Annotated in this window: 65 protein-coding genes and 9 tRNA genes (1 of these 74 cut by a window edge); 8 read left to right on the top strand and 66 right to left on the bottom strand. The window is 54.4% G+C overall.

The annotated features are described in order from the left end of the window. The coding region (locus ACFSOY_RS15545) for a hypothetical protein (RefSeq protein ID WP_386048136.1) at window positions 1-353 on the bottom strand (353 nt) is incomplete at its 3' end. A gap of 188 nt (window positions 354-541) precedes the next feature. Further along, entirely contained in the window at window positions 542-742 is a 201-nt protein-coding gene (locus tag ACFSOY_RS15550; protein ID WP_386048138.1) for a hypothetical protein, read from the bottom strand. Window positions 743-879: 137 nt separating this feature from the next. Between ACFSOY_RS15550 and ACFSOY_RS15555 the strand changes: the two genes are divergently transcribed. Continuing rightward, on the top strand, window positions 880-1,221 hold the full coding sequence (locus ACFSOY_RS15555) for a hypothetical protein (RefSeq protein WP_386048139.1): 342 nt from the start codon (window positions 880-882) through the stop codon (window positions 1,219-1,221). A 46-nt stretch (window positions 1,222-1,267) separates the two neighbouring features. Here ACFSOY_RS15555 and ACFSOY_RS15560 read toward each other — a convergent pair whose 3' ends face one another. The 10 genes from ACFSOY_RS15560 to ACFSOY_RS15605 form a co-directional block, all read right to left on the bottom strand. After that, the gene (locus ACFSOY_RS15560) at window positions 1,268-1,495 is read right to left on the bottom strand and encodes a YneF family protein (protein ID WP_386048140.1); all 228 of its coding nucleotides are present in this window, start codon (window positions 1,493-1,495) and stop codon (window positions 1,268-1,270) included. Window positions 1,496-1,553: 58 nt separating this feature from the next. After that, complete coding sequence (locus ACFSOY_RS15565) at window positions 1,554-1,928, bottom strand: YraN family protein (RefSeq protein WP_386048142.1); 375 nt, start codon at window positions 1,926-1,928, stop codon at window positions 1,554-1,556. Between the two features lie 3 nt (window positions 1,929-1,931). Beyond that, window positions 1,932-2,201, bottom strand: a complete 270-nt coding sequence (locus tag ACFSOY_RS15570) for an EscU/YscU/HrcU family type III secretion system export apparatus switch protein (protein ID WP_386048144.1) — start codon at window positions 2,199-2,201, stop codon at window positions 1,932-1,934. A gap of 29 nt (window positions 2,202-2,230) precedes the next feature. Then, on the bottom strand, window positions 2,231-4,165 hold the full coding sequence (gene fliK / locus ACFSOY_RS15575; RefSeq protein WP_386048146.1) for a flagellar hook-length control protein FliK: 1,935 nt from the start codon (window positions 4,163-4,165) through the stop codon (window positions 2,231-2,233). A 20-nt stretch (window positions 4,166-4,185) separates the two neighbouring features. After that, the gene (locus ACFSOY_RS15580) at window positions 4,186-5,013 is read right to left on the bottom strand and encodes a ribonuclease HII (RefSeq protein WP_386048148.1); all 828 of its coding nucleotides are present in this window, start codon (window positions 5,011-5,013) and stop codon (window positions 4,186-4,188) included. Between the two features lie 101 nt (window positions 5,014-5,114). Beyond that, window positions 5,115-6,017: a ribosome biogenesis GTPase YlqF gene (ylqF, locus tag ACFSOY_RS15585; protein ID WP_386048150.1), complete on the bottom strand. Its 903-nt coding sequence runs from the start codon at window positions 6,015-6,017 to the stop codon at window positions 5,115-5,117. 35 nt (window positions 6,018-6,052) lie between these two features. Next, window positions 6,053-6,631: a signal peptidase I gene (gene lepB / locus ACFSOY_RS15590; RefSeq protein ID WP_386048152.1), complete on the bottom strand. Its 579-nt coding sequence runs from the start codon at window positions 6,629-6,631 to the stop codon at window positions 6,053-6,055. A gap of 82 nt (window positions 6,632-6,713) precedes the next feature. Continuing rightward, complete coding sequence (gene rplS, locus ACFSOY_RS15595) at window positions 6,714-7,061, bottom strand: 50S ribosomal protein L19 (protein ID WP_386048154.1); 348 nt, start codon at window positions 7,059-7,061, stop codon at window positions 6,714-6,716. A gap of 138 nt (window positions 7,062-7,199) precedes the next feature. Beyond that, the gene (locus ACFSOY_RS15600) at window positions 7,200-8,324 is read right to left on the bottom strand and encodes a C40 family peptidase (protein WP_386048156.1); all 1,125 of its coding nucleotides are present in this window, start codon (window positions 8,322-8,324) and stop codon (window positions 7,200-7,202) included. A gap of 134 nt (window positions 8,325-8,458) precedes the next feature. Next, window positions 8,459-9,274, bottom strand: coding sequence for a deoxyribonuclease IV (locus ACFSOY_RS15605; RefSeq protein WP_386048158.1), 816 nt, complete (start codon window positions 9,272-9,274; stop codon window positions 8,459-8,461). 126 nt (window positions 9,275-9,400) lie between these two features. Between ACFSOY_RS15605 and ACFSOY_RS15610 the strand changes: the two genes are divergently transcribed. Next, window positions 9,401-9,757: a L,D-transpeptidase gene (locus ACFSOY_RS15610; RefSeq protein WP_386048160.1), complete on the top strand. Its 357-nt coding sequence runs from the start codon at window positions 9,401-9,403 to the stop codon at window positions 9,755-9,757. 49 nt (window positions 9,758-9,806) lie between these two features. Here the strand turns inward: ACFSOY_RS15610 and ACFSOY_RS15615 are convergent. The 18 genes from ACFSOY_RS15615 to smc form a co-directional block, all read right to left on the bottom strand. Then, window positions 9,807-9,892 (bottom strand) — tRNA-Leu (locus ACFSOY_RS15615). Between the two features lie 22 nt (window positions 9,893-9,914). Next, window positions 9,915-9,989: transfer RNA gene (locus ACFSOY_RS15620), tRNA-Cys, on the bottom strand. A gap of 7 nt (window positions 9,990-9,996) precedes the next feature. After that, window positions 9,997-10,071, bottom strand: a tRNA-Gly gene (locus tag ACFSOY_RS15625). Between the two features lie 192 nt (window positions 10,072-10,263). Beyond that, window positions 10,264-10,340 (bottom strand) — tRNA-Glu (locus tag ACFSOY_RS15630). 5 nt (window positions 10,341-10,345) lie between these two features. Then, window positions 10,346-10,421, bottom strand: a tRNA-Thr gene (locus ACFSOY_RS15635). 4 nt (window positions 10,422-10,425) lie between these two features. Next, window positions 10,426-10,501 (bottom strand) — tRNA-Asn (locus tag ACFSOY_RS15640). A 4-nt stretch (window positions 10,502-10,505) separates the two neighbouring features. Then, window positions 10,506-10,581: transfer RNA gene (locus ACFSOY_RS15645), tRNA-Ala, on the bottom strand. An 18-nt stretch (window positions 10,582-10,599) separates the two neighbouring features. Then, window positions 10,600-10,676, bottom strand: a tRNA-Leu gene (locus ACFSOY_RS15650). A gap of 4 nt (window positions 10,677-10,680) precedes the next feature. Next, window positions 10,681-10,755 (bottom strand) — tRNA-Gln (locus ACFSOY_RS15655). Window positions 10,756-10,852: 97 nt separating this feature from the next. Beyond that, on the bottom strand, window positions 10,853-11,593 hold the full coding sequence (trmD, locus tag ACFSOY_RS15660) for a tRNA (guanosine(37)-N1)-methyltransferase TrmD (RefSeq protein WP_386048162.1): 741 nt from the start codon (window positions 11,591-11,593) through the stop codon (window positions 10,853-10,855). A gap of 18 nt (window positions 11,594-11,611) precedes the next feature. After that, window positions 11,612-12,121: a ribosome maturation factor RimM gene (rimM, locus tag ACFSOY_RS15665; RefSeq protein ID WP_386048370.1), complete on the bottom strand. Its 510-nt coding sequence runs from the start codon at window positions 12,119-12,121 to the stop codon at window positions 11,612-11,614. A gap of 14 nt (window positions 12,122-12,135) precedes the next feature. Next, the gene (locus ACFSOY_RS15670) at window positions 12,136-12,555 is read right to left on the bottom strand and encodes a YlqD family protein (RefSeq protein ID WP_386048164.1); all 420 of its coding nucleotides are present in this window, start codon (window positions 12,553-12,555) and stop codon (window positions 12,136-12,138) included. A gap of 77 nt (window positions 12,556-12,632) precedes the next feature. Continuing rightward, window positions 12,633-12,860, bottom strand: coding sequence for a KH domain-containing protein (locus ACFSOY_RS15675; protein WP_386048166.1), 228 nt, complete (start codon window positions 12,858-12,860; stop codon window positions 12,633-12,635). A 25-nt stretch (window positions 12,861-12,885) separates the two neighbouring features. Then, window positions 12,886-13,158, bottom strand: a complete 273-nt coding sequence (gene rpsP / locus ACFSOY_RS15680; RefSeq protein ID WP_386048168.1) for a 30S ribosomal protein S16 — start codon at window positions 13,156-13,158, stop codon at window positions 12,886-12,888. A gap of 89 nt (window positions 13,159-13,247) precedes the next feature. Continuing rightward, on the bottom strand, window positions 13,248-14,600 hold the full coding sequence (ffh, locus tag ACFSOY_RS15685) for a signal recognition particle protein (RefSeq protein ID WP_386048170.1): 1,353 nt from the start codon (window positions 14,598-14,600) through the stop codon (window positions 13,248-13,250). A gap of 35 nt (window positions 14,601-14,635) precedes the next feature. After that, complete coding sequence (locus tag ACFSOY_RS15690) at window positions 14,636-14,968, bottom strand: putative DNA-binding protein (protein WP_386048172.1); 333 nt, start codon at window positions 14,966-14,968, stop codon at window positions 14,636-14,638. 91 nt (window positions 14,969-15,059) lie between these two features. Next, the gene (gene ftsY / locus ACFSOY_RS15695; RefSeq protein WP_386048174.1) at window positions 15,060-15,995 is read right to left on the bottom strand and encodes a signal recognition particle-docking protein FtsY; all 936 of its coding nucleotides are present in this window, start codon (window positions 15,993-15,995) and stop codon (window positions 15,060-15,062) included. Window positions 15,996-16,022: 27 nt separating this feature from the next. Beyond that, complete coding sequence (gene smc, locus ACFSOY_RS15700) at window positions 16,023-19,601, bottom strand: chromosome segregation protein SMC (protein ID WP_386048176.1); 3,579 nt, start codon at window positions 19,599-19,601, stop codon at window positions 16,023-16,025. A 443-nt stretch (window positions 19,602-20,044) separates the two neighbouring features. On the opposite strand from smc, the gene ACFSOY_RS15705 reads away from it, so the two are divergent. Next, window positions 20,045-20,767, top strand: a complete 723-nt coding sequence (locus tag ACFSOY_RS15705) for a type II toxin-antitoxin system PemK/MazF family toxin (RefSeq protein WP_386048178.1) — start codon at window positions 20,045-20,047, stop codon at window positions 20,765-20,767. Between the two features lie 69 nt (window positions 20,768-20,836). On the opposite strand, the gene rnc is transcribed toward ACFSOY_RS15705, so the two are convergent. The 10 genes from rnc to ACFSOY_RS15755 form a co-directional block, all read right to left on the bottom strand. Continuing rightward, a complete protein-coding gene (rnc, locus tag ACFSOY_RS15710; RefSeq protein ID WP_386048180.1) occupies window positions 20,837-21,529 on the bottom strand; it encodes a ribonuclease III in 693 nt (230 codons plus the stop codon). 75 nt (window positions 21,530-21,604) lie between these two features. Beyond that, window positions 21,605-22,846, bottom strand: coding sequence for a beta-ketoacyl-ACP synthase II (gene fabF, locus ACFSOY_RS15715; protein WP_386048182.1), 1,242 nt, complete (start codon window positions 22,844-22,846; stop codon window positions 21,605-21,607). Between the two features lie 98 nt (window positions 22,847-22,944). After that, the gene (gene acpP, locus ACFSOY_RS15720; protein WP_386048183.1) at window positions 22,945-23,181 is read right to left on the bottom strand and encodes an acyl carrier protein; all 237 of its coding nucleotides are present in this window, start codon (window positions 23,179-23,181) and stop codon (window positions 22,945-22,947) included. A gap of 33 nt (window positions 23,182-23,214) precedes the next feature. Continuing rightward, the gene (fabG, locus tag ACFSOY_RS15725; RefSeq protein ID WP_386048185.1) at window positions 23,215-23,955 is read right to left on the bottom strand and encodes a 3-oxoacyl-[acyl-carrier-protein] reductase; all 741 of its coding nucleotides are present in this window, start codon (window positions 23,953-23,955) and stop codon (window positions 23,215-23,217) included. Further along, window positions 23,949-24,902: an ACP S-malonyltransferase gene (fabD, locus tag ACFSOY_RS15730; RefSeq protein WP_386048187.1), complete on the bottom strand. Its 954-nt coding sequence runs from the start codon at window positions 24,900-24,902 to the stop codon at window positions 23,949-23,951. Before fabD ends, fabG begins: the two co-directional genes overlap by 7 nt. A gap of 29 nt (window positions 24,903-24,931) precedes the next feature. Beyond that, complete coding sequence (locus ACFSOY_RS15735) at window positions 24,932-25,918, bottom strand: beta-ketoacyl-ACP synthase III (protein ID WP_386048190.1); 987 nt, start codon at window positions 25,916-25,918, stop codon at window positions 24,932-24,934. Further along, the gene (plsX, locus tag ACFSOY_RS15740) at window positions 25,915-26,919 is read right to left on the bottom strand and encodes a phosphate acyltransferase PlsX (protein ID WP_386048192.1); all 1,005 of its coding nucleotides are present in this window, start codon (window positions 26,917-26,919) and stop codon (window positions 25,915-25,917) included. Before plsX ends, ACFSOY_RS15735 begins: the two co-directional genes overlap by 4 nt. Window positions 26,920-26,949: 30 nt before the next feature. Then, window positions 26,950-27,501 (bottom strand): transcription factor FapR, encoded by a 552-nt coding sequence (gene fapR, locus ACFSOY_RS15745; protein WP_386048194.1) that lies wholly within the window; start codon window positions 27,499-27,501, stop codon window positions 26,950-26,952. 166 nt (window positions 27,502-27,667) lie between these two features. Further along, on the bottom strand, window positions 27,668-27,844 hold the full coding sequence (gene rpmF, locus ACFSOY_RS15750; protein ID WP_087457762.1) for a 50S ribosomal protein L32: 177 nt from the start codon (window positions 27,842-27,844) through the stop codon (window positions 27,668-27,670). A gap of 35 nt (window positions 27,845-27,879) precedes the next feature. Next, entirely contained in the window at window positions 27,880-28,311 is a 432-nt protein-coding gene (locus ACFSOY_RS15755; RefSeq protein WP_386048197.1) for a YceD family protein, read from the bottom strand. Between the two features lie 208 nt (window positions 28,312-28,519). Here ACFSOY_RS15755 and ACFSOY_RS15760 point away from each other — a divergent pair, with 208 nt between their 5' ends. Then, window positions 28,520-29,773: a nucleotidyltransferase gene (locus ACFSOY_RS15760; RefSeq protein WP_386048199.1), complete on the top strand. Its 1,254-nt coding sequence runs from the start codon at window positions 28,520-28,522 to the stop codon at window positions 29,771-29,773. Window positions 29,774-29,797: 24 nt separating this feature from the next. Here the strand turns inward: ACFSOY_RS15760 and ACFSOY_RS15765 are convergent, their stop codons facing one another. From ACFSOY_RS15765 to rsmD, 4 genes are read right to left on the bottom strand one after another with little or no spacing between them, the layout of a single operon-like run. Continuing rightward, window positions 29,798-30,868 carry a SepM family pheromone-processing serine protease gene (locus ACFSOY_RS15765; RefSeq protein WP_386048200.1) on the bottom strand — a complete coding sequence of 357 codons (1,071 nt, stop codon included), beginning with the start codon at window positions 30,866-30,868 and terminating at the stop codon, window positions 29,798-29,800. Continuing rightward, window positions 30,852-31,664: a patatin-like phospholipase family protein gene (locus tag ACFSOY_RS15770; RefSeq protein ID WP_386048202.1), complete on the bottom strand. Its 813-nt coding sequence runs from the start codon at window positions 31,662-31,664 to the stop codon at window positions 30,852-30,854. The genes ACFSOY_RS15765 and ACFSOY_RS15770 overlap by 17 nt, the downstream gene beginning before the upstream one ends. 53 nt (window positions 31,665-31,717) lie before the next feature. Continuing rightward, window positions 31,718-32,206 (bottom strand): pantetheine-phosphate adenylyltransferase, encoded by a 489-nt coding sequence (gene coaD / locus ACFSOY_RS15775; RefSeq protein WP_386048204.1) that lies wholly within the window; start codon window positions 32,204-32,206, stop codon window positions 31,718-31,720. Then, window positions 32,203-32,793 (bottom strand): 16S rRNA (guanine(966)-N(2))-methyltransferase RsmD, encoded by a 591-nt coding sequence (rsmD, locus tag ACFSOY_RS15780; protein ID WP_386048206.1) that lies wholly within the window; start codon window positions 32,791-32,793, stop codon window positions 32,203-32,205. Before rsmD ends, coaD begins: the two co-directional genes overlap by 4 nt. 322 nt (window positions 32,794-33,115) lie before the next feature. Between rsmD and ACFSOY_RS15785 the strand changes: the two genes are divergently transcribed. Then, window positions 33,116-33,400: a hypothetical protein gene (locus tag ACFSOY_RS15785; RefSeq protein ID WP_386048208.1), complete on the top strand. Its 285-nt coding sequence runs from the start codon at window positions 33,116-33,118 to the stop codon at window positions 33,398-33,400. Window positions 33,401-33,426: 26 nt separating this feature from the next. Beyond that, window positions 33,427-33,549 (top strand): hypothetical protein, encoded by a 123-nt coding sequence (locus tag ACFSOY_RS15790; protein ID WP_386048210.1) that lies wholly within the window; start codon window positions 33,427-33,429, stop codon window positions 33,547-33,549. 20 nt (window positions 33,550-33,569) lie between these two features. On the opposite strand, the gene ACFSOY_RS15795 is transcribed toward ACFSOY_RS15790, so the two are convergent. From ACFSOY_RS15795 to ACFSOY_RS15830, 8 genes are all read right to left on the bottom strand, one after another. Continuing rightward, window positions 33,570-34,265, bottom strand: coding sequence for an S-layer homology domain-containing protein (locus tag ACFSOY_RS15795; RefSeq protein ID WP_386048212.1), 696 nt, complete (start codon window positions 34,263-34,265; stop codon window positions 33,570-33,572). Between the two features lie 36 nt (window positions 34,266-34,301). Continuing rightward, a complete protein-coding gene (locus tag ACFSOY_RS15800; protein ID WP_386048214.1) occupies window positions 34,302-34,490 on the bottom strand; it encodes a Spo0E family sporulation regulatory protein-aspartic acid phosphatase in 189 nt (62 codons plus the stop codon). Between the two features lie 171 nt (window positions 34,491-34,661). After that, the gene (locus tag ACFSOY_RS15805) at window positions 34,662-34,850 is read right to left on the bottom strand and encodes a small, acid-soluble spore protein, alpha/beta type (RefSeq protein ID WP_386048216.1); all 189 of its coding nucleotides are present in this window, start codon (window positions 34,848-34,850) and stop codon (window positions 34,662-34,664) included. Between the two features lie 66 nt (window positions 34,851-34,916). Continuing rightward, window positions 34,917-36,974, bottom strand: a complete 2,058-nt coding sequence (gene recG, locus ACFSOY_RS15810; RefSeq protein WP_386048218.1) for an ATP-dependent DNA helicase RecG — start codon at window positions 36,972-36,974, stop codon at window positions 34,917-34,919. Then, complete coding sequence (sdaAA, locus tag ACFSOY_RS15815; RefSeq protein ID WP_386048220.1) at window positions 36,971-37,861, bottom strand: L-serine ammonia-lyase, iron-sulfur-dependent, subunit alpha; 891 nt, start codon at window positions 37,859-37,861, stop codon at window positions 36,971-36,973. The genes recG and sdaAA overlap by 4 nt, the downstream gene beginning before the upstream one ends. A 12-nt stretch (window positions 37,862-37,873) precedes the next feature. Then, window positions 37,874-38,545 (bottom strand): L-serine ammonia-lyase, iron-sulfur-dependent subunit beta, encoded by a 672-nt coding sequence (sdaAB, locus tag ACFSOY_RS15820; RefSeq protein ID WP_386048222.1) that lies wholly within the window; start codon window positions 38,543-38,545, stop codon window positions 37,874-37,876. Between the two features lie 82 nt (window positions 38,546-38,627). Further along, the gene (locus ACFSOY_RS15825) at window positions 38,628-40,310 is read right to left on the bottom strand and encodes a DAK2 domain-containing protein (protein WP_386048224.1); all 1,683 of its coding nucleotides are present in this window, start codon (window positions 40,308-40,310) and stop codon (window positions 38,628-38,630) included. 18 nt (window positions 40,311-40,328) lie between these two features. Next, window positions 40,329-40,694, bottom strand: a complete 366-nt coding sequence (locus ACFSOY_RS15830) for an Asp23/Gls24 family envelope stress response protein (protein WP_386048226.1) — start codon at window positions 40,692-40,694, stop codon at window positions 40,329-40,331. A gap of 268 nt (window positions 40,695-40,962) precedes the next feature. Between ACFSOY_RS15830 and rpmB the strand changes: the two genes are divergently transcribed. Beyond that, complete coding sequence (rpmB, locus tag ACFSOY_RS15835) at window positions 40,963-41,154, top strand: 50S ribosomal protein L28 (protein WP_386048227.1); 192 nt, start codon at window positions 40,963-40,965, stop codon at window positions 41,152-41,154. A gap of 367 nt (window positions 41,155-41,521) precedes the next feature. Here the strand turns inward: rpmB and ACFSOY_RS15840 are convergent, their stop codons facing one another. The 5 genes from ACFSOY_RS15840 to ACFSOY_RS15860 all read right to left on the bottom strand — a co-directional run bounded on the left by ACFSOY_RS15840 (window position 41,522) and on the right by ACFSOY_RS15860 (window position 46,021). Continuing rightward, entirely contained in the window at window positions 41,522-41,908 is a 387-nt protein-coding gene (locus ACFSOY_RS15840; protein WP_386048229.1) for a hypothetical protein, read from the bottom strand. 16 nt (window positions 41,909-41,924) lie between these two features. Then, window positions 41,925-42,671 carry a hypothetical protein gene (locus ACFSOY_RS15845; RefSeq protein WP_386048231.1) on the bottom strand — a complete coding sequence of 249 codons (747 nt, stop codon included), beginning with the start codon at window positions 42,669-42,671 and terminating at the stop codon, window positions 41,925-41,927. Window positions 42,672-43,300: 629 nt separating this feature from the next. Beyond that, window positions 43,301-43,984 (bottom strand): DUF4376 domain-containing protein, encoded by a 684-nt coding sequence (locus ACFSOY_RS15850; protein WP_386048232.1) that lies wholly within the window; start codon window positions 43,982-43,984, stop codon window positions 43,301-43,303. A gap of 16 nt (window positions 43,985-44,000) precedes the next feature. After that, complete coding sequence (locus ACFSOY_RS15855; RefSeq protein ID WP_386048234.1) at window positions 44,001-45,512, bottom strand: hypothetical protein; 1,512 nt, start codon at window positions 45,510-45,512, stop codon at window positions 44,001-44,003. Between the two features lie 2 nt (window positions 45,513-45,514). Continuing rightward, the gene (locus ACFSOY_RS15860; RefSeq protein WP_386048236.1) at window positions 45,515-46,021 is read right to left on the bottom strand and encodes a hypothetical protein; all 507 of its coding nucleotides are present in this window, start codon (window positions 46,019-46,021) and stop codon (window positions 45,515-45,517) included. A gap of 1,216 nt (window positions 46,022-47,237) precedes the next feature. Here ACFSOY_RS15860 and ACFSOY_RS15865 point away from each other — a divergent pair. Next, entirely contained in the window at window positions 47,238-47,426 is a 189-nt protein-coding gene (locus tag ACFSOY_RS15865; protein ID WP_386048371.1) for a tyrosine-type recombinase/integrase, read from the top strand. An 81-nt stretch (window positions 47,427-47,507) separates the two neighbouring features. Here ACFSOY_RS15865 and spoVM read toward each other — a convergent pair whose 3' ends face one another. The 9 genes from spoVM to fmt form a co-directional block, all read right to left on the bottom strand. Further along, entirely contained in the window at window positions 47,508-47,591 is an 84-nt protein-coding gene (spoVM, locus tag ACFSOY_RS15870; protein WP_157729682.1) for a stage V sporulation protein SpoVM, read from the bottom strand. A 38-nt stretch (window positions 47,592-47,629) separates the two neighbouring features. Further along, on the bottom strand, window positions 47,630-47,800 hold the full coding sequence (locus tag ACFSOY_RS15875) for a hypothetical protein (RefSeq protein WP_386048237.1): 171 nt from the start codon (window positions 47,798-47,800) through the stop codon (window positions 47,630-47,632). 224 nt (window positions 47,801-48,024) lie between these two features. Beyond that, entirely contained in the window at window positions 48,025-48,675 is a 651-nt protein-coding gene (gene rpe, locus ACFSOY_RS15880; RefSeq protein WP_386048239.1) for a ribulose-phosphate 3-epimerase, read from the bottom strand. 4 nt (window positions 48,676-48,679) lie between these two features. Continuing rightward, on the bottom strand, window positions 48,680-49,561 hold the full coding sequence (gene rsgA / locus ACFSOY_RS15885) for a ribosome small subunit-dependent GTPase A (RefSeq protein WP_386048241.1): 882 nt from the start codon (window positions 49,559-49,561) through the stop codon (window positions 48,680-48,682). Between the two features lie 31 nt (window positions 49,562-49,592). Next, window positions 49,593-51,569 carry a Stk1 family PASTA domain-containing Ser/Thr kinase gene (gene pknB, locus ACFSOY_RS15890; protein ID WP_386048243.1) on the bottom strand — a complete coding sequence of 659 codons (1,977 nt, stop codon included), beginning with the start codon at window positions 51,567-51,569 and terminating at the stop codon, window positions 49,593-49,595. Next, entirely contained in the window at window positions 51,566-52,324 is a 759-nt protein-coding gene (locus tag ACFSOY_RS15895; protein WP_386048373.1) for a Stp1/IreP family PP2C-type Ser/Thr phosphatase, read from the bottom strand. The genes pknB and ACFSOY_RS15895 overlap by 4 nt, the downstream gene beginning before the upstream one ends. Before the next feature lie 4 nt (window positions 52,325-52,328). Next, window positions 52,329-53,423, bottom strand: a complete 1,095-nt coding sequence (gene rlmN, locus ACFSOY_RS15900; RefSeq protein WP_386048245.1) for a dual-specificity RNA methyltransferase RlmN — start codon at window positions 53,421-53,423, stop codon at window positions 52,329-52,331. A gap of 9 nt (window positions 53,424-53,432) precedes the next feature. After that, the gene (rsmB, locus tag ACFSOY_RS15905) at window positions 53,433-54,773 is read right to left on the bottom strand and encodes a 16S rRNA (cytosine(967)-C(5))-methyltransferase RsmB (protein WP_386048247.1); all 1,341 of its coding nucleotides are present in this window, start codon (window positions 54,771-54,773) and stop codon (window positions 53,433-53,435) included. Window positions 54,774-54,778: 5 nt separating this feature from the next. Continuing rightward, window positions 54,779-55,200, bottom strand: the final stretch of a protein-coding gene (gene fmt / locus ACFSOY_RS15910) for a methionyl-tRNA formyltransferase (protein ID WP_386048249.1). The gene runs 526 nt beyond the window's last position; only the last 422 of its 948 coding nucleotides appear in the window; its start codon lies beyond the right edge, outside the window — the gene reads right to left on this strand; the stop codon is at window positions 54,779-54,781.

A 55,200-nucleotide genomic window follows, 5' to 3' on the forward strand; every position in this document is an offset into this window, starting at 1 on the left:
GCATCTTTCAGCTTCGGCAGCTCTCCCTTTTTTAAGGGAATCATCAAATGCTGTGGTTTGCCTTTGCGATCATAAGCGGTGATCAACTGATCTTCGATCACGATCTTTTGAAATTCTTCCGGGCTAAATGCACGTCGTTTAAACATGCTTTGCAATTTGATCTGGTTGTGATCGATCTCAATGTACTGTTTGCGCAACAAAAATACGAGCAACATCACCGCCAGCACGCTCAACCCTGCTGCGATCGATACGGTGGTCGGATCTGTTTTTTGAATGGCATTGTTGATCCAGATGTACGGCGATACGGCTGCGATCGCAATAAACATCCAGTTGCGTTCCCCATCAAATCTCATCATTCTTCTCTCCTGATCTGTTGATTGTTCCTCCCCAGTATACCAAAAAGCTTGGCCACCAGCGATCAATCGTCCCGCAAACTCAGCACACTTTTTCGAACAGTTGAAAAAGGCGTTCCAACGTGTCGCTTCTCTCCGGCTCGCTCGTCGCTAGCAAACGTAAAAGCAACCTGATCCCCCTCGGAAGATCAGGTTGCCCACAACGATCGTTGTTCCAACAAAGGTGGAGTAGCGTTGTTGCCGACCGGCTGCTGGCTGTCGCGCCCCCCTCCGAACAAGGCGCAACTGCCGAAGAAGAGCACGATCAGAAGCAAAACGGGAAGCAAGATCAGCCAGGGATGACGGCGGGTTGAATAGCGAACTTTCCACAGGGGAGACCCCATCTTCATATGCTCGCCTCCTTCTCCCTACAATTGTATGCGAGAAGACGACCGTCTATCTTTCCTTCCATCTCCACTCCTGCCGTGTGCCTGTACGCGCTCATCACATAGACTGCTAAAGAGCAAACTTGAAAGGAGGTACACCTATGTGCCGTTATCACGCAGGCAATTGCAAGCAGTACGTCGGCCAGATGGTACAGGTTCAAACTCGTGATACCTACCATCGAGGCGTTGTGGATCGCATCACACGCAACGGTTTGTATCTGCGTCCGGTCGGCATGGCCTCCGGTGTGAAGGAAAATCAATTTGGTACGCTTGACTTGACCGCTCCAGAACTGCAAGCTGAGCATATTTTCTACGGAGGCTATCGAGGTTTTGGCGGCTACGGCTATGGGGGCTATGGCTATGGCTATGGCTTCCGCAACCCGGCAGCATTTTTCGTCCCGTTTTTGACAATCCTCGCGCTTTCCAGCCTGCTATTCTGGTAGATCAAAAAAGAGAGGGTCTGCTTTCGCTGCCCTCTCTTTTTGCACTTTATTTTTTCTTTTTCGGCTTCGCGTTGTTCGCAGACTGCATCCGCTTGGTTACTTGTGCGAGTTGCTTTTGATTGAGGTTCATGCCCATCGAGCGAGCCATCGCTTGAACCTCTTTGTCAGACATTTGCATGTTCTGCATCTTTTTCTTCAGGTAGTACACGCCGCCAAGAGCGCCGAGAATCAATCCTACCAATAATGTACCAATTGCGATTAGTGTGGTCACCATGCGTATGTATCCTCCTACATCTTTCCTTCTCAATCATGATACCATAGATCATCAAGTTTTAAAAAGCGTTTCGTATATGCCGAAGCTGCTGCACCTCATCGGTGCTTCGATCGAGATAGATGACGATCACGTCGAAACGGAAACGGTAGAAAGCTTGGGGTGTGGTGGAAAGAAAGCGAGTAGCGAGCTGACGGACCTGGCGCTGTTTACGCCAGTCGATCGATTCTTCAGCTGTACCAAAGCGGTTGGAAGTGGTGCGTGTGCGGACTTCGAGGAAAAGGAGCGTATCACCTTCTTGGGCGATAATATCAAGTTCGCCCTCTCGACAGCGCCAATTGCGTGCGAGAAGGCGATATCCTTGTTGAACGAGCCAATCGCAGGCGATCTGTTCACCGCGGGCTCCGATCTGTTTTCGTGAGCGATGCTTGTACACAGTTCAACGCTCCCTTTTGTCGAGGCGTTGAACAAATGCGAGCACTTCTGCGACCACCAGATAGAGATCGGGAGGTATCTCCTTTCCGATCTCAAAGGCGAGGAGCGTTTCGACGAGCGCGCGGTCTTCGTGCATCGGCACGTCGTGTTCAGAAGCCACCGCCAAGATCTGCTCGGCGATCGCGCCCCTCCCGCTGGCAACGATGCGCGGCGCCACATCTTTATTCTGATCATAGTGAATGGCGACCGCTTTCTTCGTTGGTGTTTCGTTCATCTAGGCTCGCTCCTCTCTATGATATGCCGTTAGATCTTCAGATCGAATTGACGCTGGGTCAAAATCGGGGGAAGCAACGGCTGATGTTCCCCCGGCTGTGGTGGCTTCTTGTCCTCCACCTTTAACACCCCGAGATGAAAGCCAACCTTTTGCAAAGCATCGCGAAGGTCGCGCTGATCGGACGCGGTAAGCGCGACCTTCGCCTCATTTTCAGCAAGAAAACGAACGCCAACGATCTTATCCACGATGTGCAGATGAATGTCTAAGTCACCAAGATTGGGCATCTCCAAATGAAACAATACATAGCAGTTGGCCGGATCGATCGCCTTCTGACCCGGGCCTTTTCTGGACATGACGTGCAGTTCGACCGTCTGTTCTTGTCTCCCAAAGCGAATCGGGACGGCAGCATATTGAAAGAACAGGTCGGCGCGGTCACCCGCTGCCGTCTGCATCAACTGCTGACCGGTCACATTTTTCAACAAACTGCTCACATCCTGTTGGAGCGAGCCCAGTCCGATCGTCTCAAGCTCTTTCGCCATCGCTTGTGTGAGCAGCAACGCATGTTTCAACGACCCCTGTTCGCCTGCAGATTTGAGCGCTTGTTGCAAGGCGTTGCCGATCTGTACCGGATCGCTATCGGCCGGAAGTTTCCGCATCGCGTGGGCCAATTGCTCTTCAAAATTCAACCCGAGGCTCTTCGCTTTCTCCGCCAGATGATGAGCTGCTGGTGCCGCATCGTCCGCACTGTGCAACAGTTGATTGACCACTTGCAACAGCTGCTCCAAATGAGTGCGCGTCGATGCGGTCAGCTGTTGATTGCCAAGCGGCGTTGAGGATGGCGTAGGCGGAATATTTTCCGGGAAATGAACTGCATCCTGTTGAGTAAGAGCTACTGCCACTCGCGCAGTCAAAAGATTGCTTGCCGGTGGAGTCGGGCCGCTCGCACTCTGTACAGACTCGCTGCTTGCAGCAGTAGTGCGACTCGCAATCGGCGTTCCGCTCGACTCCCCAGCTCGCGTGGTCGGAGCGTCTTGCTGCTTCTGTGCCACACCGACGGTAGCCGCTCGATCTGGCAGTGGCGTGGAGGTCGCTTCCGCTTGAGTGTTGAGCGCTCCTTGCGCTGGAGTCGTCGCACCCTTCTGAGTGTTCGCCGCTCCTTGTGTCGGTGTCGTCACTCCCGCTTGAGCAGCAGCAGTGCCCTGCGTCGATGCGTTCGCCCCAGCCGCTTGGCTTGTCGTTGCTTGTGTTGGCGTGCTAACACTTTTCGGAGCGCTTGCTTCCGCCTCTGAAGCGATTCCCTGTTGAACCGTTGCCGTGGAAGTCGGAACCTTCCCCTCGCTGCCCAAGTCGGAGCTGCCAGGAGGAAATAGGTTCTGCAGCGCTGTTTGAATCTTGGTGAGCAACTCGTGCAGTTTGGGTCCTGTCTCCAGCGCGTGCATCGCTTCGAAGGTGCTCGGCAAGATCTGAATCCCGAGCTCGGCCATCTTGCCCAGCGTGGCGATATGAGATGGCGTCACTTGCGCCACCCCACGCAAGACGGCAAGCGCGGCGCGGATCGTCTCCTGCTTGAGCGGAATACCTCTTGCTGCAAACTCCTGTACCAACGCCCTCGTCTCTTCCGTTTCCGGCAAGCCGAGCGCGCGGACAAGACCTGCGATATCCAGCTGTTTTCCGCCTTCACCGCCGCGGATCGGCTGACCGACCACCTTGAGCTCCATTGCCCCTTGCTTCTGTTCACCCGTCACCAGCAGATCGACCTGATCGCCAGGCTTGAGGTTGGCATCGAGACGAGCCTTCAGGTTCTTCCCGCCGATCTGGAGCCAAACTTCGTCTTTCCCCGCTTGCTCCAACAGGGTGGCCCGCACCACACTGCCTACCTTGAGCTCCAGCTTGCCCTCCAAATCTTTCGCACCTTGCAGTGTCGAAAGGACGAGTTGGCTCACTTGCCCTGCATTGATTCGCATGTCTCTCCCTCCCACTTCCTTTACTGGTCTACAAAATCGAACAGCGACCCTTGCAGCAGTTTTTGCACCGGCGCAAAGGAAGCGCGATGGATCGGGCAAGGCCCATGTGCCTGCAACGCTTCCATATGCTCTGGTGATGCATAACCTTTATGTCGATCAAAGCCGTATTGCGGATATTCGTTCGCATATTCTTCCATCAGACGATCGCGCGTCACCTTCGCCAAGATCGAGGCTGCTGCAATCGAAAACGAATTAGCATCCCCTTTGACGATCGCCTGATAGGGCTGTTTGCATTCGGGTATTTTTAAATAGTCGGTCAACAGGAAATCGGGTTGGATGGCAAACGCTTCGTTCATCCGTTCGATCGCTTGTCTCGCCGCTTCAAAAGTTCCTTGCAAGATGTTATAGCGGTCGATATATGGCACATCGACCACTCCGATGCCATACGCGACCGCCGCTTCTTTGATCAGATCGAACAGCCGTCCACGGTGCTCCTCCGCCACCTGCTTGGAGTCATTGAGGCCTGGTAGCTCAATCCCTTCTGGCAGGATGACAGCAGCTGCGACAACCGGACCTGCGAGCGGCCCACGGCCCGCCTCATCAACGCCTGCGATCAGACGAAAGCCCTCTGCTCGCGCCACCCGTTCATGTTGCCACATCTGCTCTTGCCAGGCAGCAGTCGCTTCCGACTTCATCCGCTCGCGCAGCTTGGCTTCGATCAGCTTGCGAACGCCAATTCGCGCATCTGACAGTAGCAGTTTTGTCTGCTTTTGATCCGGTTCAGCCTGCTTTAGCCAACTTCTGATCTCTCCGACGGTCAGCGTGGCAAAATCGATTGTGCGCACCATGTCTCTTGAGGAACCCCTTTCTTCGTACTAACCCTTTCGCCACTCGCCCTGTAAATCCTGTCCCGAAACGAAAAACCACCGTGTCGCCACGGTGGTAGAAGTTAAGATTCTTGTTGGTCTTGCTCAACTGACGCTTCCTCAGACCCTTCGACTTCAAAATCGCTCGGGCTTTCCAAGGAGATGCGGCCAAACTGACCGCCACGAAACTCACGGATCATCAATTTCCACGTCGCTTCCAGATCGACCACGTTGCCTGCCCGCAAAAATCCACGCTTTCGACCGATCGCCTCCAGCGCTTCTCGCGGGTCGGTCGGCAGATCGGAGATGCTAAATCGCTCTTCCAAAACGTTTCGGTAGCGCGAGGTCATCACCTGAACGATAAAGATCGCCACCGGCTCGGTGTCGATGATCTCCTCCTTGATCGCCCCTGTCGCCGCCAAGCGAAGCCCGACTTCCGGGTCTTCAAACTTCGGCCAGAGAATGCCCGGCGTATCGAGCAGTTCAAAATCCTTGCCGACTTTGATCCACTGCTGCGCCTGCGTAACGCCCGGTCGATCCCCCGTCTTGGCGATCGACTTTTTCGCCATCCGGTTGATCAGGGAGGACTTCCCGACGTTCGGGATGCCAAGGATCATCGCGCGTGCCGCTCGCGGGCGAATGCCCTTTTTCTTCATCGCCTCTACCTTCGGCGCAAACAACCGCTTCGCTTCGGTTGCCGCCTTGGGCAGACCTTCCCCTTTTAACGCATTGATCGACACGCATGCCAATCCCTGTTTTTGAAAATAGCTCATCCATTGGTCGGTGACGCGAGGATCAGCCAAGTCCGCTTTGTTTAACAACACCAGACGCGGCTTGTTCTGGACGATCTCGTTCATCATCGGGTTGCGGCTCGAAAGCGGGAGCCTCGCATCGACGAGCTCCATCACAATATCGACCAATTTTAATTTCTCGGTTACTTCCCGACGCGCTTTTGCCATATGGCCGGGGAACCATTGAATCGTCATCTTTCCGTTAGCCCCTTTACGCTCAGCTCTGATTCCTAGATGCCGCGGAACTGCCCGAACGGCCACCAGACAAATTCGGCTCGGCCGATCACCAAGTCATACGGGACATAGCCAACCAACGAGTCTCGGCTGTCCTTCGAAGCGTTGCGATTGTCACCGAGGACGAAGATCGTATCCTCCGGCACGACAAACTCTCCACCGCCGGTCGCGGTCGGCTCGGCGATATACTCTTCGTTCAGCTCTTCCCCGTTGCGAAATACTTTGTAGTCGCGAATTTCGATCTTGTCGCCCGGCAGGCCGATCACGCGCTTGATAAAATCTTTCGTCGTGTCTTCCGGATATTGAAACACCACGATGTCGTTATACTCGGGTGCATGGAAACGATAGACCATCTTGTTGACGACCAGACGCTCTTTGTCATCCAGTGTGGGCACCATCGAGTGCCCGTCCACCATGAAGATCGCAAAGGCAAATTGACGAATGAGCAGCGCGAGCAGAAACGCGATCAGCAGCGATCTTCCCCATTCCCACGCTTCCCGTCCAAAACTCTTTTTCTTTTTCTCTTCACCCGCAGTGTCTTGGATTGCTTCGTTTTGAGAGTTTCCTTCACTCATTACTGTGCCTCCCAGCCTGACGTCATATACGATATGAAAGACAAAGAAGGGACTTGTCAATTCAACAAGTCCCCGTACTTTGTTAGCGGATTTCTTTGATACGAGCTGCTTTACCGGTGAGGTTGCGCAGGTAGTACAGCTTCGCACGACGCACGCGACCACGACGGGTCACCTCGATCTTGTCGACCTTCGGAGTGTGAAGCGGGAACGTACGCTCAACGCCTACGCCGTAAGAAATCTTACGAACGGTGTACGTTGCGCTGATACCGCCGCCGCGACGTTTGATCACAACGCCTTCGAAGACCTGGATACGCTCGCGGTTACCCTCTTTTACCTTAACGTGAACACGCACGGTGTCCCCCGCTTTGAACTGAGGAATGTCCTGGCGGATCTGTTCAGCAGTAATTGCTGCAAGCAAATTTTGGTTCATGTGTAGACCTCCTCCCTACAGGCGTTCATAACATGGGCTATCTGTGAGCACCAGAAAGAGGACCGCCTTGATAACAAATGAAAGTATAGCACAAAATCGAGGAGGATGACAAGCGATTTACCTTGATCGACCGATCATTCAGCGCAAGACGCGACGAGCAAACAGGTAGTTGCGGGTCCAATACCCCGATTTCGACATGTTGGTGATCGTCACGCCCGACTTCGGCACGGTGTGAAGCATCTGCCCATTCCCCATGTAGATCCCGACATGTCCCACGCGACCGTCCGAGTATCGCTCCGGATACTTGAAGAACACGAGATCGCCCGCGACCAGCTGCGATTTTGCCACGCGAGTGCCGACGCTCGACTGCTGGCGAGAGTCGCGCGGGAGCGTGACGCCGTGCTGTTTGAACACATACTGCGTGAACGAGGAGCAGTCCATCCGGCGAGGGGCTTCTGAAGATTTCGCGCCAAACTTGTACGGCACGCCCATATACTTTTTGCCGGTGGCGATGATCGCCTGCGCCTTTGCTGCGGTGGATGATGATTGCACCGGAGTTGCCGCCGCATTATTTTCTTTGGCGGGCGACGATTGGCGAGCAGGCTCCATCTCGCGAGTCTGATACTCTGGCGGCACGCGCAACATCTGACCGGGAGTGACCGCATCGCTCTTCATGTTGTTTGCCACGCGCATCGCGCCGATCGTCGTGTGATGCGCCTGCGCGATCTCCCACAGCGTATCGCCCTTTTGCACCTTGTATTGACGAGCGGGAAGCTGCACTTGGATCGAACCGTTCTCCGCCTTAAACCACGTATACGTGTTGAAGACGGCGCTCGCCGAACCCAGCGAGATGTAGGTCTTCCCTTTCAGGTGGATCGGCGGATCGATGTTCACGCGCTCATCGCCCTTTTGAGCAGATGTGTTGCCGACGGAGACTTTGACTGTCACCGATCCATCTGTCGCCACATGCGTTTTGCTGCGATAGCTGTAAGCAACATCCTTGTAGCCCAAAATATGGGCCATATCTGGAAACGGAACATAGTACGCATGGTTGACGATGATCGGATCGATCGCCGCTTTCATCACGCCGTTGATCGCAACACCTGCGCGTTCGACCCCGGTAAACGTGCTGGTGGGCACCGTTTGAACCTCCGCGCCCCCACGGGCGGAAGTAGCTTGCGCGTCCATCAACGCCGGCAATGGCATCAGAGCAAAAGCGGCTGCGAGCATCAGACTGAGTCTCTTCTTCGAACGAATCGTCATCTTCTCCTCACCTCAATCTAAGATTCGACCCCATGCAGATATTGTTTGGCGGGCACGAACACTCAAATCGAAGCAATAGGTGGAAGAAAAGGCAAAGACCTGCACAAGGCAGGTCTTTGTCTGCAGCCGTCCGATCAGCTGCGCAAAAAAGCGATCTCTTCTTTGTACTTTCCTTCCGGCGTTTCCAAGATACATGGCTTACCTTTTGCCAGCTCATGATGCACGATGCGCTTGAGCGCCTCCCCACCGATCGAGCCTAAGCCGATGTTTTCATGGCGGTCTTTGCGCGAGTTAAAAGGTGTTTTGCTATCGTTGATATGCCAGACTTTGAGTCGATCAAAACCGACAGTGTCGCCAAACTTTTGCATGACGCCATCAAAGTCACCCACGATGTCATAGCCGGACGAGTAGAGGTGGCACGTGTCCAAGCAGACGCCGAGCTTGTCCTTGTGTTTGACAAGCGAGATGATCTCCGCCAACTCTTCAAAATTGACCCCGAGCTTCGAACCATCGCCCGCCATGCCTTCGAGGCAGACGGTGAGCTGCTCATCGCCCGTCAAGATCTCATTCAAGCCCTCGGCGATCCGCTTGATGCCATATTCGACGCCTGCGCCCGTATGCGCGCCCGGATGGAAGACGATGTAGCGAATGCCGAGATATTCGGTGCGCTTGATGTCCTCTCGCAGCAGTTCGATCCCATAGTTCCACGTATCCTCCTTGTTGGAGGCGAGGTTGATCAGATAGGGAGCGTGGACGACCGGATCGGCCAAGTTGTGTTCTTTCATCAGCTCATATGCCCGTTCACGGTTGAAGTCTTCGATCGGTCTTGCCTTGCCCCCGCGGTTGGAGCGAGTGTAGATCATATAGGTGTCCGCTTCATAGCTGATCGACTCGTCGACCGCCTTGAGCAGGCCTGTTTTCGCAATCGATACGTTTGCGCCAAGTCTCATTCGAAATCCGTCCTCTCTTCCCCACCAAATCATGGGTATTTACAGTAGGAAGTGTAGCACAGGTTCCTCGCGTAGGCAAACTTGCATACCCTTGAAGTAGCAAACGGTGAAATGGGGGAGATGGCGATGGCAGTCTCGATCAGGATCTCGCTGCAGAAGCGCAGGCTCTACCTACAGTCAGACGGGAAAGTGATCAAAAGCTATCCGATCGGCGTGGGAAAAAAAGCGACCCAGACTCCGAGCGGCAACTTTACGATCGTGAGCAAAGTGCCCAACCCTGGGCGTCGGCCAGGAGGCCCGCTCACCGTCTACGGAACCTACTGGATGGGGTTGTCCAAAAAAGGATATGGGATTCACGGCACCAACCGGCCCTCCTCAATCGGTCACTACGTGTCCAAAGGCTGTATTCGGATGTACAACAAGGATGTGGAGGACTTAGCAAAGCGAGTATCGGTCGGGACTGCGGTAAAGATCACGCCCTAGAAAATAAAAAAACCTCTCAGCAAGAGAGGTTTCCATCGACAAAAATGTATGGTGCGAGTAGCCGGACTCGAACCGGCACGGGGTTGCCCCCGACAGATTTTAAGTCTGTTGTGTCTGCCATTCCACCACACTCGCATGTGGAAAGAGAAAAAAAAGTTGGAGGTGGCACCCGGATTTGAACCGGGGAATCAAGGTTTTGCAGACCTATGCCTTACCACTTGGCTATGCCACCAGAACAATGGAGCGGAAGACGGGATTCGAACCCGCGACCCTCGCCTTGGCAAGGCGATGCTCTACCCCTGAGCCACTTCCGCGTACAGGACGTACCGCGTCCAACGTTGCGACAGGAAGTTGCGCCCTTAGTTGGACTACCTTTTGCACTGCACCGCGTCCAACGTTGCGACAGGACGTCGCGCCCTTAGTTGGACCACCTCTTGCACTGCACCGCGTCCAACGTTGCGACAGGACGTCGCGTTCTTAGTTGGACTACCTTACTCGATCAAAAATGGTGACCCGTACGGGATTCGAACCCGTGAATGCCGCCTTGAAAGGGCGGTGAGTTAAGCCGCTTCTCCAACGGGCCAAACGTGGTGCCTTCAACCGGAATCGAACCGATGACCTCATCCTTACCATGGATGCGCTCTACCTACTGAGCTATGAAGGCAAACTGGCTCCCCGAACAGGACTCGAACCTGTGACCATCCGATTAACAGTCGGGCGCTCTACCAACTGAGCTATCGAGGAATCTTGGTGGAGATAAGCGGATTCGAACCGCTGACCCCCTGCTTGCAAGGCAGGTGCTCTACCAACTGAGCTATACCCCCAAAGTGATTAGAAGAAGATGGTGCCGGAGGTGGGACTCGAACCCACAAAATCACGATTTTGAGTCGCGCACGTATGCCAATTCCATCACTCCGGCAAGTTGGCTGGGGAGGAAGGGATCGAACCTTCGCATGACGGAGTCAAAGTCCGTTGCCTTACCGCTTGGCGACTCCCCAACACACTGAAATCTTTCAGCAACGAAACTCAATATATCACACAGCATCAACGCTGTCAATAGAAAAAACACCCTGCCCGCACAGAGCAGGGTTGTTGTCATTCTGCGCCTTCCTCGCGCTTCACCTCTGCGAGCAGCTTTTGATCCTGTGGGCTCAGCTCATGCTGTGCCAAAAGATCAGGCCGACGAAGCAATGTGCGCCTAAGCGACTCTTTGCGGCGCCACGATTCAATGTTCGCATGATGGCCTGACATGAGGATGTCGGGGACTTTCCAGCCGCGAAAATCGGCTGGGCGCGTATAATGAGGGTATTCGAGCAGCGGCTCGCGAAACGAGTCGAGCTCAGCAGAAGTCTCGTTGCCCAGCACGCCTGGCAACAGGCGGACGATCGAATCGACGATCACCATCGCAGGCAACTCCCCTCCGGTCAGCACATAGTCGCCGATCGAGATTTCATCGGTGATCAGGTGCTCGCGAATCCGCTCATCATACCCTTCATAATGGCCGCTGATCACGATCAGGTGGTCTTCCTGCGCGAGTTCTAGCGCTTTGTTCTGGCTGTAAACTTCCCCCTGCGGACAGGTCAGAATGATGCGCGGTCGCTTGCCCTCTTGCAGCAGAGACTCCACCGCCAAAAAGATCGGCTCCGGCTTCAACACCATGCCGCCACCCCCGCCATAAGGAGTGTCGTCCACCGTGTTGTGCTTGTTGTTCGAATGGTCTCTGAAGTCGATCAGGTTGATTTCAACCGCATTCTGATTTCTGGCCCGCCCGACGATGCTCCCCCCGATCACAGGTTCGAACATCTCGGGAAAGATGGTCACGATGTCAATTCGCACTCGAAATTCGCCTCCACGTTAGTCGAGCAGACCTGGCATGATGTGCACGATGATCTTTTTGTTGCGCACATCGACATCGAGCACGCAATCGGGGATCACAGGCAGGAGAATGTCTTTCCCCTTCGGAGGCTTGACCACATAAACATCGTTCGCCCCCGGCTGCATAACCTCTTTGAGCACCCCGAGCACTTGCCCTTGATCTGTCACTACCTCACAGCCGACCAGTTGATAGATGTAATATGTATTGTCAGGTAGTTCCATCAGCTCTTCTTCGTAGACCATCAGGTCTCCGCCCTTGTATCTTTCTACATCGTTGATCGAATGATGCCCTTCGAACGTCAACAGGATAAACTGTTTGTGCTTGCGAGCGGAAGCGATGGTCAACAGACGCGGTGTGGGCTGATTCGGTTGTACCAAGTAGAGCTCCGATCCCTTTTTAAAGCGAACGTCTTCAAAATCGGTACGCGAGAGTACCCGAACTTCTCCTCGCACCCCTTGCGTATTCACCAGATGTCCGACGAGGATCATGTTCTGTCCTTGACTCAAACTTCATCACCTTCACGACGAATTTCGACGACGATCCCATCTTTCAGGATGATCTCGGTACCTTGAATCACATTTTCCCAAACATCGCCGACGCGCACTTCAACGTTCGTGTCGACCTGTCCACCCGGAATCTCAGAGCCGATCGGGCTTTGTTGGATCTGCACCAGCTGTTGCATCATCTGCTCGCGGCGCTCCATGCGCATTCCGACCTCTTGATTGATGCGAGCTTGCACCGAATTGACCGCCTGCGGGCCGTTCTTTTCCGCATCTTGCAACGCCTTGCGGGATTGGAAATCAATTTGCTCCAACTCGTGCTGAACGCCTTGGATCGCCTGGTTGATCTCGCCGGTGATCTGCGCTTTCGTTTCTTCTGTAAGAACTATTTTTATCTGTACCGGAACTCGTAAGTTTAACACATTAATTCACACTCCTTCGTATTTATAGCTATTATACCACAAAAAGGCTAGGAGTCATGAGGCTCCTAGCCTTTCGGTTAGACAATTTCAATCGTGACACGTTTTTGCTCTTGCAAAGCGGCTGCCGACACGACGGTGCGGAGCGCCTTTGCAACCCGTCCTTGCTTGCCGATAATTTTCCCCATATCTGATGGGGCTACCGATAATTCAAACACGATTGCCTTCTCGGTCACAATCTCTGCTACCCGAACTTCCTCCGGGCGATCCACGAGTGCTTTGGCGATCGTTTCAACCAATTGCTTCATAGCAAATCCTCCCTAGGAAGAGAGATTACTTGCCAGATTTCGCTTCGTGGACTTTCTTGAGGATACCCGTTTTCGAGAAAAGGTTCTTCACGGTGTCGGACGGTTGTGCACCGTCGTTCAGCCACTTGATCGCCTTCTCTTCGTCGATGTTGATCTGAGCCGGTTGAGTTACCGGATTATAGGTACCGATCTCCTCGATGAAACGACCATCGCGCGGAGAACGGGAATCAGCTACGACTACGCGGTAGAACGGAGCTTTCTTTTGACCCATACGCTTCAGACGAATCTTTACTGCCATTGAATTTCACCTCCATCACAAAATCATATCTTATCATAAATCTCGTTCCGATGGAACGAAAAGATTTACCGTCAGTAAGTATCTTGGGATTATTGCATGAACGGGAGTTTGAATCCCTTGCCCTTTTTCCCTTTTTTCATCTTCTTGGCCATTCCGGAGAACTGTTTCATCATCTTCTGCATTTCCTCAAACTGCTTGAGCAGCCGGTTGATCTCCTGAACGGTCGTTCCACTGCCCTTCGCGATGCGCTTGCGCCGTGAGGAGTCGATCATCTTCGGCTCGATGCGCTCAAGCGGTGTCATCGAGCGAATGATCGCTTCCACGCGACCGATCTGCTTGTCGTCCACATTCACGTTCTGCATGCCTTTGAGCTTGTTCATGCCAGGCATCATTCCAAGCAGTTGATCGAGAGGACCGATCTGTTTGACCTGTTGCAGTTGATCGAGGAAATCGTCGAGCGTGAAGTCTGCGTTGCGCAGTTTGCGCTCCATCTCCATCGCCTTGTCCTTGTCGATGTTCTGCTGCGCTTTTTCGATCAGGGTGAGCACATCGCCCATCCCCAAGATGCGAGATGCCATCCGATCCGGATGGAACGGCTCGATCGCGTCGATCTTTTCGCCGATGCCGGCAAACTTGATCGGGATCCCCGTCACCGCTCGAATGGAGAGCGCAGCACCGCCGCGAGTATCCCCGTCGAGCTTGGTCAGGATCGCGCCTGTCACTTCCAACTGGTTGTGGAAGCTCTCTGCGACGTTGACCGCATCTTGTCCTGTCATCGAATCCACCACGAGCAAAATCTCGTCAGGGTTGACCTCCGCCTTCACCTGCTGAAGCTCTTCCATCAGCCCTTCGTCGATGTGCAGACGGCCTGCCGTATCGACCAGCACGTAGTCATGACCGTGTATCTTCGCATGGTGCAGCGCCTGTTTGGCGATCTCCACCGGCGATACCTGATCGCCGAGCGAGAAGACCTCCACTTCGAGCTGTTGACCGAGCACTTGCAACTGCTTGATCGCAGCCGGACGGTAGATGTCACAAGCGACGAGCAGGGGCTTTTTCCGATCTTTTTGCAGAAGTCGCGCCAACTTGCCCGCATGAGTGGTTTTACCCGCACCTTGCAGACCGACCATCATCACGACGGTGGGCGGCTTGGTGACGGCGAGCTTCGCTTGCTCGCCCCCCATCAGGGCTGTCAATTCTTCGTTGACGATCTTGATGACATGTTGTCCCGGAGTCAGGCTTTGCAGGACTTCCTGTCCGACTGCACGCTCGCGCACCTTCTCAACAAAGTCCTTGACGACCTTAAAGTTGACGTCCGCTTCGAGCAGGGCCAGTCGCACTTCCCGCATGGCTTCTTTTACGTCCGATTCGCTCAGCTTCCCTTTTCCGCGCAGGCGGTTGAAGGTATCTTGCAATCGGTTCGCTAATCCTTCGAAGACCATTGCCATCCTCCTTATTTCCCGAAGTCGAGCTTCGGTTATTCTTCGATCAGCTCATCGAGGAGCGAAGCGAGCTGGGCAAGCTTCTCCTCAGGCACATCGGAGAGCAGTTCCATAACCTGCTGTCCGATCTCCTTGCGGCGCAGAAAACGCTCGACAAGGCGCAGCTTGACCTCATATTCGAGGAGCTGCGCGCCGGCGCGCTTTAAGTTATCGTGAACCGCTTGACGGCTGATCGCAAATTGCTCGGCTATCTCCGCAAGCGAAAGATCATCCAAGTAGTACAGCTCGACAAATTGCCGTTGCTTCTCGGTGAGCATAACACCGTAAAAGTCGTACAGCAGGTTCATCTGGGTAGTCTTTTCTAACAATCGAGCCACCCCCAGCCTGTCAAGTCGAGAACCTTTACAGACGATATATTACTCAAAAGACAACCGCTTGTCAACTCTCTTAGAAAAAATCTTACTCTTGTGCCTTTTCCCCGCCGCTTGCGAACAGCGCATCGATAAAATCTTTCGATTCAAACGGCTGCAGATCGTCGATCTTCTCGCCGAGACCGACCAGTTTGACCGGGATGGAAAGCGCCTTGCGGATCGCGATGACGATGCCGCCTTTTGCCGTGCCATCGAGCTTGGTCAGCACAAGCCCGGTCACCCCGGTCGATTCGCCGAACAGCTTGGCCTGCTGCAGCGCGTTCTGCCCGGTGGTCGCGTCGAGCACCAGCAGCGTCTCGTGCGGACCGTCCGGCACTTCGCGCTTGATCACGCGATAGACTTTGTTCAGCTCTTCCATCAGGTTGGCCTTGTTCTGCAGACGACCTGCCGTATCGCAGAGCAGCACGTCCGCTTTGCGGGAGCGCGCCGCCTGGATGCCGTCGAAGATGACGGCAGCCGGATCGGAACCGGCCTGTTGCTTGATCACGTCCACGCCTGCTCGCTGCCCCCAGACCTCCAACTGCTCGATCGCTCCTGCTCGGAAGGTGTCGCCTGCAGCCAACACCACCTTCTTGCCCTCGCTTTTATAATGATGCGCCAATTTGCCGATCGTCGTCGTCTTGCCGACGCCGTTGACCCCGACGAAGAGGATGACGGTCAAACCTTCTCGCGCGATGTTCAACTCGTTGTTTTGCTCGCCCATCAGCTCGACCAAAATATTCTTGAGGACGGGGCGCAGCTCTTCTGCGTCTGTCAGCTTGCGCGCTTTTACCTCCACGCGCAATTCATCCATGATGTCCATCACCGTGTTGACACCGACGTCCGCCATGATCAGCGCTTCTTCAAGCTCCTCGTAAAACTCCTCGTCGATCTTTCGCCCGAACGAGATCAGCGATTCGACTTTGCCCATCAGCGCGTCGCGCGTTTTGGCAAGACCTTCTTTGAATTTGCTAAAAAAACCCATATCCGAACATCTCCTTCTCTCAACTCGCTAAGTTCCAAACCTCGCGATCTCATTTTCGACCAGACGAACGGAGACGACCTTGGAGATGCCCGACTCTTCCATCGTGATCCCGTACAGGACGTCCGCGCCTTCCATCGTTCCCTTGCGATGCGTGATGACGATAAACTGCGTCTGCTTGGAAAACTCGCGCAGATACTGCGCATAGCGCACCACGTTTGCATCATCGAGCGCCGCCTCCACCTCATCGAGCACGCAAAACGGCACCGGCTTGACGCGCAGAATCGCAAACAGCAGCGCTAAAGCGGTCAGCGCACGCTCTCCGCCGGAGAGCAGATTGAGGTTTTGCAACTTTTTGCCCGGCGGTTGTGCCAACACCTCGATGCCGGTCGTCAGCGGACGCTCCGGATCGGTCAAGGTGAGATCTGCTCGTCCACCGCCGAAGAGTGCGGCAAACACATCGACAAAATGCGTGCGGATCGCCTCAAACGTCTCGTGGAAACGCTTCGACATCTCCGCGTTGATCTCCCCGATGATCTCATAGAGCTGTTCGGTCGCTTTGACCAGATCGTCGCGCTGTTCGCTGAGAAAGCTCAGGCGATCCTGCATCCGCACATGCTCTTCGATCGCACCGTAGTTAACATCGCCGAGCGCTTCGATTTCCCGCCGGAACGTGCGCACCTGCAGTCTGGTCTGCTCGATCTCCGCTGGTAGCGGATAGCGTTCCTTCGCCAGTTCGAACGACAGGCGGTACTCCTCCGCAAGCTTAGTCAGCGCGTTGTTCAGCTCGACGTCCAGCCGATTGACCTTTACCTCGTTTGTGTGCACCTTCTGCTCGATCGCTTTGAGCAGGATGCGCGCCTCGCGCAACTGCTGCTCCAGTTGGCCTGCCTTGCCCGCCATCTGCGCCCTCGTCTGGCGAAGCAGTTCAAGCTTCTGCTCCGCTTCTTTGTGCGCGCTCTCAAAGCCGGTGAGCAACAACTGCGCTTCTCCCAGCTCTTTTCTGATCTCTTCCAAACGAAGCGCCGCATCCTGAAGCTCCTGTTCCTTGCCGCCGATCTCCCGCTCCAGTTCAGCGAGGCGTCCAAGCAAGCGCTCGACGTTGGCGAGCCCCCCTTGGTGTTCCTGCTCGATGGCGGCGAGGCGAACTTTAAACTCGGTCACCTCTTCGTTCGCATCGTTCATCGCGAGCTGCTGCGCTTTCCGCGCATCCTGCTTCTCTTCGATCGTCTGCTGCAGGGCGGCAACCTGCGCGTCGAGGCTGGACAGGCTTGCCCCCACCTGCTCCTGCTTCAGCCGACTCTCCTTTTCCTCCGCCCGATACTGCCTAAGTTCGAGCGCGACCAGTTCGAGTCGCTCTTCGATTCCCGCCTGCTGGATCTGGAGTTCGCGAATTTGCGAGTCCTGCTTGTACAGCTTTTCTCGATAGGCTTCCAGCTTCCCGTTCAGATCGGACAGCTCCGTTTTTGCCTCTTCCAATTCTTGCTCTTTTTGTCGAAATACAATCTCCGCATCGCCGATCTTTTTTTCCAGCTGACGCAGCATCGCTTCCATCTCTTCGATCTCACGGGTGCGCCCGAGCAGAGAGGTTCCCTTTTTCTGCATCGAGCCACCGCTCATCGAGCCGCCGGGGTTGACCACATCGCCCTCCAGCGTGACGACGCGCACGCGGTACTGCAGCAGGCGAGCTAAAGCGTTCGCATCGGCGATCGTCTTGGCGATGATGACCGAACCGAGCAGATTGTCGACGATGTTCTGATAGCGGTTCTCAGTCGCAACCAGTTCAGACGCGATGCCCACATAGCCGCTGTGGCCTTCGATCGCCATCCGCTCGGAGCGACCCAAGCTGCGCCCCTTGATCACATCGAGCGGCATGAAGGTCGCCCGCCCGCCGCTCGACTGCTTCAGAAAGCGGATCGCCTCCTGCCCCGCTCGCTCATCCGCGACGACGATGTGCTGCATCGCACCGCCGAGCGCCGTCTCGATCGCAGGCTCCAGCTGTTGCGGCACTTGCACCAGCTCGGCCACCGCTCCGATCGTTCCGTTCAACCGCCCCTTTTGCGCCGCTTGCAGCACGTTGCGCACACCGACCTGATAGCCGCCATACTGGGATTCCATATCCCGCATCAGCTCATAGCGCGAGCGGGCGGAGGCGTGCTCAGTCTGCCACGAGCGCAGCAGTGCGGAGCGCTTCTCCTGATCTTGCGCCTCCCGCTCGATCTTCGCTCTCAGCGCCTGCTGTCGCTCCGCGGCGAGCGCTTCTTGTGACGCATCGTCGCCCTTTTCCTTCTGCACATCGGCAAGCGTCGCCCGATAGGATTGAAGCCGCGCTTTCAGCTCCCCCTCCTCCTCCGCTTGGCGGGCGATGCGCCGGTCGAGCGCTTCGAGCGTCGTCTGTAAGTTTTTCAACTCATTTCGCTTCGAAGCGCTGTCATTGAGCTTTTCGATCAATTCGCTCTTCAGGCGCTCCACTTCGTCCTCACTGCCCACCTTGTCCAAAATCCCTTTGGCCAGGTTGAGCTTCTCCTCCAGCTCGCGGCGCAACACCTGAATCTTGGCAGCGAGACCTGACGCTTTATCTGCTTCCACCCGATGCAGCTCCAACGTGGTGTCCTGCTCCCGCCGCAGCTTGCTCAGCGCGCTCTCGATGTCCTGGCTGGTCACCAACAGGTTGCGCTCGCGCTCGCGGAGGACTTCGCGGCGACCTTCCGCCTTCTCAAACTCCTGCACGACTTCGACCAGCGCGGCCTGCGCCAGATCAAACTCCTGCTCGATCCGACCGATCTCAAAGCGCACCTTTTCAAAGTCTGCCTCTTGCTTGTTGACCAGCACAGAGCGGTCGAGATGCTCCTCGGCGAGCGCCTTGCCCTCCGCGGTGCCTGCCGACCACTTGCCGTGCAGGTCCTCGATCTCGTGAACGTACAGGGCGACCTCATATCGCTCAAGTTGCTTTTTATATTCTTTCGCTTTGACGGCCACCGCCGCCTGTTCTGCGATCGGACCGATCTGTACCTCCAGCTCGCCGATCACATCGCCGATGCGAATCAGGTTGGCTGTCGTCTCATCCAGCTTCTTCTCCGCTTCTTTTTTCCGAGTTTTGTATTTGACAATCCCTGCCGCCTCTTCAAAGATCATCCGCCGATCTTCCGACTTGTTGGACAAAATCTCATCGATGCGGCCTTGACCGATCACCGAATAAGCCTCCTTGCCAAGCCCGGTATCCATAAACAGTTCGGTGATATCTTTGAGCCGGCAGGACTGCTTGTTGATCATATATTCAGATTCACCCGAGCGATAGACCCGCCGGGTGATCACCACCTCTTGAAAAGCCAGATCCAGCTCGTGCTGACTGTTGTCGAGCGTAAGCGACACTTCACAATAGTTGACCGGCTTGCGAGTGTCCGAACCGGCAAAGATGACATCCTCCATCTTCGCTCCGCGCAAGCTCTTGGCGCTCTGTTCGCCGAGCACCCAGCGGATCGCATCGGACACGTTCGATTTGCCGCTCCCGTTGGGGCCGACGACTGCGGTCACGCCGGGAACAAATTCAAGTTCGGTGCGATCGGCAAACGATTTGAATCCGATCGCTTCTATCCGCTTCAGATACAACCCATTTCCCCCTCCAAGCTGGTCGACATTCAACCTGTCTATTTTATCATATACTTTTTGTTTGCGGGCGAGTGGTGAAACTTCACCCGCCGTTCACACCAGCTTCAAAATGATCGGTTATGATTGCCTTGTAAAGATTAACAACCGATAAGGAGGCGCAAGCGCCGTGAAACAGCTGATCGAAAAAATGATCAAACTGATCTCCTTACACCCAGACGATGTCCAGTACGAAAAATACCGCGCAAGCTCTTTGCAATCTGTCGTGTAACTCCCGACCGATTGCAAAATCTATATTCCCTCCCACCTTTTCTTTCGCCGCTTCGCTGTCAGAAGCGGCATCTTTTTTTCAAATGGCTCTTGACTTCTTAAACGCCATTGTGGAAAATTGTCTTCATCTTCCCCTCGCATTTCCCCCACTACAATCCACGTAAGGAGTCCCCGCGATGATCAACAAAAAAATGCTGTTGGAGTTTTACCGTTCCCATCCAGAGAATTCTGCTCGTCAGCAAGGTCTGTTTCCCGAAATGATGAAAGCGATCGGCAAACTGCTCCTCTATCTGATCGACTCCCCGCTGCGGCGCAGCATCCCCTTGGTGCTGTGGAGCGAATTTTGGTTGGAGCGATCGCACTATGCCGAAAATCATACGCGCTACAAGCGGGGTCGCATCGTCTACGCCGACCTCGGCGCATTCAACATCGGCTCGGAAACGTCCTATCGCCACCCCTGCCTGATCCTCTGCGAAGGACGCAACTGGGCGTTCGTCGCCCCGATGACCTCCAAGAAATATGGCGACCCGATCGCCCTCCACTACGACCTCCCGCTCCATTACCCGTTCGACAGCCCTTCCACCCTCCAACTCGACGCGGTCAAAGTGATCGACAAGCGCCGCATCCTCGGATACTTTTTCTCCAAAAGCCAGCATGATCGCCACCTCAGCCCTGAAGAGCTGGAACGGCTGGAGCCGATCGTTCTCGACAAGAAAGACCTGACCGCAGTCGACGAGCTGATCGCCCGCCATTTCGCGCCAGGTCTTTACCGTGATCTGCACCGCTCTCGCTGCCAGATCGCACAGCTCTCCTCTGAGAACGAATCGCTACAACTAGAACTTCACAACCTTCGCGAGCGGGTGCGCACAGCTCCCCACTCGTTCGATACCCATCCCTAAAAGCTTCCTCCAGCGACCAAGTCTCTTTCAGCCTCTCGTCACCAACCTGATCACTACAGGAAGCCTTGCTCAGATTTTCCCGAGCATCAGCATCGTCATCTGTGCTGCTCGCTGCTCCGCCTCTTTCTTCGATCGCCCGACCCCTTCGCCCATCGACTTTTGATCGAGCATCGCCATCGCCACAAATTCCCGGTTGTGCGCAGGACCGCGCTCTTCGAGAATCTGATAGGACAGCTGTCCGAGCCCTTCGCGTTGCACATACTCCTGCAAAGCCGTCTTGTAGTCTTGCAACAGCGGAGTGCCGACGCTTTGAAGTTCGGGAAACACATACCTGTGCAGAAAATCTTTCACCGCCTGAAGACCTTGATCGAGATAGTACGCCCCGACAAAAGCTTCAAACACGTCTGCGAGCAACGCAGGTCGCTTTCTGCCGCCAGAGATTTCCTCTCCGCGCCCGAGTCGAATGTAGCGATCAAATTCGAGCCGCGTGGCAAACCGCACCAAGGACGGTTCACAGACGATCGCTGCGCGCAGGCGCGTCAGCTCGCCTTCTGGGAGCTTTGGGTATTTGAGAAACAGATATTCGCTGACCAAGAGTTCGAGGACAGCATCGCCAAGAAATTCAAGCCGCTCGTTATCCTGCCCACCTTCTGTGCGATGTTCGTTGCGATAGGACGCGTGGGTGAAAGACTGTTTGAGCAGCCTTTTGTTCTGGAACTGTAGGTCTAAGTTTTGGAGCAATTGGTCGAAGGAACCACCCATCACATGTTCACCTGCCCGTAGAAAAGGAGATACCCTGGCAGCCAGTTGAGCATGCTGCCAGGGGACATTGCCTTCTTAGTCTCTATATCTTTTTAAGATGATCGACGCATTATGCCCGCCGAAGCCAAGCGAGTTGGACATGACGTATTCCACATCCGCTTTGCGCGCTTCGTTCGGCACATAATCGAGATCACAGTCATCTCCCGGCTGATCGAGGTTGATCGTCGGAGGCAAGATGCCATCGGTCAGCGCTCGCACGCATGCTACCGCTTCGATCGCGCCCGCTGCGCCCAGCAGGTGACCGGTCATCGACTTGGTGGAGGACATCGCCAGCTTGTAGGCGTGCTCACCAAATGCGTTTTTGACCGCCATCGTCTCAAACGAATCGTTGAGCGATGTCGATGTGCCGTGCGCGTTGATGTAGCCGATCGCGCTCGGTTCGATCTCCGCGTCGCGGATCGCCTCTCTCATCGCACGCGCCGCCCCTTCGCCTTCTGGAGCAGGCGCCGTGATGTGATACGCATCACCGCTCATGCCATAGCCAACGATCTCAGCCAAGATCGTCGCACCGCGCTTCTTGGCGTGCTCCAACTCCTCAAGCACCACCACGCCAGCACCTTCGCCGAGCACAAAACCATCGCGATCCTTATCGAACGGACGGCTCGCCTTCTCCGGCGTGTCGTTGAAGCTGGTCGCAAGCGCTTTTGCCGAGTTGAAGCCCGCCACGGTCAGCGGCAACACAGCCGCCTCCGTACCGCCGGACACCATCACATCGGCAGCACCGCGCTCGATGATCTTAAACGCATCGCCGATCGCATTCGTGCCGGTGGCACATGCGGAGATCGGCGAGGAGTTCGGCCCTTTGGCTCCCAGGAAGATCGAGACCTGACCGGATGCCATATCGCCGATCATCATCGGTACGAAGAACGGAGAGACGCGGCGCGGACCTTTCTCCACCAGTGCGGAGTGTTGGTCGCAAAGCGTTTCCAAACCTCCGATTCCAGAGCCTATGTAAACGCCGATGCGCTCCGCATTTTCTGGCGTGATCTGCAATCCTGCCTGCTGCATCGCCTGACGAGCAGCAACGACCGCATATTGCACGAAGCGGTCCATGCGGCGCGCTTCCTTTTTATCGATAAAGTCTTCCGGATTGAAGTCGACCTGACCGGCAATCGTGGTGGCGAAACCGGTGGTGTCAAAACGGTCGATAGTCCGGATTCCCGATTTTCCTGCGATCAAGTTGTTCCAGAAAGTATCCACGTCATTCCCAACTGGGGTGATAACTCCCATGCCGGTGATCACGACACGTCTGTTCACGCAGATTCACCTTCTCTTTTTTAGAGTTAGCAGTCAAAGAGAAAAGAAGTCCCGGTGCACGAGGCGTCGCGGGACTTCCCCACTCCAGTAAAGATTCCTTACTTATTCGAAGTGATGTAGGTCACAACGTCACCTACGGTGTTGATCTTCTCTGCGTCTTCATCAGAGATTTCCATATCGAACTCATCCTCGAGTTCCATCACCAACTCAACAACATCGAGAGAGTCGGCACCAAGGTCTTCTTTGAAAGAGGATTCAAGTTTAACTTGACCTTCTTCAACGCCCAGACGTTCGACGATGATGTTAGTTACGCGTGCAAAGATATCTGTGGACATGCTGCTCACCTCCTCTCAAAGTATACTACCATGCTACATGACCATGCCGCCATCCACATTCATAATTTGCCCGGTGATATAGGCGGCCTTGTCTGATCCCAAAAATGCGACCAAGTTTGCAATATCTTCAGGCTGTCCCATTCTGCCGAGCGGAATCGCCTCAAACAGCTTCGTCTTGATCTCATCACCTAGTTTGTCTGTCATCTCCGTCTCGATGTAGCCTGGGGCGATCGCGTTGACGGTGATGTTGCGGGAGGCGAGCTCCTTCGCATTCGATTTGGTCAGACCGATCACGCCCGCTTTTGCCGACACGTAGTTCGCCTGGCCGGGATTGCCGATCTGTCCGACGACAGAGGTGATGTTGATGATGCGGCCCGAACGCTGCTTCATCATCGGGCGGGATACTGCCTTCGTGCAGTTGAACACGCCTTTTAAGTTCGTGTTGATCACCGCATCCCAGTCTTCCTCTTTCATCCGCATCAACAGGTTGTCGCGGGTGATGCCTGCGTTGTTGACCAGAATGTCGATGCGACCGAACGCTTCCACGGTCGCCGCCACCATCTTCTCCGCATCTTCATACGACGCCACGTCGCCTTGAACGGCGATCGCGTCCCCGCCGAGCGCTTTGATTCCGTTTACCGTTTCTTCAGCCGCCCCTTGACTTCCTGCATAGTTGACGACGATTTTTGCGCCTTGTTTCGCAAGCTCCAGACAGATCGCACGGCCGATTCCACGCGATCCACCGGTCACCAGCGCCACTTTTCCGCTTAACATGTGGTAGTTTCCCCCTTTAGCGCAGCCACAGTCGCTGCATACGTCTCCGGGCTGTTGATCAGATAGCCCTGTACCGTCTTGTCGATGCGCTTGAGCAAGTTAAACAGCACTTTGCCTGGGCCGATCTCAACAAACGTCTCGATGCCCAGATCGTTCTTCATCGTCAAGATGCTATCTTCCCACAGCACAGAGGAAGACACTTGTCGGGTCAGGCTGTCGCGTATTTCGGCACCCGTCTGCACCGGCTTGGCGGTGACATTGGCGATGACAGGAACCTGCGCATCTTGGATCGCGATCCCTTGAAGCACCGCTGCCAACTGATCTGCAGCAGGCTGCATCAGCGAGGAGTGGAACGGACCGCTGACGACGAGCGGGGTGACCTTCCCTTTGTTCTCTTTCAACACGCGTCCAGCTTCTGCCACCGCTTCCGCCTTGCCAGAGATCACTACCTGTCCTGGGGAGTTGACGTTGGCCAGCTCGACCGGACCGTGCGACTGAGACACTTCTTGGCAGATCTTCAGGATCAGTTCACGATCGGCACCCATGACGGCGCTCATCGCACCCAGTCCGGCAGGCACCGCTTCGTCCATAAACTTGCCTCGGGCGTGCACCACGCGCACAGCATCTTCAAATGTCATCGCACCAGCGCTTACCAGCGCCGAATATTCACCGAGCGAGTGACCTGCCACAGCGGACGGCTTGATTCCTTCCACCTTCAGCACTTCCAACAAGGCGATGCTCGTCGTCAAGATCGCCGGCTGTGTGTAATAGGTTAACCGCAGCTCATCCTCCGGACCGTTCCAGATGATGTCCGACAGCGAGAAGCCAAGCGCAGCGTCTGCCCGCTTGAACACTTCTGCTGCCTGCGGGTATTGTTCTGCCATCTCTTTTCCCATGCCGACAGATTGAGCTCCTTGACCCGGGAACAAAAATGCGAGTTTTTTCATGATGTCGTGCTCCTTTCGTGCATGCAGTTCTACCAGCGCAAGACGGTGGCGCCCCATGTGAGCCCTGCGCCAAAGCCAACGAGTACAAGCGTGTCATTCTCCTTGATCTTGCCAGCGCGAACCGCTTCATCGAGGGCGACCGGAATCGAAGCGGATGACATGTTGCCATACTTATCGAGGTTGATGTACACCTTTTCCTCCGCCAGGTCGAGCCGTTTGATCGCAGATTCGATGATGCGGATGTTCGCTTGATGCGGAATCAGATAGTCGATATCCTCTTTGCCCAAGCCTGCCTTCTTCAGCGCAGATTCGGAAGCGGTGCCCAAGATTCGCACAGCAAACTTAAACACTTCGTTGCCAGCCATTGAGATGAAATGCTTGCGCGCAAGCACCGTCTCCTGCGTCGCCGGATTGCGCGAGCCGCCCGCCTCCTGTTTCAACAGGTTGCCACCCGAGCCGTCAGCACCGAGTTCGAAGGACAGGAAACCGCGTCCTTCTGCGGTCGGGCCGAGCACGACAGCGCCTGCGCCATCTCCGAACAGCACACAGGTGCTACGGTCTTCAAAGTCCATGATTTTCGACAGCGTCTCAACACCGATGACCAGCACGTGCTTGTACAAGCCACCCTGGATCATCGGCACCGCGCAAGACAGACCGTACAAAAAGCCGCTGCACCCTGCAGACAGGTCGAACGCAGCCGCCCCCTTCGCCCCAATCCGATCCTGCACTAAGCAGGCGGTCGCCGGAAACATCATATCTGGGGTTACGGTCGCGCAGATGACCAGATCGATCTGATCGGCAGTCACGCCTGCCGCTTCCATCGCGCGCTCTGCTGCCCGCACTGCCAGATCGGAAGATGCGGTTTGATCATCGACAAAGCGTCGCTCGCGAATCCCAGTACGAGTGCGAATCCACTCGTCATTCGTATCGACTCGCTTGGCCATATCATCGTTGGTGACCACGTTTTCGGGAACTGCTGACCCTGTGCCTAAGATGCCGACAGGAAGATTGCTCATGATGTCTCTTCTCCTTCTCCCGATAAATCGGTGCGTATCTTGCCAAGCACATCCCCTTTGAGGAATGCTCTCGCCTGATGGATCGCCATGCGAAACGCTCTTGCATTTGACGAACCGTGCGCTTTGATCACAGCGCCATCGATGCCCAGCAAAGGCGCACCGCCATATTCTGCATAATCGAATTTATTTTTGAACGCAGCGAGTCCAGGCTTTAGTACAGCCGCAGCCAGCTTCGTCAAGGCGTTCTTCAGAAACACCTTTTTCAACTCGCCAAAGATGCCGAGGCCAAACCCTTCGATCAGCTTCAACATGTTGTTGCCAGTGAATCCATCGGCGACAAGAACGTCGCACTTTCCGTTAAGCGTCTCACGCGCCTCGATGTTGCCCACAAAGTGGAACGGGCCTGCTTCCAGCAACGGGTACGCCTCTTTGCGCAGCTTGTCGCCTTTGCCTGGCTCCGCGCCGATGTTGAGCAGGCCGATGCGCGGCTTTTCTCGCTCCAGCACGATCTGCGCGTACGCATTGGCCATCAACGCGTACTGATAAAGATGGTTGGCCTCCGCATCCATGTTCGCCCCCACATCGAGCGTCAACATGCTGCCTCCGGTCATCGTCGGCCAGATCGAAGCGAGTGCAGGGCGCTCGATCCCCTTGATTCGACCGACCAGCAACAGCCCAGCGGTCATCAACGCGCCGGTGTTGCCTGCCGATACCATGCCATCCGCCTGGCCTGCTTTGACCATGCGAGCTGCCACCACCATCGAGGAATCCTTCTTGCGCCGCACCGCTTTCACCGGCTCATCTTCTGCTTCGATCACTTCTGTAGTATGTACGAATTCAATATTGGGAGGTGGGTTTGCGCCCACATATTTTTTGATCTGCGCTTCATCGCCGACCAAGATCAGCGTGACATCCGAATAGGCGCGGGCCGCATCGAGCGTTCCTTCGACGATCGCCTGTGGCGCATTGTCGCCTCCCATCGCATCTATCGCAATTCTCATCGGTCTCCCCCGTTTCTCGTCTGCAGTTACCTACATTGTAAAGACGACAAACTGCCCTTCAAACACAAGATCATCTCGCACTTTCGTCGTCACATCCACATGTGCCCGCTCGCCGCGAAACTCTTTGACCACCGCTTTGCAGACGAGCCGCTCCCCCAGTTTGACCGGTCGCTTGTAGCGAACTTCGGCCGTACCGGTCAAGACGGTCTCCGCATCGATGATCCCGACCGCCAGTGAATTCGCCTGTGCGAACAGATGATGTCCACGCGCGATCTTCGTGCGGGAGAACACATGCTCCGGACCGATCTCCAAGATCGAGATCGCCAACTTGTTCAAGTCGAGATCGATCAGCTCTCCGATCACTTCGCTGCTCTCCAAGGAGCGCACTTCTGTATAGTTCTGCTCTGCTACCGCTTTGATGCGCTCGCGAAGCTCAGGGATGCCGAGCGCAAGCCTGTCGAGACGAATCGTCTGGACGCTCACCTCAAAACGATCTGCCAACTCTTCATCGGTCAAGAAAGGCTCCGAGTCGATCAGTGCTGTCAATTCCTGTTGTCTTTGTTTCTTGTTTCGCGCTGCCATCTTCCTCGAATCCTCCTTTCGCAATCGAGTCGCTTTCATGTTTAGTCGCTCTTAGTACCTAGTGCTATTAGAAGTATATAAAAAAAGGCTGGCTTCCACAACTCATTTTTTTCGCGAAAACGAAAAAAGCAAGTGCCAGATCTGGGCACTTGCCTTTATGGGCAAATTATTCAGCTTCTACAACGGTACGGCCTTTGTAGGAGCCGCAGTTTTTGCAGATGCGATGAGCCAGCTTCATCTCATGGCATTGCGGGCATTCCACCATACCCGGAACCGAGATCTTGAAGTGGGTGCGACGCATGCGCTTGCGGGTCTTAGAAGTACGTCTTTGCGGTACTGCCATTTGGATCCACCTCCTTAACAGAGAAAAAAGAAAGCTTAAGAGTCTTTTTCAAAAAATTTAGCTAGATCTGCCAACCGAGGATCGATTCGTTCTGTCTGACAGGAACAGCTCGCCTCATTGAGGTTGACGCCGCACTGCGGACACAATCCAGCGCAATCCTGATTGCAAAGTGGACGATACGGCAAGGCGAGATTGATCGCCTGCTCGAGATAAGGTACAAGATCGATCTGTTCTCCAACGATCACATTGCGATCGTCATCGTAATCAGTACCTTCCGCTGCAGAAAGCTTGTCCTCCGTCACTTGCATGAAATGCTCGTCAAATGGTACATGCAATTCCTCGGAAAAATCGGTCAAACAGCGTGAACAGCGATATACCGCCTTCCCTTGCAGGCTACCCTGCAAAAGTCCGACGCCAGATGCTTCTGTGCCATGCAGATTGACATGGACAGGTTCAAGCTTGATCAATTGACGATTCTCTTTGACGAGGTTCGGCAGTTCAACCGTTTCTTGCAATGTAACGCCTTCGGATCGCTCTCGCAATTCACGCCAACTCAGTTTCAACGATATCACCTCGTAAGCAACAGAGTTCATTATATCTAGTGATTGGCAAATTGTCAATAAAGTTCATGCTTGTTATAATGACCAAAAATACGGCTATCTCGGAGGTGTTCCTATGAGAGTCACCGGAGTGATCGTCGAGTACAACCCGATGCACAACGGACATCTCTATCATGTCGAACAAGCGAGGCGTTCGACAGGCGCAGATGCGATCGTCGCCGTGATGAGCGGCCACTTTCTGCAACGTGGTGAGCCTGCGATCGTCAACAAGTGGGCCCGCGCCAAGATGGCGTTGCAACAGGGTGTCGATCTGGTACTGGAGCTGCCTGTCGCCTATTCTGCGCAGAGCGCCTCGCTGTTCGCCTTTGGATCTGTCGCCGTGCTCGATGCGCTCAGCATCGTCGACTCGATCTGCTTCGGCAGCGAAAGCGGTGATATCCGCTCGCTCACCGCTTTGAGCGACATCTTGGTCGCAGAACCTCCGCAGTTCAAAGCGCTGTTGCGGGAGGAATTGAAAAAGGGGCATTCCTATCCCCGCGCCGCATCTGATGCGCTCGCCCGCTATGCCGCTCAAGACGAGTCGATCGACTCTCACCTTGCTCAGCAGCCAAACAACATGCTCGGACTCGAATATCTGGCTGCGCTGAAAAAACTGAACAGCAAGATTCGGCCGGCGACGATCACTCGCATCGCGTCTGGCTACCACCAAGAGACGGTGACCCACCCGTCGATCGCCTCGGCGACGGCGATACGCAAAGCCACCTTTGAAACGGGGATCGACACAGCGGAACACCTGTTGCCCAGAAGCTCCTTCTCCATCTTGCAAGCGGAGTGGCAAGCAGGCCGCGGCCCGATCGCGTGGGAAAACTACCGCCAGGCGCTGTTTACACTGCTGCACCGCGCCACCCCCTCATCGCTCGCCGAGTTTGTCGGCGTCGACGAGGGACTGGAACACCGCCTGCTGCGAGCCGCCATGCAGGCCAACACGGTGCATGACCTGATCGAACAGACCAAGACAAAACGATTCACCTGGACGAAGATCCAACGGGCGCTCACTTCGATCCTGCTCGGTCTGACTCGGCAGGAGCAGTCTGAGCTGCATCTGGCAGCTGGGCCGAGCTACATCAGAGTGCTCGGGTTTACAGAGCGAGGTCAAGAGCTCTTACGACAAGCTTCCGCTCAGTCCAGCGTTCCTATTCTGACCAAGTTGCACAAGGAAAAACCAAAGATGCTCGAACTCGATCTGCGAGCGACGCGCATCTACTCACAAGGCTATCCTGTCTGGCAGCCTGGCGCGGAGAGTTGGGACATCACACTGCCCGTCCTCATTGAAAAAGCAAGTAAAAACGTCTCCCGCATCGAGCGGTGAGACGTTTTTTTCGGCGCTCTGTCGTCACGATTTCACATCTAATTTCTTCAGATAGTCGATCGCTTCTTGCAAGGTAGCGACAGGCACGACCTTCAATGGCAGGCCGAGCTTCTCCACCTCATCTGCCGCTTCCTGCGCATTGGTGTCATACTCTTGTTTGATATCTTTCGGAGCAAAAAAGATCTCCGCCCCTTCGTCGCTCGCTGCGACCACCTTGTGCCGGATGCCGCCGATCTGACCGACCTCTCCGTCCATCGTGATCGTCCCAGTACCTGCGATGCGGTACCCTTTCGTGATGTCTTCCGCCACGATCTGGTTGAAGATTTCCAAAGAGAACATCAGTCCAGCCGATGGTCCGCCAATATCGTCCGCGTTGATCTTCACGTTGCGAGCTGGGTCGATCTCCGTCTCGTTCTCAAGATGCACGGCCAGCCCCGTGCGCCTGACATCCCCCGCGGTCGTCTTGACGATAAACTCGACCAACTCGACCTTTTCTTTTAGCTCCTTGCCATCGCGGGTGAAGCTGACCTCGACCTTTTCTCCCGGCTTTTTCTGAGCGATGTATTCAGAAAGCTCCTGTACCTGCACCAGCTTCTTCCCGTCGACAGCGTGCAGAATATCCCCGACCTGCAAAATGCCTTTCGCTTTCGATCCTTCCACAAAATCGCTCAGAAACACGCCGACGTTTCGCACCTGCACCGATTGCTCTGCCGCGCGCAGTCCCGCTACGATCGCGTTGTGCTGCGAGCTTTTCATCATGTGCGCAAGCAGTCGAGAATACTCCTCTTCGCTCAGATCGCCGCGCACTTCGTTCTCACGCTTGATCTCCGTGTGCGGCGCGAAGTACCCATAGGCGAGATAATAGTAGTTGCTCGCTTTCAGCGAAGACACGGTGGTCAGCATCAGCGCGCCTTTTTCCGCTTTATCCCCGCCTTCGACCGTCACCATCGGAGCGAGCTCTTCCGCGCTGCCCGGCTGGTAGAGGTAGTAAGGCGTCGGAATGAAAAAGGAGAGGGCGAGCAAAACGGTGATCACCGCACCACGGATGTTTCGCTTGCCAAAAAAACGAGCGCTGTCCTCACGCTTCGATCCCATCAGCACACTCCCCTTCCTGCCATTCTGCAATCGTCTTCAGAATCAGTTCGGCAACTCGCTCCGCCGCTTGACGACCGCATGCGATCGCCTCCTCAATGTTGGTAAACGCTGTCGAGGAGATGTGCCCCACATCAGGTCGCACGATCACATCCGCGTTGAGGATGCGCGTGCGCAAGATCTCCCGCTCCATAATTTCGATCGACTGAAAGATCACATCGAAGATGCTCTTCACTTCCGTCTCTCGGTCATAAAGGCCGACATCGACCGCGATGACAAGGTCTGCGCCCATCTCGCGAACCACGTTGATCGGCACGCGATCGACCACTCCTCCATCGATCAGCATTCGCCCTTGGTAGCGATGCGGCATGAAGATGCCAGGAATGGAGATCGAGCCGCGCACCGCTTGGTGCACCGCCCCCTCGCGGTAGACGACCCGCTCCCCCTTCTGCACATCGGTCGCCACGACGGCGAACGGAATGGGCAAGTCTTCAATGTTTTGATCCTTGGTCAAGAAGCGCACCATCTCCATGATTCTCGCCCCGTTGACAAAGCCCATCTTCGGCACGACCGAAAAATCGATCCAATGCCGGCGCTTCAAGTTGATCGCCAACGTCTCCATATAGCGAGTTTCCATCCCCGTGCAGTAAAAGGCGCCAATCAGTGAGCCCATGCTGCTTCCGGCGATCATGTCGATCGGCACGCCGATCTCCTCCAGCACTTGCAACACGCCGATATGGGCAAAGCCGCGCGCTCCGCCAGCTCCTAGCGCCAATCCGATTCGTGGTCTACGCCGCACCAGGCTCCCCTCCCCGTGCCTTCCGCCTCATTTGGTTGCTGCTATGTATCCGACTAGCTCAGATTTTTATATTTTTCGCGCATCGCGATCTCCACGTCTGCTGGTACCAGATCGGAAAACGGCCCACCGTGGCGTGCGATCTCTTTGACGATCGATGAGCTCAGATAGGAATATTTGTGATTGGTGGGAATAAACAGCGTCTCCGCATCTTCATACATATGGCGATTGAGCGATGCCATCTGCAGCTCGCTCTCAAAGTCGGAGACAGCTCTCAGCCCTTTGATGATCACTTTCGAACTCTTTTCGCGCGCATAGTCGACCTGCAACCCGGTGTAGCTGTCCACCTCGACGTTCGGCAAGTGTCGGACCGCCTGACGAATCAGCTCTTTGCGCTCTTCGATCGTAAAGAGCGGGTTTTTGTGTGGGTTGACCATCACCACGATGATCACTTTTTCGAACACTTTCGCACCGCGCTCTGCGATGTCCAGATGCCCTAAGGTAATCGGGTCAAAAGAGCCCGGATAGATTGCGATTCCACTCATTCGTTCGTCCCCATTCCTGTCTTCTCCGTTGTCTGCTCCACCGCATAAAAGCTGATGGCGATCTCTCCGTACTTCGCATACCGAAATCGTTCGATCCGACCAAAATTCTCCGCAAGCTCCAAGTCGGCATCATGTTCTGCGACGATCAGTGCACCATCGTTTAACAGATGGAGCGCATCCATCTTTTCGATGATCTCTTCGTACAGATGAGTCAATTTATACGGTGGATCGAGAAAGACCAGTTCAAATTGAATTTCGCGCGCCGCAAGCGCATCCAGCGCTCGACGAGCATCGTTTTTGTAAATCTCCGACCGCTTTTCCAACTGAAGGGCGCCCACATTTTCGCGGACGGTCGCGATCGCCTTGTAGTCAGTATCGAGAAAGACCGCTCGCTCTATACCGCGAGACAAAGCCTCGATTCCAAGGCCGCCGGTGCCGGCAAACAGGTCGAGCGCCCACCCCCCGTCAAAATAGGGGCCGATGATGTTAAACATCGATTCTTTGACCTTATCTGTCGTGGGTCTGGTGTTCGTACCTGGAACCGCTTTTAAGCGTCTTCCTTTGTAGTCGCCTGAGATAACGCGCATGGTGACTTCACTCCTTAGTCCTTACTTTACCATAAAAGACCACTCCTGAGCCAACCCCACCCGTTCACAAAAAATGATCGCCGATGTATAAAGCAGGAGAAGAATGGCAATCATATCGACTAGCAACGGCGAGAGCTGTTGCAGGCAACCGCGGAGAAGACTTAGGTTTCCCCATAAGCTCTTCCTCCGGTTTCTCCTCTCCCAGTGCTTGTCGTGAGAACGGCGAGCGAAAACCCGCGTATACCCGGACGCGGGTTTTTCTTTTTTCCAGACATTCTTGGCTCGCTCGGCACGCATACTAGGTTTTGAAGGAGTGATCCTCATGATGTCGACCGAACTGATGCGGTTGAGATGCATTCAGCAGTCGGTGCACCGGCTTGAGATCGCTTGCGGTGAACTTGAAGTTCTCTCGAAAGGATTGCTTCAAGGTCCGCCAGAGTTGCAACACCTTGGGATTCGTCTTCAGCAATCGCTTCGAGCGCTGGAAACAGAACTGCAAACGATCGGAGATGTGATCCACCACGGAAACGCCCCGCCGCTTTCCCAAGAACAGCTGAACTTAGGCTCGCTCGTGCAAGAAGCGCTCAATGAAATCAGCCAGATCTGAGCGCACAGACGATGGAGGTGAGCAGGATGGAGTTTACGTTATCCCCAGCACTCGTGGCGATCCTCGCTTCGCTGATCTTCGTTGGAATCATTCTGTTCCAATTTTTCATCATGATCTTGATGCCACCAAAAGATGACCATAAGAGATGATACGACAAAAAAGCTGAGGGCTATTCCCTCAGCTTTTCTTTCAAGTTGGTAAGGATCGCCGCAAGCTCCGCACGGGTTAGCGGATTGGCCGGCCGATAGGTGCCATCCTCATAGCCATGAATCAGCCCGAGCTCTGCCGCCTGTCTGATAAACGGCTCTGCCCACAGCACATCTTTCAGGTCGAGAAAGCTGCCATCCGGTTCCTGAGCAGGCGGGGTCGCTGGCAGTTGCGCCATCCCCTGCCACAAGCTGACGATCTGCTGTCCGTACGCAGTGCCTGGGACCGCCCACTTTCCGTTCAGTTGCTCCCACGTCGGTGCAACGCCGCGCAAGCCTGCCTGCTCCAAGATCCCAAATCTCGGATCGACCACTTTCGCCCCAGCGGGCAAAGGCATTTGCGTGGCATAGCCGTAGAGATGCTGAATCTGCGCTTCAATGCCGAGCGCAGGTGTCGCAAAGGTCGCGCCTTGGACATCGGAGCGCACAGCCCCGAGGCCCGCGAAATTGTTTTGATAGGGTCGCACCGTCCCCGTAAACTGCCAATACCCAGTCTCATGGATCGACTGGGCGAACGCGAGATCCCCTCGCACGCCATACTTTGCTCCGATGTCGAGATAGAGCGAGGAGTAGTCTGGTGCATCCGGATTGACATTTCGCAAAAATTGGCGCATCTGGTATGCCGAAACCTGCGCAGTGCCCATGATCGGTGTTGCCACAAGTCCACCTCCGCTTCTCATCACAAATGAAAAGGGTTACAGGTTGGCATGTCTGGACTCAGACTCTCCACTTTTTCGCTTCAAGTGTTGCATCTTCACGATCAGCATATCCAGTTCCTGACTGACGCGCAGCACATTCGGGTGCAAAAAATCACCTCGGTAACTGTCGACCGTTTCGTTCAGTTTTTGCCGAAGTGTCTCGATCTGCCCTGAGATACAGTTCATCACCAAACACCCTTACCCTTCTGATGGCTGTTTTCCACTAGTGTACGTCGCTCGCGTGGATTTCTTGCTACCGTCCACAATATTTTCCATAAGTACAATATAAATCATATTTCCATTTTCGGTAAGGGTCTAAAGTGGTAAAAATGACGATCCTGAGTAGGATCGTCATTTTCACATCTGCCGCTCCGCCAAATCGATCATTCGTTTGGACACCGCATCGGTGATCACCTGATCTTTTAGCAGCTTGGGAGACTTTTCATAAGGAGAAGTGCCAATTCCGATCTCCTTGGCAATCTCATAGCGAAAGCGCTGCATCGCTTCTGCTGTGCCGCGCACACAGGTCGGTCTCTTTTTGCTCACCGCTGCCATCCCCTTCGCATTGTTGATCTCCGCTTAGGTTGAGCGCAAGCGGTCGATCCTATTCGGTCAATCTCCCGCCCGCTCAAGCAACACTTTCTCCTGTTTGAGATACTCGACCAGTTGCGAGTAGTTCGGCAGCGTCCAAAATTCGGGAGAGCGAATACAGCTCTGCACTTCATCGCGCGCCACCTGCATAATTTTTGCATCATGCAGCAGATCGCCAATCTTAAAATCGGGAATCCCGCTTTGTCGAACGCCAAAAAATTCGCCTGGGCCGCGCAATTCGAGATCTTTCTCCGCCAGCACGAAGCCGTTTTGCGTCGCCACCATCGCCTTCATCCGCTCTTCGCCCGCTTCAGTATCCGGCTTGGACATCAGGATGCAGGTGGAAGCATGTTCCCCCCGACCGACACGCCCGCGCAGCTGATGCAGCTGGGCGAGGCCAAATCGCTCCGCGTTGTACACCATCATCACCGTCGTGTTGGGCACATTTACGCCGACCTCGATGACAGTTGTCGAGACGAGCACCTGAATCTCGTTGTCGACAAAGCGCCGCATCACATCTTCTTTTTCGGTTGGCCGCAACTTGCCGTGCATCAGACCGACCTGAAATCCGGCAAACCAATCCTTTAGCATCTCATAGAGATCGGTGGCGTTGACGACCCCTTCGATCTTTTCCGATTCTTCCACCAGCGGGCAGACGACATATGCTTGCCTTCCTTTTGCCAGCTCGCTGCGAACAAAGCGCAGCGAGCGCTCCTCTTTGTCAGGCGTGATCCAAAAAGTCTGAATCGGCTTGCGTCCAGCCGGCAACTCATCGACCAACGACACGTCGAGATCGCCGAAGATCGACATGGCGAGCGTCCGCGGAATCGGGGTCGCCGACATGAAGAGAACATCGGGCGCATGCCCTTTCTGCCGAAAGATCGAGCGCTGTTCGACACCGAAGCGGTGTTGCTCGTCGGTGATGACCACAGATAGCGAATGAAAGCGCACCCCTTCTTCGAGCAGCGCATGCGTCCCGATGATCACATTCGCTGCTCCCGCTTCGATCTCGGCCAAGACTTCCTTGCGCTCCTTGTCCTTTTGCGAGCCGACGAGCAGCGCACACTTCACTCCGAGCGGTTCGAGCAGTTCAGCAGCCGCTCGAAAGTGCTGTTCTGCCAAGATCTCGGTCGGCACGAGAATCGCACCTTGATGACCGGACAGAAACGCGATATAGGCGGCTAAAAAGGCGAGCACCGTCTTCCCTGAGCCGACATCCCCCTGCACCAAGCGGTTCATCGGCGTTTTGCCGCGCATATCCTGCACGATCTCCTGAGCAACCCGACGCTGGGCGCCTGTCATCGCAAAGGGCAGCGTTTCCGCAAACTGTGCCAACGCCTCCTCTGTGACATCGTGCGCCACACCGGGCTGTTCGTGGCGATGGACCCAGCGAAAAGCTTGGAGCTTCAGCTGAAACAGGAAAAACTCCTCGAAGATCAATCGGCGTCGCGCCTGATGCAGCGTGTCGCTCGTATGGGGGAAATGGATCTCGCGAATCGCCTCTAAGCGGTCGATCAAGCGATACTTTTGACGCAGCTGCAGCGGGATCAGTTCGGGGATCTCCCCTCCGTATGTCTTCACGCTCTGGGCGATCAGGTTGCGCAAGAGCTTGGGCGTGATGTCAGCCTTCACGTTGTAGACTGGAACGATGCGATCGCTGTGCACCGTCTCCCCCGCTACGACAAAATCATGCGTCGCCACCGTGATCGAGCGGCGGTTCGCATCGTACTTGCCGGTGATCGTCACCTTGCGCCCTGGCTTCAGTTGATCTTTCACATAGGGCTGATTGAACCAAACGGCGTGCAGACGGCGATAATCTTCGGTCACCACAGGCGCGATCGTCGTCGAGGCGCGACGCCCTCTGTACTTGACGCCCGCAGCACCATCCACCGTGACGCGAACGGTGACACGACTTCCATGCACCAGCTCTCGGCCAGGCTGTGCATTTCGATCCTCATATCGAAATGGGTAGTAGGTGATCAGATCGAGGAGGGTGGAAATGCCAAGAAGCCCCAGCGTCCGAAGTCGCTGGGGGCCTACACCTGGCAAGACGCTGACCGGAGTGGTCCCCAAGGTCACGCTTCGTTCAACTCATTTCCATAGATCTGCTGCTCGATCTTGCGAGCGGTCGGCGTGTCGGCCAGACCGCCCATCGCCGTCTCACGAAGCTCGACCGGCATCACTTTGCCGATGTTGTACATCGCCATGATCACCTCATCTGGAGGAATCACGCTGCGCACACCCGCCAGCGCCATGTCAGCGCCGGCCAGCGCCAACACCGAACCAAACCCATTTCGAATGATGCAAGGGACTTCGACAAGACCGGCGACCGGATCGCAGACGAGGCCGAGCACATTTTTCAGCGCCAAGCCGGCCGCTTGGATCGCCTGCGCAGGAGATCCTCCCGCAAGCTCCACCGCAGCGGCGGCCGCCATCGCGGTCGCCGACCCGACTTCCGCCTGACAGCCCCCGCCCGCTCCAGAGATCGAAGCGTTGTTCGCAACCACATATCCGACCGCTGCTGCGGTGAACATGCCGAGCACCAACTGCTCTTTTTCCAGCCCCAACGATCCGCTCAAAGAGGACAGAACGCCCGGCAGGATGCCGCAGGAGCCTGCTGTCGGCGTCGCGACCACCAGCCCCATCGCCGCGTTGACCTCCGACGTGGAGAGCGCCATCGCCACCGCTTCGGTCGCCTGTTTGCCGAGCAATGTCTTGCCCTGTTGCGCATATTCGTAGACGCGCTTCGCATCGCCGCCCGTAAGCCCGGAGAACGACTTGATGTCCTCCTTCAGCCCGCGCTGCACAGACGCCATCATCACGTCAAACGATTCTGTCATCTGCGCGACGACCTTCTCCCGCGTTTCGCCCGTCTCGCGCACATGCTCTTCGATCATGATCTCATAGATCGGCTTGCTTTCCTTTTCTGCCAGCTCGATAAGTTCTGCTAAGTTGTTAAATCTCACGATGCATTCCTCCTAGGAAGGGGTGATGATCGAGACATCATGCACCGCTTCCAAAGCTACGATCTCTTGTACTGCCTCTTGAGACGGCCGTTCGTCCATCCCGATCACCATCAGGGCTTCACGGCCGCGGCCGCGCCGCGCCACTTCCATCGCCGAGATGTTCAATTGGTATTTGGACAGAATCGCCGTGACCGCCGCGACGACACCAAACTGATCCACGTGTGGAATCACGAGCGTCGGATAGGCGGCGGTGATCTTTACTTTGAACTGGTTGATCTCTAAGATTTCGATCGCGCCGCCGCCGATCGAGCATCCCATCAGTTCGAAAGCACGCTCCCCTTGCGTCAAGCGGATGCGCACCGTGTTCGGATGCAGGTCTGGATTCGGCTTGCCCATCCGAAACAGCACTTCCATCCCCACCTCTTCTGCGATCTTTAGCGAGCGGGGAATCCGCGAATCGTGCGTTTCAAAATCGAGCAATCCGGCCACCAGCGCAACATCTGTACCATGTCCTTTGTACGTTTTTGCAAAAGAGCCGAACAGCATGATCTCAGCCCGCTCCGGCTGTGCGCCACAGATCGAACGAGCGCTCCGGCCGAGGCGCGCAGCACCTGCGGTGTGCGAGCTGGACGGCCCGATCATCACCGGTCCGATGATGTCAAACGAATGGCGAAAAGAAGACATATCGACTCTCCTCCCTGCCCGATAAAAACGCCCTGCCGAAAATGTACGACAGGACGGATTCTTTCTGGGCTGATGCGATCTATCACTCTACAGAGAAAATGTAGGAATACAGCGGTTGCCCGCCATAGTGCAATTCGAATTCGCAGTGGTCAAACTGATTTTGAGCGTCCGCAAGCAGTTGTGCCGCCTGTTCGCTCGTCACACCTTCACCGAAGAAGATCGTGACCACTTCGCTCTCGTCCTCTATCATTTTCTCAAGCAACGAGATTGCAGTCAAATCCAATTCTTTTCCAAGCGTGACAACTTTCCCTTCCTGCATGCCCATGAAATCACCCTCTTTGATTTCGAGGTCCTGGAAGTTCGAGTCGCGAACCGCTTGGGTGATCTGACCCGATTTCACGCGCGAAATCCCTACGCGCATGTTCTCGACATTCCCCTCAAGGTCGAGGCCGGCATCAAACGAGATCGCCGCCGCAATTCCCTGCGGAATCGTCTTGGTCGGAATGACGGTCACCGCGTCGCCGAGCACCGTTTTCGCCTGCTCTGCCGCCATGATGATATTCGAGTTGTTCGGCAGGATGAACACGTGCTCCGCATGAAGCGCTTTCACCGAGTTGACGATGTCTTCCGTGCTCGGGTTCATCGTCTGTCCACCTTCGATGATTCCTTCTGCTCCGAGCGAGCGGAACACTTCGGTCAGCCCTTCGCCTACGGTCACGGTGACGATCGCGTACGGCTTCTTCTGCGCGCTGGTCGGAAGATCCGCTTGCAGGTCGTCTGTCGCCTCCGCCACGGTCCCCGCGTCCATCAGCTTCAGGTCATGATGCTGCTCGGTCATGTTGTCGATCTTGATCCGCGTCAGCTCGCCAAACTCCTGCGCTTGGTCGAGAACTCGACCCGGCTTCAATGCGTGGATGTGCACCTTTACGATGTCGTCCGCCGCCACGACGAGCAGCGAATCGCCGAGTGGGATCAGCGCATCGCGCACTTTCACCTCGGTCGCTTTCTCATCTTCGCTCGCAAGCGGCAGGCGAATGATAAACTCTGTACAATATCCATATTCGCTCTCACCATCTCCGTGTGCAGCAGCCGGAGTCAAAACTTTTGCCGTCATGCCGCCCGCAGGAGCAGTGCCGACCGAGACGCTCTCACCTTTGATCGCAGCCAGCCAACCGTGGTAGATGTAGAGCAAGCCTTGTCCACCCGAGTCGACGACGCCCGCTTGCCGCAGGACCGGCAGCAGGTCTGGCGTGCGCTCCAGCGAGCGCTCCGCTTCGTACAACACCGCTTCCATGACCGACTGGATCGTCGCGTTGCGATCTTTGGCCGCGTTTTGCGCAGCTTGTGCCGCATCTTTGGACACGGTGAGGATCGTGCCTTCCACAGGCTTGACCACAGCGGAGTAGGCGGTGGTCACCCCGTTTTGAAATGCATCCGCAAATTCCTTCGGATCCACTTCCGCCTTTTTCGCAACTCCTTTTGCGAAGCCGCGGAACAGCTGTGACAAGATCACGCCCGAGTTGCCGCGCGCTCCCATCAAAAGCCCTGTTGAAACCGCTTCCGCGATGCGGTAGAGCGGCTGATCTATGTATCGTTTCAACTCATTGACACCTGACGTCATCGACAGGTTCATGTTCGTTCCCGTGTCGCCATCAGGAACCGGAAATACATTCAGAGCATTGACCCGGTCCATGTTTTGTTCGAGGCTCGCATGACCTTGCAAAACCATTTGCACGAACAAAGCACCGTTTAAGACCTGACTCATGAAGATGGAAACCTCCTTTTACCTCTCCCCGGTCACGCGAACGCCTTGAACGATCACATTGACCTTTTCTACTTTCAGCCCTAAGAAGTGCTCCAGCGTGTATTTCACTTTGTCCATGACATTGTGTGCGACTTCAGAAATTCGAGTTCCGTAGCTTACGATGATATACATATCTACGATCACATCATCATTTTGTATACGAACATCCACGCCGCGTGCCAGATTCTCCCGACCGAGCAGTTCGCTGATGCTGTCTTTGACCTGTTTGCGGGACGCCATGCCGACGAGACCGTAGCAATCAAGCGCTGCATAGCCAGCTACAGTGGCAATCACGTTCTCATCGAATGTAATCGTACCCAGTTCATTGCGAATGTCTTTTGGCATGATGACACACCCCCTGTAGTTCTCGAACAGTAGCACCTTAAAGTTTACTACATTCTAACCTTGAAAGTAAACTCAGGATTGCTAAGGAGAGCTAAGGTTTGTTCAACAAACTGACCCTCGCTTCGCTCTCCCGCAAATTGTTAGCGACTTGCTGATCAACGCTTGCAAAGTCGGACGGGCGTGTGATAAGATAATTGAGTATTTGCGACCTATCGCTCTTATTCTCGCGATGTGTCTCGGGACTATGTTGTTAAGGAGGTGCACGCTCGTGGCTAAACGTTGCGAAATCTGTGGGAAAGACCCGAAAACGGGTAACCAAGTATCCCACTCCCATATCCTGACCAAACGCCGTTGGCTCCCGAACATTCAAAAAGTTCGCGCGAACATCAATGGCTCTGTAAAGCGTATCAATGTTTGCACCCGCTGCCTGAAGGCTGGCAAAGTAAAGCGCGCGATCTAACATTCGCCCGCTTTCCGCAATCATTGCAAATAAAAAAGCACCTCGCGAGGTGCTTTTTTATTTTACTTTTCCTTTGATCGGGAGCGTGACACCTGTTCAAACAACGTCTTTTCCGTTGTTGCCCCGTCTCGTTTGAGTGCGATGGATAAGGAAACAGATATCATCCTGCGACATGGCGCGTTGCCCATACTGTTAGCTGCTTTGTTAGCAACGCAGTTAGTGATGACATGCTATGAAATGCATGATTGTTGAAAGCAAAAAAGACCCCGCTCAAGCGAACGGGGTCTTTTTCATGTTGCTCTCATTATAGGAAGCAGAAAGCCTATGAACTCTCCTAGAAGGAACTTCTCGATCATTCGCAGAGTCTTCATTTGCTATTCTTTCGGCTCTGCCTGTTCCTCCAACTCGAAACGAAATTGACGCTCCTTGTCAGTAGCTGCCTAAGCGAGGTCTTTGGGCTACTGAATTTTTCCACTTTGAACTGATCAAGATCCATTCCCGCGCCGTGCATGTCCCAGATGATCGTCTCAGTTGCTGGATCGATCCGGTACAGGTAGCGAGCGAAATTGTCAGCGTGCTCGCCGTATTGGAGTTGTAGCATTCCTACCGTCTCTGGCACTCGTTCTGCCAGCGCAAAATAGGCGGCGAAGTCCTGCTCGATCGTGGTTTCAACCACATTGCCTGAACGCTCGCCCGTGTCCACCAGTACGTTGCCTATTGCTTTATCGTAGTAGATTTTCCGCCCGATTTGCATCGCTCTTCTCCTCCCTTTATTCGTAGGCGTACCAAGTGACACTTGTATTCGAAAAGGCAATGTACGTCTCAAAGCCATCATTAAAAATAGTCCAGTAATTTGATTGCCAGATCCCCGGACTGAAACCTGGAGACGAATCTGCCCTCCCAAACGCCCAATTGAGGTTGATATTTTTCATCACCCAGCCTGTACCAGACTCATAATACGAAACTGGAAAATCAGTATGAGGGTGATACACTTTCCGGTAGTATTCTTGTCCTCCTCTCCAGAACAGTATTAGTAAGGATGGTTTGAACATAAGCCCCCTTACAGTAATAATGTTAGTTGATGAGCTCGTCACTGTTCCGCTCGCCCACCTCTTCCCCGTTACAATCCCCCCCACCCCCGCCGCCAACTCAGCGAAACTGTGAGGCGCACTCCCTGGTACTGTCCCTCCTTTGGCGTTGATCGCAGCGGCAACCTGTGCTTTGCCATCAACGCCATGCGTAAAAACCTCTGTTAGTGCACCCTCCACATCGGTCGAGATAAAATGCCCGCCCGCATCCTCGATGTGAATCGCACTTGCCTTATGTGCACCAGTCGCCCGACCAGCGTGCTCATCGACCTTCACCTGAGCACCTGCTGGTGTCTCCGCGCCGATCTGCTCAGAAGTCAGCGCATCCAATCGCTGGTGGGACTCCTCAATCTCGCCCTCGATCCGATTCATGTCCTGCTCAGTCACCACTTCATCATGCTGCCAGTCGGTTTTGCTCTGGTATGACATGCAATCTTACACCTCCTAGATTTTATGGCGTTCAACTTTGCTCGGAATGCTGATGACAATCTAAAAAGCCCATCACATGAGTGATGAGCTTCTATCCAGTGTCTGCCATTCAGTTTTGCTTCAGCCATCTCCTTGAGGACTGCCGGCTGACTTCCTTGATATCATATTACTTTGTCTTAAGAGTCCAGAACTCTGAAGTGACTCCTATTTTTCTCGGGCGACCAGTGAACGATGTGCTCGTCTCTCCTCTGCGATCCGCTAAGCCATCCCCATCTTTTGTAGTTTTTGACCCATTTCTTAACCATTTTGTGGTCGGGGATCTGCAGCTCATTTGCGACCGATTTATAGCCCATTCTTTTACATCTTTACCGCAATGAACTTGATTTCCCGTGAGTACGTTTTCCGTTTCCTCGCTGTCTTTCCAAAAGAAAATCCCCCTTGTGTAGTAACAGTAAGCGGACTTGCTTCCTACAGTCTACACAAGAGGGATCGTTCGAGCGGGGTCTTTTATATGCTGTTCTCTTGATTAGGAAGAGACGTACCTCTTCCTAACTGAATCTGATGTGCCGTCATCGAAACGCACCGATCGATGCTGGTCTATGCCTCGCATGAGTTTAATGTCTCCAGGTTCAGTTCCATGAGATCGCATCCACCTGCTGCCATGTGTCCGCTGACTCTACTTGTGCTTTTAGTTTTTGATACTGACGGATGTTTGTGCGCTTGTGTTGCTCCGCTTCTGCACAAACGGCTAGGAACTGTTTCATGGAATGGTCGACCTCTCCCTCATCCTCGGTCTGCCACGTCACATCCCCGTCAGTCGTACCCGCAACAAGCAAGAGCATCTGCTGTGTGAAGTTTGTCTGATCGTGTACACCGAAGGAATAAAAATGACCAGTCGTCGCGGAAGAAAAGCCTCGCAAGATCGTGGCTTCGCATGCCTCGTTCAACTGGCCAATTTTTGCTTTTTTGATCCATTCGAGTGGCGTGACTGTCAAGTCCAGATCTCTGTATCGCTGGTCAGCTGTCAACTTTCGAAGGTTATCGATCTCATTCTCAAGTTCCCTAATATGATCTTCTGGTGAAACATATGGTACATAGTCGGGATTTTTGTAGAACAAGCCCGTTGCTGAATCATAGCAGTATTCTTGCGGCTTGATCTCAGCAGCATGTACTTCATCTAACGTATAGGCGTTGTAGTCCTGAGCAGGTGAGTAAATACTATCTCCCTCTACTAGATAGCCAAAAGACAGACTTTGAATTTCTGCACCTTTTGCAATTACTACTTTAGTTTCCTTGGCGATTAAAACCATCATGTTACCCATCTCCTCTCTAAATGATTGGTTCTTTCATGAAAATATCAGTATCAGACAATGCCACACCGATTTGGATACCCCTAGAGTCGGTTGTGATTAATCCGTTTGTGTCATAATAGTAAGTTTCACCTGCACTTAAGGTACTGTGATTAGACGAAATCCCTTGCACTGTGACGGTGTTTGAGGTCAGACATACACCAATTGGCTTTCCGTAGAATCCCTCAACGTACAAATGTTTTGGCGTATTTCCAGGAGGCGGAAGATAGAACAACCTTACTTTCTTCCGATTTCCTTCGAATTTGTCAGGTAGGCAAGGCATGATTTGCTGAATATCTTCACTTGCCGCGAGTGTGACTGCCGGTGATGTTGCATACGGCAAAGGGGAGACGGCAGGATCATACCTGATGTTCCAACCTTTCAGTTTCGTCCCGCTTCTTGTGACAAGCATTCTATCGTTTCCGTAGCACGCGACAAAATAGCCAACGTCACCACTCACACCCAATGAGGTTGTGTTGTTTATCGGGTGCTCATTTGTTTTGCCTGAAACGGCCCCCGAATCATCAAAGGTCACTTTTGCAACCTTAGCCGAGTATTGGTAGTAATACAAAATCCCCGTCTTCTTGTCGATTGGCTGATAATCGAAGCCAAAAGGTCGGTTCGGCTGAGCTTGTGTAAATGGTTGACTCTGTGCAGATGGAAAGGTGATTGTATCATTCAAAGGGTTATAGATCACGCTTCCGACATATAACGAACCTGTGGAGCTGCCTGAATGGTACCCCCCGTATGCCCAAAAAAAGTTTCCGTCCATGTGTTCCCGCACAATGAGATAGTAAGGATCTAGACCTGTGGTTGCGCTTGTAGGCGTCCCCAAAGTTGGCGATCCGCTATCCGGGACTGTTACTACCATGCCACGTAAGTTGCTACCGTGAATGAAAGTAAGTAAGATTTTCCCATCACCAAGGTTGTTTACATTTGGAAAACTCGAAGTCGCCGTCGCGTCATATAATAGTCCTGTGGATTGAGAAACCAAAGAAAGATCATTAGGGTCGTCAGAGATGTTATAAATCTTGTGATAAATTGTAGTCCCTAACGTGTACACAATCATAAGCTTCGTAGCACTCACCATGCACATTGACATATCCATACCAACAGAAGCAGAAGAAACGATGTTATATTTTGTCGACAGTGTTGTTGTGCTGTCATTGTTGAATCGAATCATGACAAAGCTTAGGTAGTTGCTATTCAGAGTGTCTGCGTACAGAAGCCCGTATCGCTTCGCGTCAATTTGAATGATTTTGTGCCACAAACCAGTCACGCCGATTAAAGGATTTGTCACAACCCCCGCTTGATCAGTAGGTAACGAATTCGCCATATCTTTCAATGGCAAATCGGCCAAAGTTCCGTCATTAAGAACTTGCGCGACACGTTGAGGAGTTGCGACCCCTTTTACAAACTCCTTTATTAAGCCTTGGTTGTTTGTGGATCTATTGCCGTATCCCATAAGGTTCAAAAAAGTTCCCACGTTCATTCCTATACCTCCCGCCATAAAGGAAACTTCACATTCGGATCATGAATCAGCTCTAAGTTTTTGGTTTTTATCACAACCTCACCCGTTTCATCGTATTCTTTGACCATCAGGCGTTGATATTTCCCATTAGTGTCGGGGTTAGACTGGACAGCCTTCTGATAAAGCTTGCCGTCAGCTCGCCGCAACTCTACCGTGCAGAACAGCCCTTGTATAGCGTCGTAGTCATCACGGAACGCATCAAATGGGTCGACTCTAATGGCGCCAATCTGTTCGCAAGTTACTCCGTGCGGGTTGTCTGTCCGATTTGCGTGCGCATTTACCTTCGCCTGCACGCCGGTGGGCGTTTCCGCTCCGATCTGCTCGGGTGTAACTCCGTGCGGGTTGTCTGTCCGACTCGCGTGAGAGTTAACCTTCTCCTGCGCCTCAACGATTCCACCCTCGATACGGTTCAAGTCATGTTCAGTTACCACGTCATCATATTTCCAGTTAGTTTTACTTTGGTAAGGCATGTATCTTACACCTCCTTGATTTTTCCGACTGTCTCAAATGACCTATGGTCATTGATTCACGATCTTTTCTTCCCTCCTTTCGCCTTTGTTCGAAAAACCGATGGCAAACAAAAAAGCTCATCACATAAGTGAAGAGCCTCTACCAGATGTCTGCCATTCAGTTGTGTCTGCCATCACCTTGAAGATTGTCGGCTGACTTTCTTGGTACCATATTACCTTGTCAAGAGCGGTCAAATCTCCGAAGAAACTCCTATGTGACTCCAGATGAACTCCAAGAGTGTCACCTTGGAGTGATGCTGATCCTTAACCCCTACATATATCGATCGACCTTGTTCCCTTATCTGGTCTTCAATCAAAGACCACCATTCCTGTTCGCCGGCATACCGACCTCTGCCCAATCCTCAAATATATCGAACGACGTGCCAGCCACCGGTAGCTGGCACTCGATTGCTTCTTGCAGCACGTATCATATACAAATCGCGAAACTCAACACTCATCACATCGAGCAGGAGATGGATGAGACGATACGAAATAGGCTTGTGTTTCATCGGCCAGACTTTATCTGAAGTTGCTCTCCAGAGCTCTCAGAAAGGCTGTGAGACAAATGTTAATACATGAAAATCTGTGCGATCTTGTAGAGCTTCCTCGGACTGCTAAAACAGAACTCGTAATCATGTCTCCAAAAGAGATGTTATCTTACTTGAAATCCGTCTCATTCGAGGGATTATAGGACAGTCATGTAAAAGAGCTTGGGCATCACGAGAAAAATGTCGAAGAAATTTGGAGCAAATACAGGCTTCAGGGTGTCGGAGCTATGCGCAAAGACATCTCCACTATTGAGAAAATATCAAGAGAAAGGCCGAAAATACCGAGGTGTACTTGAACTTGGCGACTCTATCCTTTGGAACCGGAGCGCGCCGTGGAGAGCTTTTAGTGCTTTCCGTCAGTCAGTTGTCCGAAGCATTCAAGGCCCGCCCGTCGTTCAGGAATCGCTAAAGAGCGATTCGACCAGGCGAACCATCACGATCCATGAAAATGAAATCCGTGTTTTGCAGCGACAAATCAAGCTACGGAACAAGCAAAAAATCAAACTCGGCGCTCGTCACCGAGATAAAGGCCCGGTATTTGTAGCGCCAGACGGTCGCCCAATGGGGCAAACTGGTGTGTCACTCTGGTTCCGAAAGAGTTCGTAGCTTTTGGACGACCGGATTTTTCGCTGCATGACACCAGACATACTCACGCATCATTGCTGATCAAGGCCGGCGTACCGATCACCCGCGTAGCAACGAGACTAGGTCATGCTAACCCTTCTATAACGCTCAGCACCTACACTCACTTTCTGCAAGATCGGAAAAAAGTAGCGAGTGACAAATGGGGCGAAATATTACAAAACGCATCGATTTAGAGTCAATGGTTAGCAAAATGTTAGCAAGGCAGCTCACTTAGAGAAAAAAACCCTTTTCTACCAAGGGTTTTTTTCAACAGTTTACTTTTCCCTCTGGAATGCATTTAACATCGCTTTGACGATTCCGCCGAGGAAGCGAGGCAACTTTATCGTGTAAAATCGCAAAGTGACCCCCCCTTGTTATTAGTTCAGCCTGCGCGCTTTCAATCCTTGAACAGGAGCCATCCGGTCCAGATCAGGGAAAGGCCGATCAGAGATACCCACATTTCAGGCGGGAGGTAACGAGCGGTCAGATACAGCCCGCATCCAGCAATCGCAATCCCGACGCCTCGCTTCGCCCCCATTCTCAAACTGCGCCTGCGGTATCCGATCAAAGTTGAGCCACCCTCTCCTCGCCCGCCTAGACTTTCGCCCATGTTTCGACGGTACGGTATTATATATATTCGTATGAGTTCTATTTGTGCAACAAAAAACGGCCACCCCGTCGCATGTTACACAGCGTGGGAGTGACCGTTAACCGCCCTCCCGTTAGTACATCCTATGCCGTGAAAAAGGCTTTAGACGTGAGGACAGGCGCGATTTTCAGTTCAAAGCTACTTCAGCCCCGAATGTTGCGAATGGCAGCGCCGCGATCGGGCGCATTGTATACCGCATTGCCAGCGACCAACACGTTCGCCCCCGCTTCGCGCACCAAGCGAGAAGTCTCCTGATTGATCCCGCCATCCACTTCGATCTCAACATGGTGCAGATCCATCGCATCGAGCTTGCGGCGCAGTTCGCTGATCTTTTCCAGAACGTTCGGAATGAACTTCTGCCCGCCAAAGCCCGGGTTGACCGTCATCAGCAACACCATGTCCAGATCGGTCAGCACATGCTCGATCATCGAGACGGGCGTATGCGGGTTGAGCGCGACAGACGCTTTGACACCGTGGGAACGGATCAATTGCAAAGTCCGATGCAGATGACGAGTCGCTTCCACATGCACGGTGATGATGTCCGCGCCCGCCTGGACAAAGCTCGGAATGTAACGATCCGGGTCTTCGATCATCAAATGCACGTCAAGCGGCAGTTTCGTGTGCGGCTTGATCGCTTCGACAACCAGCGGCCCGATCGTGATGTTTGGCACGAAGTGGCCGTCCATCACATCGACGTGAATCAAATCGGCCCCAAGCTCTTCCACCGAGCGAATCTCCTCCCCCAACTTCGAAAAGTCGGCAGAGAGGATCGACGGTGCTATTTTGATCTCCATGCGGTTAGTACCTCCGTTCTTTTGCCTCTTTTACCTCTGCCAAAAACTCCAGATAGTGCTGATAGCGGTCTCCGTTCATTCGCCCCGCCTGCACTGCCTCACGCACCGCACAACCGTCCTCGCGCTCATGCAGGCAACCTCTGTACTTGCACGCTTGCGACAGCTCCCAGACATCGCGAAAACACTGCTGGAGAATCTGCGGCTCCATACCGGCAAATTCGAGGGTGGCAAAGCCCGGCGTGTCGATGACATACGTCTCCTCAAAGATGCGAAAGATCTCCGAGTGACGCGTCGTATGTCGCCCGCGCCCAAGCTTTTGCGAAATTTCCCCGATCGTCAGGTTGAGCCCTGGCACAAGCGTGTTGAGCAGCGTCGATTTGCCGACCCCAGAGTTGCCTGCCAGGGCGGACAGCTTGCCGCGAAGCAGCGAACGAACCTCTTCGACACCTCTGCCCGTCCGCGTGGAGACAACTGCTGTCAGATAGCCCATCTCCCGGTACGGATGCAACCAAGCTTCCGCCTGCTCGATGTCTTCCATCAAGTCCACCTTGGTCAACACGATCACCGCATCCAAGCTCTCGCGCTCCACCTGTACGATCATGCGATCGAGCAGCTTGGAGTTGAAATCTGGCTCTCTGCTGGAGAAGGTCAGCACGCATTGGTCGATGTTGGCGATCGGCGGGCGAACCAGTTCGTTTTGGCGAGGAAAGAGCTCTTCGACCACCCCTTCTTCACTGCCGATCGGCGTGAAGTTCACCCGGTCGCCGACCAGAGGTGTGATCCCTTGCTTTTTGAAGACGCCGCGCGCTCTGCACCTGCGCACGACATCTTCCGATTGCACGTAATAAAACCCTGAAATTGCTTTGGTGATGATTCCTTCCGGCATATGGCCACCGTAACCTTTCGAAAATTCAAGATTAATCTTCGTACGATACGGGAATCGTCCTTTCTTCTTTACCGTCCAAGTACACTTTGATCGACGCCAGCTCACCCTTCTTGACGGTCAGCTCCACGCGAAACGTTTTGTCAGATTCGATCGTTTCATCCACGACGACTGCGCTGCCCTGAGCATCGTTGCGCACGATCTTCACCTTTTTCTTCTCGCCTTCTTCGATCGGGATCTGCACATCGTACGACTTCTTCTTCGGCTCATCCTTTTGACCTTTCGATACGACGAGCGAGATCGTCTCCCCTTTGGCAAGCTCTGTGCCAGGCGTGTAGGAAGGCGAGGTGGCGATCACTTTGCCCTCCGCGACATCGTTTGAGAACTGCGTGATCACTTCCCCGACGGTGAAGCCGGCCGAAGTGAGCCTTGCTTTTGCATCGGCGAGCGAGATGTCGACCAGTTGCGGGACTTTCACCTTTTCGATCGCTTTGACGAGCGTCAGCGTTACTTTCGTATCTTTGTTGACCATCACGCCGGTCTCCGGATTTTGCGCGAGGACAGAGCCTGCCGTCTTGTTCTTGTCCTCTTGCTCTTTAAAGGTGACGTTGTCAGCGCCGATTCCGACCTGCTTGAGCTTCTCCAGCGCCTTCTCTTTGCTGAGGTCGGTGACAGTTGGCATCTCCACCTGCTCCGCCCCCTTGGAGACGGTCAGCGTCACTTCGCGGTTGGCCTTGATCGTCTTGCCACCGTACTGGTCCTGCTTGACCACAGTTCCAGCCGGTTTCTCCGCATCAAATTCCTCTTCTTTGTTGATGTTGTTTATATCCAAGCCTGCGTTGAGCAGATCCTTGACCGCATCATCGTACGACTTTCCGACGACGTCGGGCATCGTCACGTCCTTTTCACCCATGTAGTTGGTGACGAGCGTGTACGCGGTGACCGCACCGACGCCGAGGAGCAGGAAGATTGCAAACAGCCAGATCACCGGCCGCCAAAAGTTTTTCTTCTTTTTCGTTCCGTCCGCTTCCTCCGCTTGTGGGACTTTGGTCGGTTCGCCGCTCACAGGAGCCTCTTTCGCTTCCTGCGGTTGCCCGGCGGCCGGGATCGTTTTGTTGCTGCGCAGCCCGACGGCTGGCATCTGGATCGTGCTCTGTTCATCGAAGAGCGGAGCGGTAAACTTCGCCACATTCGGATAGAGCAACGCCTTCTCCAGATCGCGCCCCATCTCCCGCGCGCTCTGATAGCGAACGCCAGGATCTTTGGCGAGCGACTTCAAAATGATGTTCTCAACCGACTGCGGCAAGGCGGGATTGATCTGACGCGGCTCGACAAAATGGTCTTGCAGATGTTTGAGCGCGACGGAGATCGGCGTTTCCCCCGAGAAGGGAAGCTCACCGGTCAGCATCTCATAGAGCACGACCCCGAGCGAATAGATGTCCGACTTGACATCGGTGATGCCGCCTCTCGCCTGTTCCGGTGAGAAATAGTGGACAGATCCCAGCACAGAGCCTTCCTGCGTGATCGTGTTGGAGGTGATCGCGCGGGCGATGCCAAAGTCGGTCACCTTCACCCGACCATCCTTGCCGATCAGGATGTTGTGCGGCTTGATATCCCGGTGGACGATATTGTTCTCATGCGCGTGTCCGAGCGCCGAGCAGATCTGTTTGGAGATGTCGATCGCTTCGGCCACCGGAAGCGGAGCGCGGTCTTGAATCACCTCTTTGAGCGTCAGACCGTCGACAAACTCCATGACAATATAATAGTCCGCCCCCTCTTGCCCAACATCATAGATGTTGACCACGTTTGGATGCGAGAGGGAAGCTGCCGCCTGCGCTTCCCGCCGAAAGCGGCGAACAAAATCTTCATCTGTCGAAAATTGCGCATGGAGCACTTTGATCGAGACGTGGCGGTTGAGCAACGTGTCCAACGCCCGATAGACCACGGCCATTCCGCCGCCGCCGATCCGTTCGATCACTTCGTAACGATCACCAAGGTTTCGTCCGATCAACGCGCCTCACCTCGCTCCGACAGATTATGTAAGGCTACAGCGGTGATGTTGTCGTGACCTCCGGCTGCCAGCGCGCGATCGATCAGCGCATCGACCTTCGCTTCCAGCTGATCGCTTCCCGACAAAATGTCTGACAAAACGTCCGATTGCACCATGTTGGTCAGACCGTCCGAACAGATCAGCAGAATATCGCCTTCTGCCCACGTCCGATGATGAAGGTCTGCCTGCACCGTCTCATCGGTGCCGACCGCACGCGTCACAATGTTTCGCTGCGGATGAGCGCTCGCCTCTTCCTCTGTGAGCTGCCCATTTTTAAACAGCTCGTTGACCAGCGTATGGTCGTCGGTCAGCTGCACCAACTCACCCTGTTGAAAAAGGTACGCTCTGCTGTCACCGATGTGGCCGAGATAGAACTCCCGCTCATCAAACAGCGCCACAACGAGCGTTGTCCCCATTCCGCTCAGTCCAGACGAAGTGGAAGCGCGCTCGTGCACGATGCGGTTTGCCACCTGCATCGCGTCGACGAGCAGATCGGAAACATCGTTTGTTTCCGCCTCGAATGATGAATTTTTAAGCTGGGTTAAAACCGTTTCAATCGCCAGAGAACTTGCCACCTCACCCGCAAGATGACCGCCCATTCCGTCTGCTACAACTGCTACGCCGTACGGACGCAGACCTGCCTCCACCGCATAGCTGTCTTCGTTGAGTTGACGAACGAGCCCAATGTGAGTTCTCGCCGCATACTGCATCTCCATCACCTCAGATTTTCCCCTGCTCCGCACGCAACTGTCCGCAGGCAGCAGCGATATCGTGTCCCTTCTCTCTTCTGACCGTCGCATTTACACCCAGACGGTTCAACTCGTTGACAAACGCGCGAATTTGATCTTTGGGCGTGCGCGTGTAGTTTCGCTCTGGCACATAGTTGACCGGGATCAGATTGACGTGGCAATCGATGTTTGCCAACAAATCAGCCAGCTCGCGAGCATGTGCCAGATCATCATTTTTCCCGCCGACGAGAGCATACTCGAACGATACGCGACGTCCAGTTTCTGCGATGTAATAGCGGCAGGCGTCGAGCAGCTCGGCGATGCCCCAGCGCCTGTTGATCGGCATCAGGGCTGATCGGATCTCATCTCGCGTCGCATGCAAGGAGATCGCAAGCGTGATCTGCCGCTTTTCATCTGCCAAGCGCTTGATCGCCGGCACCAGACCTGATGTGGAGATCGTGATGTGGCGCGCTCCGATCTTCAATCCGTTTTGATCGTTGGCGATGTCGATAAAGCGCATCGATTCGTCATAGTTTTCCATCGGTTCGCCCGAACCCATCAGCACGACTGAGGAGACGCGCTCCCCTTTCGCTTCTTGATCGAGGAAGCGCTGGACGTTCAGCAGCTGTTCCACCACCTCGCCACCGGTCAGATTGCGGACCAATCCGCCCAGCGTGGAGGCACAAAATGTGCAACCCATCCGACAGCCGACCTGTGTGGACACACAGACCGAGTTTCCGTAATCGTGTCGCATCAGCACCGTCTCGATCGTCGAGCCATCGTACAGCTCCCACAACCATTTGATCGTGCCGTCCGTCGAAACTTGGCGCGTCACTTCCCGCATCGTATCGATCGTCGCAATCTCCGCTAGCTGCTCACGAAACTTTTGCGGCAGATTGGTCATGTCGGCGATGTTATTGACGCGGTCCTGATACAGCCAAGTGAAGATCTGCTTGCCGCGAAATTTCGGCTGCCCGATGCTCTGCACCCATTTTTCCATCTCATCGTATTTCAATTGCAACAGATGCACGCGTTTTCCAGCATCCGAATCTGTTTGCTTGTCGTCGATCAGTTTGATCGTTTCCATGGTGTTCACCTACTTTCGGCGTAAGCGTGCGATAAAAAATCCATCGCTGTCAAATTGTTGCGGCATCAGTTGCACGGCGCACCCGTCGACGATCGCCCCGTGCACAGTTGCGGGAAGATGCTCGGCGATCGAGTCAGCCTCGAAGTCGGGATGAGCGGCGAGAAAGCTCCGCACCACTTCGATGTTCTCTTCCGGCATGATCGTGCAGGTGGAATAGACGAGCACCCCGCCTGAGCGAAGCGCTTTGGCGACCGTGTTCAGCAGGTCGCGCTGCAAGGAGGCGATCTCGTGAATATCCTCCGGGAATTTCCTCCACTTCAAGTCTGGTTTGCGCTTGATCACGCCAAGCCCGCTGCAAGGAGCATCGAGCAAGATGCGGTCGAACGTGCCCGCCTCTGTCACCACGCGGCGGATGTCGCCCGCCCAGGTGCGAATCGACGTAAGCCCGAGGCGAGCGGCGACGTTTTCGATCAGCTCGATCTTATGATCGTGCACATCGACTGCGACCACTTCCCCTTCGTCACCCATCAGCTCGGCGAGATGGGTGGTCTTGCCGCCCGGCGCCGCACAGCAGTCGAGGATTCGCTCTCTTGGCTGCGGATCGAGCGCCTGCGCGACCAGCATCGAGCTTTCATCTTGAACGGTGCAACGGCCCGCTTGAAAGGCTGGCAATCGGGTGACATCGAGCCCCTCGTGCAAGATGATTCCAAATGGTGTGACCGGCGATGGGTGTGCGGCGATCTCCTGCTCTTGCAACTCCTGAAGCAACTCCGCGCGGGTGAGCCGGTGCGAATTGACCCGGAGGCTGAGCGCTGGTCGCTCGTTGTTCGCTTCGCAGAGCGCTTCCGTCTCCTCGCGGCCAAACGCCCGCTCCCAGCTCTTCACCATCCACTCCGGATGGGAGTGTTGCAAGGCGGTATGGCGCACCCAACTCTTCTCTTTCGAAGGGAGCTTCACCTGCTGTTGGTTGCGCAAGACTCCGCGCAACACGCCGTTGACAAATCCGCTCGCTTTGCGACCTCGGCGCTTGGCGATCTCCACCGCTTCGTTGATCGCAGCAAACGCAGGGATTCGCTCCAAAAAATACAGCTGGTAGGCGGTCAGACGAAGCAGGTTGCGCACCCAGGGCTCCAGTTTGTGCAGCGGTGTTTTGAGCGCGGGTGCTAAATAATAGTCGAGCGTGTTGAGCCGCCCCACCGTGCCGTACACCAGCTCGGTGGTCAACCCGACATCACGCGCGCTGAGCCTCGCCCGCTTCAAGGCGTTCGCCAGTGCCAAGTTGCTATAGGCGCCTCTCTCCTCGATGGCGAGCAGCACGTCCAAAGCGATATCTCTTGCTGTCTGAGCCAATGAACCTATTCCTCCCGTTCCCCAAATCTTGTGCCCGGTTCAAGCTTCACGCCCCGCAGATACTCGGAGGCGAGCATGCGGCGTTTGCCTGCAGGCTGAATTTCCAACAGCGCCAATCTGCCGCTGCCACACTGCACGATGATCGCATCGTCTGTCGCTTTCAAAACGGTGCCAGGCAGGGCGGTCGGTGCAGATTCTTCCTCATCAATCCTAGCTTGCCATATCTTCATCACTTTATGAGCAACCGTTGTAAATGCAACAGGCCATGCGTTTAGTCCGCGCACTTGATTGTAGAGCGTCCGCGCATCGCGGCTCCAATCGATGCGCTCATCATCGCGAGAGATGTTGGGCGAGTAGGTGACCAACGACTCGTCCTGCTGCGTTTCAGTATGCGTACCGGCTGCGATGCTGGGCAGCGTTTCGATCA

Source organism: Tumebacillus lipolyticus, assembly GCF_042682745.1.
GTDB lineage: Bacteria > Bacillota > Bacilli > Tumebacillales > Tumebacillaceae > Tumebacillus_A > Tumebacillus_A lipolyticus.

Coding starts and splice junctions, on each gene's coding strand:
- ACFSOY_RS15550 (WP_386048138.1), bottom strand. CDS start 742: ATGAAGATGGGGTCTCCCCTGTGGAAAGTTCGCTATTCAACCCGCCGT.
- ACFSOY_RS15555 (WP_386048139.1), top strand. CDS start 880: ATGTGCCGTTATCACGCAGGCAATTGCAAGCAGTACGTCGGCCAGATG.
- ACFSOY_RS15560 (WP_386048140.1), bottom strand. CDS start 1,495: ATGGTGACCACACTAATCGCAATTGGTACATTATTGGTAGGATTGATT.
- ACFSOY_RS15570 (WP_386048144.1), bottom strand. CDS start 2,201: ATGAACGAAACACCAACGAAGAAAGCGGTCGCCATTCACTATGATCAG.
- fliK (WP_386048146.1), bottom strand. CDS start 4,165: ATGCGAATCAATGCAGGGCAAGTGAGCCAACTCGTCCTTTCGACACTG.
- ACFSOY_RS15580 (WP_386048148.1), bottom strand. CDS start 5,013: ATGGTGCGCACAATCGATTTTGCCACGCTGACCGTCGGAGAGATCAGA.
- ylqF (WP_386048150.1), bottom strand. CDS start 6,017: ATGACGATTCAATGGTTCCCCGGCCATATGGCAAAAGCGCGTCGGGAA.
- lepB (WP_386048152.1), bottom strand. CDS start 6,631: ATGAGTGAAGGAAACTCTCAAAACGAAGCAATCCAAGACACTGCGGGT.
- rplS (WP_386048154.1), bottom strand. CDS start 7,061: ATGAACCAAAATTTGCTTGCAGCAATTACTGCTGAACAGATCCGCCAG.
- ACFSOY_RS15600 (WP_386048156.1), bottom strand. CDS start 8,324: ATGACGATTCGTTCGAAGAAGAGACTCAGTCTGATGCTCGCAGCCGCT.
- ACFSOY_RS15605 (WP_386048158.1), bottom strand. CDS start 9,274: ATGAGACTTGGCGCAAACGTATCGATTGCGAAAACAGGCCTGCTCAAG.
- ACFSOY_RS15610 (WP_386048160.1), top strand. CDS start 9,401: ATGGCAGTCTCGATCAGGATCTCGCTGCAGAAGCGCAGGCTCTACCTA.
- rimM (WP_386048370.1), bottom strand. CDS start 12,121: ATGATCCTCGTCGGACATCTGGTGAATACGCAAGGGGTGCGAGGAGAA.
- ACFSOY_RS15675 (WP_386048166.1), bottom strand. CDS start 12,860: ATGAAGCAATTGGTTGAAACGATCGCCAAAGCACTCGTGGATCGCCCG.
- rpsP (WP_386048168.1), bottom strand. CDS start 13,158: ATGGCAGTAAAGATTCGTCTGAAGCGTATGGGTCAAAAGAAAGCTCCG.
- ffh (WP_386048170.1), bottom strand. CDS start 14,600: ATGGTCTTCGAAGGATTAGCGAACCGATTGCAAGATACCTTCAACCGC.
- ftsY (WP_386048174.1), bottom strand. CDS start 15,995: ATGGGTTTTTTTAGCAAATTCAAAGAAGGTCTTGCCAAAACGCGCGAC.
- ACFSOY_RS15705 (WP_386048178.1), top strand. CDS start 20,045: ATGATCAACAAAAAAATGCTGTTGGAGTTTTACCGTTCCCATCCAGAG.
- rnc (WP_386048180.1), bottom strand. CDS start 21,529: ATGGGTGGTTCCTTCGACCAATTGCTCCAAAACTTAGACCTACAGTTC.
- acpP (WP_386048183.1), bottom strand. CDS start 23,181: ATGTCCACAGATATCTTTGCACGCGTAACTAACATCATCGTCGAACGT.
- fabG (WP_386048185.1), bottom strand. CDS start 23,955: ATGTTAAGCGGAAAAGTGGCGCTGGTGACCGGTGGATCGCGTGGAATC.
- fabD (WP_386048187.1), bottom strand. CDS start 24,902: ATGAAAAAACTCGCATTTTTGTTCCCGGGTCAAGGAGCTCAATCTGTC.
- ACFSOY_RS15735 (WP_386048190.1), bottom strand. CDS start 25,918: ATGAGCAATCTTCCTGTCGGCATCTTAGGCACAGGGTCAGCAGTTCCC.
- plsX (WP_386048192.1), bottom strand. CDS start 26,919: ATGAGAATTGCGATAGATGCGATGGGAGGCGACAATGCGCCACAGGCG.
- fapR (WP_386048194.1), bottom strand. CDS start 27,501: ATGGCAGCGCGAAACAAGAAACAAAGACAACAGGAATTGACAGCACTG.
- rpmF (WP_087457762.1), bottom strand. CDS start 27,844: ATGGCAGTACCGCAAAGACGTACTTCTAAGACCCGCAAGCGCATGCGT.
- ACFSOY_RS15760 (WP_386048199.1), top strand. CDS start 28,520: ATGAGAGTCACCGGAGTGATCGTCGAGTACAACCCGATGCACAACGGA.
- ACFSOY_RS15765 (WP_386048200.1), bottom strand. CDS start 30,868: ATGGGATCGAAGCGTGAGGACAGCGCTCGTTTTTTTGGCAAGCGAAAC.
- coaD (WP_386048204.1), bottom strand. CDS start 32,206: ATGAGTGGAATCGCAATCTATCCGGGCTCTTTTGACCCGATTACCTTA.
- rsmD (WP_386048206.1), bottom strand. CDS start 32,793: ATGCGCGTTATCTCAGGCGACTACAAAGGAAGACGCTTAAAAGCGGTT.
- ACFSOY_RS15785 (WP_386048208.1), top strand. CDS start 33,116: ATGATGTCGACCGAACTGATGCGGTTGAGATGCATTCAGCAGTCGGTG.
- ACFSOY_RS15790 (WP_386048210.1), top strand. CDS start 33,427: ATGGAGTTTACGTTATCCCCAGCACTCGTGGCGATCCTCGCTTCGCTG.
- ACFSOY_RS15800 (WP_386048214.1), bottom strand. CDS start 34,490: ATGAACTGTATCTCAGGGCAGATCGAGACACTTCGGCAAAAACTGAAC.
- sdaAB (WP_386048222.1), bottom strand. CDS start 38,545: ATGTCTTCTTTTCGCCATTCGTTTGACATCATCGGACCGGTGATGATC.
- ACFSOY_RS15825 (WP_386048224.1), bottom strand. CDS start 40,310: ATGAGTCAGGTCTTAAACGGTGCTTTGTTCGTGCAAATGGTTTTGCAA.
- ACFSOY_RS15830 (WP_386048226.1), bottom strand. CDS start 40,694: ATGCCAAAAGACATTCGCAATGAACTGGGTACGATTACATTCGATGAG.
- ACFSOY_RS15840 (WP_386048229.1), bottom strand. CDS start 41,908: ATGCAAATCGGGCGGAAAATCTACTACGATAAAGCAATAGGCAACGTA.
- ACFSOY_RS15845 (WP_386048231.1), bottom strand. CDS start 42,671: ATGTCATACCAGAGCAAAACCGACTGGCAGCATGATGAAGTGGTGACT.
- ACFSOY_RS15850 (WP_386048232.1), bottom strand. CDS start 43,984: ATGATGGTTTTAATCGCCAAGGAAACTAAAGTAGTAATTGCAAAAGGT.
- ACFSOY_RS15855 (WP_386048234.1), bottom strand. CDS start 45,512: ATGAACGTGGGAACTTTTTTGAACCTTATGGGATACGGCAATAGATCC.
- ACFSOY_RS15860 (WP_386048236.1), bottom strand. CDS start 46,021: ATGCCTTACCAAAGTAAAACTAACTGGAAATATGATGACGTGGTAACT.
- rpe (WP_386048239.1), bottom strand. CDS start 48,675: ATGGAGATCAAAATAGCACCGTCGATCCTCTCTGCCGACTTTTCGAAG.
- rsgA (WP_386048241.1), bottom strand. CDS start 49,561: ATGCCGGAAGGAATCATCACCAAAGCAATTTCAGGGTTTTATTACGTG.
- ACFSOY_RS15895 (WP_386048373.1), bottom strand. CDS start 52,324: ATGGAGATGCAGTATGCGGCGAGAACTCACATTGGGCTCGTTCGTCAA.
- rlmN (WP_386048245.1), bottom strand. CDS start 53,423: ATGGAAACGATCAAACTGATCGACGACAAGCAAACAGATTCGGATGCT.